This window comes from Klebsiella sp. CN_Kp066 (assembly GCF_040065135.1).
Lineage (GTDB): Bacteria > Pseudomonadota > Gammaproteobacteria > Enterobacterales > Enterobacteriaceae > Klebsiella > Klebsiella oxytoca.
In genome coordinates this window covers 1-56,589 of the sequence record NZ_JBEAIU010000031.1, presented here as the reverse complement: position 1 = coordinate 56,589, position 56,589 = coordinate 1, and the positions used below count along the sequence as shown (strand labels likewise).

At 53.2% G+C, this 56,589-nt stretch carries 56 protein-coding genes, 1 other RNA gene and 1 other annotated feature (1 of these 58 only partly in view); of the genes, 19 read left to right on the top strand and 38 right to left on the bottom strand.

Annotated elements, in window-relative coordinates:
• The 4 genes in view from sufD to sufA are tightly spaced (at most 16 nt apart) and all read right to left on the bottom strand, a layout consistent with a single transcriptional unit that may run on beyond the window.
• Positions 1-1,062: the 5' portion of a Fe-S cluster assembly protein SufD gene (gene sufD, locus ABLV75_RS10895; protein ID WP_004102915.1), read on the bottom strand. 213 nt of this gene lie to the left of the window's left edge; 1,062 of the gene's 1,275 nt are visible here — the first part of the coding sequence; its start codon is at positions 1,060-1,062; the stop codon falls past the left edge of the window.
• A complete protein-coding gene (sufC, locus tag ABLV75_RS10890; protein ID WP_004102917.1) occupies positions 1,037-1,783 on the bottom strand; it encodes a Fe-S cluster assembly ATPase SufC in 747 nt (248 codons plus the stop codon). The genes sufD and sufC overlap by 26 nt, the downstream gene beginning before the upstream one ends.
• Before the next feature lie 16 nt (positions 1,784-1,799).
• Positions 1,800-3,287 carry a Fe-S cluster assembly protein SufB gene (sufB, locus tag ABLV75_RS10885; RefSeq protein WP_004102919.1) on the bottom strand — a complete coding sequence of 496 codons (1,488 nt, stop codon included), beginning with the start codon at positions 3,285-3,287 and terminating at the stop codon, positions 1,800-1,802.
• A 2-nt stretch (positions 3,288-3,289) separates the two neighbouring features.
• A complete protein-coding gene (gene sufA, locus ABLV75_RS10880) occupies positions 3,290-3,667 on the bottom strand; it encodes a Fe-S cluster assembly scaffold SufA (RefSeq protein ID WP_004102921.1) in 378 nt (125 codons plus the stop codon).
• A 537-nt stretch (positions 3,668-4,204) separates the two neighbouring features.
• Here sufA and iraP point away from each other — a divergent pair.
• On the top strand, positions 4,205-4,546 hold the full coding sequence (iraP, locus tag ABLV75_RS10875) for an anti-adapter protein IraP (RefSeq protein ID WP_004102923.1): 342 nt from the start codon (positions 4,205-4,207) through the stop codon (positions 4,544-4,546).
• Between the two features lie 651 nt (positions 4,547-5,197).
• Positions 5,198-5,524 carry a hypothetical protein gene (locus ABLV75_RS10870; protein ID WP_004102933.1) on the top strand — a complete coding sequence of 109 codons (327 nt, stop codon included), beginning with the start codon at positions 5,198-5,200 and terminating at the stop codon, positions 5,522-5,524.
• A gap of 119 nt (positions 5,525-5,643) precedes the next feature.
• Here ABLV75_RS10870 and ABLV75_RS10865 read toward each other — a convergent pair whose 3' ends face one another.
• The 3 genes from ABLV75_RS10865 to ABLV75_RS10855 form a co-directional block, all read right to left on the bottom strand.
• Complete coding sequence (locus ABLV75_RS10865; RefSeq protein ID WP_004102935.1) at positions 5,644-5,892, bottom strand: GlsB/YeaQ/YmgE family stress response membrane protein; 249 nt, start codon at positions 5,890-5,892, stop codon at positions 5,644-5,646.
• 370 nt (positions 5,893-6,262) lie between these two features.
• Positions 6,263-6,673, bottom strand: a complete 411-nt coding sequence (menI, locus tag ABLV75_RS10860) for a 1,4-dihydroxy-2-naphthoyl-CoA hydrolase (protein WP_004102937.1) — start codon at positions 6,671-6,673, stop codon at positions 6,263-6,265.
• The gene (locus ABLV75_RS10855) at positions 6,670-9,726 is read right to left on the bottom strand and encodes an FAD-binding and (Fe-S)-binding domain-containing protein (protein ID WP_004102939.1); all 3,057 of its coding nucleotides are present in this window, start codon (positions 9,724-9,726) and stop codon (positions 6,670-6,672) included. The genes menI and ABLV75_RS10855 overlap by 4 nt, the downstream gene beginning before the upstream one ends.
• Positions 9,727-9,929: 203 nt before the next feature.
• Between ABLV75_RS10855 and ydiK the strand changes: the two genes are divergently transcribed.
• Complete coding sequence (gene ydiK, locus ABLV75_RS10850) at positions 9,930-11,051, top strand: AI-2E family transporter YdiK (RefSeq protein WP_004102941.1); 1,122 nt, start codon at positions 9,930-9,932, stop codon at positions 11,049-11,051.
• A 212-nt stretch (positions 11,052-11,263) separates the two neighbouring features.
• Positions 11,264-11,371, top strand: an RNA gene (gene rprA / locus ABLV75_RS10845) — antisense sRNA RprA.
• 74 nt (positions 11,372-11,445) lie between these two features.
• On the opposite strand, the gene ppsA is transcribed toward rprA, so the two are convergent.
• On the bottom strand, positions 11,446-13,824 hold the full coding sequence (gene ppsA / locus ABLV75_RS10840) for a phosphoenolpyruvate synthase (RefSeq protein WP_004102942.1): 2,379 nt from the start codon (positions 13,822-13,824) through the stop codon (positions 11,446-11,448).
• 342 nt (positions 13,825-14,166) lie between these two features.
• Here ppsA and ABLV75_RS10835 point away from each other — a divergent pair, with 342 nt between their 5' ends.
• The 3 genes from ABLV75_RS10835 to hemP all read left to right on the top strand — a co-directional run bounded on the left by ABLV75_RS10835 (position 14,167) and on the right by hemP (position 16,547).
• Positions 14,167-15,000 carry a pyruvate, water dikinase regulatory protein gene (locus tag ABLV75_RS10835; protein WP_004102943.1) on the top strand — a complete coding sequence of 278 codons (834 nt, stop codon included), beginning with the start codon at positions 14,167-14,169 and terminating at the stop codon, positions 14,998-15,000.
• A 154-nt stretch (positions 15,001-15,154) separates the two neighbouring features.
• Positions 15,155-16,201, top strand: a complete 1,047-nt coding sequence (aroH, locus tag ABLV75_RS10830; protein WP_004102944.1) for a 3-deoxy-7-phosphoheptulonate synthase AroH — start codon at positions 15,155-15,157, stop codon at positions 16,199-16,201.
• A gap of 166 nt (positions 16,202-16,367) precedes the next feature.
• Positions 16,368-16,547: a hemin uptake protein HemP gene (gene hemP / locus ABLV75_RS10825; protein WP_160886036.1), complete on the top strand. Its 180-nt coding sequence runs from the start codon at positions 16,368-16,370 to the stop codon at positions 16,545-16,547.
• Positions 16,548-16,581: 34 nt separating this feature from the next.
• On the opposite strand, the gene selO is transcribed toward hemP, so the two are convergent.
• The 4 genes from selO to ABLV75_RS10805 all read right to left on the bottom strand — a co-directional run bounded on the left by selO (position 16,582) and on the right by ABLV75_RS10805 (position 20,122).
• Positions 16,582-18,024, bottom strand: coding sequence for a protein adenylyltransferase SelO (gene selO, locus ABLV75_RS10820; RefSeq protein WP_004102947.1), 1,443 nt, complete (start codon positions 18,022-18,024; stop codon positions 16,582-16,584).
• A gap of 251 nt (positions 18,025-18,275) precedes the next feature.
• Positions 18,276-18,740 carry an NlpC/P60 family protein gene (locus tag ABLV75_RS10815; RefSeq protein WP_004102948.1) on the bottom strand — a complete coding sequence of 155 codons (465 nt, stop codon included), beginning with the start codon at positions 18,738-18,740 and terminating at the stop codon, positions 18,276-18,278.
• 81 nt (positions 18,741-18,821) lie between these two features.
• Complete coding sequence (gene btuD / locus ABLV75_RS10810) at positions 18,822-19,571, bottom strand: vitamin B12 ABC transporter ATP-binding protein BtuD (RefSeq protein ID WP_004102950.1); 750 nt, start codon at positions 19,569-19,571, stop codon at positions 18,822-18,824.
• A complete protein-coding gene (locus ABLV75_RS10805) occupies positions 19,571-20,122 on the bottom strand; it encodes a glutathione peroxidase (protein WP_004102953.1) in 552 nt (183 codons plus the stop codon). Before ABLV75_RS10805 ends, btuD begins: the two co-directional genes overlap by 1 nt.
• Positions 20,123-20,347: 225 nt before the next feature.
• Between ABLV75_RS10805 and ABLV75_RS10800 the strand changes: the two genes are divergently transcribed.
• Entirely contained in the window at positions 20,348-21,148 is an 801-nt protein-coding gene (locus ABLV75_RS10800) for a MetQ/NlpA family lipoprotein (RefSeq protein WP_004102954.1), read from the top strand.
• Positions 21,149-21,205: 57 nt separating this feature from the next.
• Here ABLV75_RS10800 and btuC read toward each other — a convergent pair whose 3' ends face one another.
• The 12 genes from btuC to ABLV75_RS10740 form a co-directional block, all read right to left on the bottom strand.
• Positions 21,206-22,192: a vitamin B12 ABC transporter permease BtuC gene (btuC, locus tag ABLV75_RS10795; protein ID WP_029496803.1), complete on the bottom strand. Its 987-nt coding sequence runs from the start codon at positions 22,190-22,192 to the stop codon at positions 21,206-21,208.
• A 96-nt stretch (positions 22,193-22,288) separates the two neighbouring features.
• Positions 22,289-22,588 carry an integration host factor subunit alpha gene (ihfA, locus tag ABLV75_RS10790; protein WP_004102960.1) on the bottom strand — a complete coding sequence of 100 codons (300 nt, stop codon included), beginning with the start codon at positions 22,586-22,588 and terminating at the stop codon, positions 22,289-22,291.
• 4 nt (positions 22,589-22,592) lie between these two features.
• On the bottom strand, positions 22,593-24,980 hold the full coding sequence (gene pheT, locus ABLV75_RS10785; RefSeq protein WP_004102961.1) for a phenylalanine--tRNA ligase subunit beta: 2,388 nt from the start codon (positions 24,978-24,980) through the stop codon (positions 22,593-22,595).
• Positions 24,981-24,995: 15 nt separating this feature from the next.
• Positions 24,996-25,979: a phenylalanine--tRNA ligase subunit alpha gene (gene pheS, locus ABLV75_RS10780; protein ID WP_004102962.1), complete on the bottom strand. Its 984-nt coding sequence runs from the start codon at positions 25,977-25,979 to the stop codon at positions 24,996-24,998.
• Positions 25,980-26,020: 41 nt separating this feature from the next.
• A complete protein-coding gene (locus tag ABLV75_RS10775; RefSeq protein WP_153675267.1) occupies positions 26,021-26,191 on the bottom strand; it encodes a hypothetical protein in 171 nt (56 codons plus the stop codon).
• Positions 26,133-26,258 (bottom strand) — a sequence feature (Phe leader region). It overlaps the preceding gene by 59 nt.
• A complete protein-coding gene (gene pheM / locus ABLV75_RS10770) occupies positions 26,209-26,253 on the bottom strand; it encodes a pheST operon leader peptide PheM (RefSeq protein ID WP_001386830.1) in 45 nt (14 codons plus the stop codon). (Overlaps the previous feature by 45 nt.)
• A gap of 117 nt (positions 26,259-26,375) precedes the next feature.
• The gene (rplT, locus tag ABLV75_RS10765; protein ID WP_004102963.1) at positions 26,376-26,732 is read right to left on the bottom strand and encodes a 50S ribosomal protein L20; all 357 of its coding nucleotides are present in this window, start codon (positions 26,730-26,732) and stop codon (positions 26,376-26,378) included.
• 50 nt (positions 26,733-26,782) lie between these two features.
• Complete coding sequence (rpmI, locus tag ABLV75_RS10760) at positions 26,783-26,980, bottom strand: 50S ribosomal protein L35 (protein WP_001124225.1); 198 nt, start codon at positions 26,978-26,980, stop codon at positions 26,783-26,785.
• Between the two features lie 96 nt (positions 26,981-27,076).
• Positions 27,077-27,619, bottom strand: a complete 543-nt coding sequence (gene infC / locus ABLV75_RS10755) for a translation initiation factor IF-3 (protein ID WP_052746887.1) — start codon at positions 27,617-27,619, stop codon at positions 27,077-27,079.
• A 3-nt stretch (positions 27,620-27,622) separates the two neighbouring features.
• Positions 27,623-29,551 (bottom strand): threonine--tRNA ligase, encoded by a 1,929-nt coding sequence (thrS, locus tag ABLV75_RS10750; RefSeq protein WP_004102966.1) that lies wholly within the window; start codon positions 29,549-29,551, stop codon positions 27,623-27,625.
• 440 nt (positions 29,552-29,991) lie between these two features.
• Positions 29,992-30,225, bottom strand: coding sequence for a hypothetical protein (locus ABLV75_RS10745; protein ID WP_004103077.1), 234 nt, complete (start codon positions 30,223-30,225; stop codon positions 29,992-29,994).
• A 270-nt stretch (positions 30,226-30,495) separates the two neighbouring features.
• Positions 30,496-31,254 carry a YdiY family protein gene (locus ABLV75_RS10740; RefSeq protein ID WP_004103079.1) on the bottom strand — a complete coding sequence of 253 codons (759 nt, stop codon included), beginning with the start codon at positions 31,252-31,254 and terminating at the stop codon, positions 30,496-30,498.
• 286 nt (positions 31,255-31,540) lie between these two features.
• Between ABLV75_RS10740 and pfkB the strand changes: the two genes are divergently transcribed.
• From pfkB to ABLV75_RS10725, 3 genes are all read left to right on the top strand, one after another.
• Complete coding sequence (pfkB, locus tag ABLV75_RS10735; protein ID WP_004103081.1) at positions 31,541-32,470, top strand: 6-phosphofructokinase II; 930 nt, start codon at positions 31,541-31,543, stop codon at positions 32,468-32,470.
• A gap of 93 nt (positions 32,471-32,563) precedes the next feature.
• Positions 32,564-32,848 (top strand): type V toxin-antitoxin system endoribonuclease antitoxin GhoS, encoded by a 285-nt coding sequence (gene ghoS / locus ABLV75_RS10730; RefSeq protein WP_004103083.1) that lies wholly within the window; start codon positions 32,564-32,566, stop codon positions 32,846-32,848.
• 106 nt (positions 32,849-32,954) lie between these two features.
• Positions 32,955-33,827, top strand: a complete 873-nt coding sequence (locus ABLV75_RS10725) for a fructosamine kinase family protein (protein WP_004103085.1) — start codon at positions 32,955-32,957, stop codon at positions 33,825-33,827.
• A gap of 19 nt (positions 33,828-33,846) precedes the next feature.
• Here ABLV75_RS10725 and tonB read toward each other — a convergent pair whose 3' ends face one another.
• On the bottom strand, positions 33,847-34,584 hold the full coding sequence (gene tonB, locus ABLV75_RS10720; protein ID WP_016808819.1) for a TonB system transport protein TonB: 738 nt from the start codon (positions 34,582-34,584) through the stop codon (positions 33,847-33,849).
• Positions 34,585-34,795: 211 nt separating this feature from the next.
• Between tonB and ABLV75_RS10715 the strand changes: the two genes are divergently transcribed.
• A complete protein-coding gene (locus tag ABLV75_RS10715; protein WP_004103089.1) occupies positions 34,796-35,092 on the top strand; it encodes a YciI family protein in 297 nt (98 codons plus the stop codon).
• A 206-nt stretch (positions 35,093-35,298) separates the two neighbouring features.
• Here ABLV75_RS10715 and ABLV75_RS10710 read toward each other — a convergent pair whose 3' ends face one another.
• Both ABLV75_RS10710 and ABLV75_RS10705 read right to left on the bottom strand, forming a co-directional pair.
• Positions 35,299-36,399 (bottom strand): NADH:flavin oxidoreductase/NADH oxidase, encoded by a 1,101-nt coding sequence (locus ABLV75_RS10710; RefSeq protein WP_004103091.1) that lies wholly within the window; start codon positions 36,397-36,399, stop codon positions 35,299-35,301.
• Positions 36,400-36,690: 291 nt separating this feature from the next.
• Positions 36,691-36,864, bottom strand: coding sequence for a YciY family protein (locus ABLV75_RS10705; RefSeq protein WP_004103093.1), 174 nt, complete (start codon positions 36,862-36,864; stop codon positions 36,691-36,693).
• A 143-nt stretch (positions 36,865-37,007) separates the two neighbouring features.
• Here ABLV75_RS10705 and cls point away from each other — a divergent pair, with 143 nt between their 5' ends.
• On the top strand, positions 37,008-38,468 hold the full coding sequence (cls, locus tag ABLV75_RS10700; protein WP_004103095.1) for a cardiolipin synthase: 1,461 nt from the start codon (positions 37,008-37,010) through the stop codon (positions 38,466-38,468).
• A gap of 34 nt (positions 38,469-38,502) precedes the next feature.
• Positions 38,503-38,832, top strand: a complete 330-nt coding sequence (locus tag ABLV75_RS10695) for an HI1450 family dsDNA-mimic protein (RefSeq protein WP_004103097.1) — start codon at positions 38,503-38,505, stop codon at positions 38,830-38,832.
• A 68-nt stretch (positions 38,833-38,900) separates the two neighbouring features.
• On the opposite strand, the gene ABLV75_RS10690 is transcribed toward ABLV75_RS10695, so the two are convergent.
• The 7 genes from ABLV75_RS10690 to ABLV75_RS10660 form a co-directional block, all read right to left on the bottom strand.
• A complete protein-coding gene (locus ABLV75_RS10690; protein ID WP_004103099.1) occupies positions 38,901-39,737 on the bottom strand; it encodes an ion transporter in 837 nt (278 codons plus the stop codon).
• A 45-nt stretch (positions 39,738-39,782) separates the two neighbouring features.
• A complete protein-coding gene (oppF, locus tag ABLV75_RS10685; protein WP_004103101.1) occupies positions 39,783-40,787 on the bottom strand; it encodes a murein tripeptide/oligopeptide ABC transporter ATP-binding protein OppF in 1,005 nt (334 codons plus the stop codon).
• Positions 40,784-41,797: an ABC transporter ATP-binding protein gene (locus ABLV75_RS10680; protein ID WP_004103103.1), complete on the bottom strand. Its 1,014-nt coding sequence runs from the start codon at positions 41,795-41,797 to the stop codon at positions 40,784-40,786. Before ABLV75_RS10680 ends, oppF begins: the two co-directional genes overlap by 4 nt.
• A gap of 11 nt (positions 41,798-41,808) precedes the next feature.
• On the bottom strand, positions 41,809-42,717 hold the full coding sequence (gene oppC / locus ABLV75_RS10675; protein ID WP_004103105.1) for an oligopeptide ABC transporter permease OppC: 909 nt from the start codon (positions 42,715-42,717) through the stop codon (positions 41,809-41,811).
• Positions 42,718-42,731: 14 nt separating this feature from the next.
• Positions 42,732-43,652, bottom strand: a complete 921-nt coding sequence (gene oppB, locus ABLV75_RS10670; RefSeq protein ID WP_004103106.1) for an oligopeptide ABC transporter permease OppB — start codon at positions 43,650-43,652, stop codon at positions 42,732-42,734.
• Between the two features lie 88 nt (positions 43,653-43,740).
• Positions 43,741-45,372 carry an oligopeptide ABC transporter substrate-binding protein OppA gene (oppA, locus tag ABLV75_RS10665; protein ID WP_004103108.1) on the bottom strand — a complete coding sequence of 544 codons (1,632 nt, stop codon included), beginning with the start codon at positions 45,370-45,372 and terminating at the stop codon, positions 43,741-43,743.
• A gap of 749 nt (positions 45,373-46,121) precedes the next feature.
• Positions 46,122-46,769: a YchE family NAAT transporter gene (locus ABLV75_RS10660; RefSeq protein ID WP_024274364.1), complete on the bottom strand. Its 648-nt coding sequence runs from the start codon at positions 46,767-46,769 to the stop codon at positions 46,122-46,124.
• A 477-nt stretch (positions 46,770-47,246) separates the two neighbouring features.
• On the opposite strand from ABLV75_RS10660, the gene adhE reads away from it, so the two are divergent.
• Positions 47,247-49,922 carry a bifunctional acetaldehyde-CoA/alcohol dehydrogenase gene (gene adhE, locus ABLV75_RS10655; protein WP_004103112.1) on the top strand — a complete coding sequence of 892 codons (2,676 nt, stop codon included), beginning with the start codon at positions 47,247-47,249 and terminating at the stop codon, positions 49,920-49,922.
• A gap of 178 nt (positions 49,923-50,100) precedes the next feature.
• Here the strand turns inward: adhE and tdk are convergent, their stop codons facing one another.
• Positions 50,101-50,718, bottom strand: coding sequence for a thymidine kinase (gene tdk, locus ABLV75_RS10650; protein WP_016808826.1), 618 nt, complete (start codon positions 50,716-50,718; stop codon positions 50,101-50,103).
• 144 nt (positions 50,719-50,862) lie between these two features.
• On the opposite strand from tdk, the gene ABLV75_RS10645 reads away from it, so the two are divergent.
• Together ABLV75_RS10645 and hns are read left to right on the top strand one after the other, a co-directional pair.
• Positions 50,863-51,183: a hypothetical protein gene (locus tag ABLV75_RS10645; RefSeq protein WP_017145681.1), complete on the top strand. Its 321-nt coding sequence runs from the start codon at positions 50,863-50,865 to the stop codon at positions 51,181-51,183.
• Between the two features lie 93 nt (positions 51,184-51,276).
• Positions 51,277-51,684 carry a histone-like nucleoid-structuring protein H-NS gene (gene hns / locus ABLV75_RS10640; RefSeq protein ID WP_004103116.1) on the top strand — a complete coding sequence of 136 codons (408 nt, stop codon included), beginning with the start codon at positions 51,277-51,279 and terminating at the stop codon, positions 51,682-51,684.
• A 133-nt stretch (positions 51,685-51,817) separates the two neighbouring features.
• Here the strand turns inward: hns and galU are convergent, their stop codons facing one another.
• The 3 genes from galU to rssA all read right to left on the bottom strand — a co-directional run bounded on the left by galU (position 51,818) and on the right by rssA (position 54,920).
• Entirely contained in the window at positions 51,818-52,720 is a 903-nt protein-coding gene (gene galU, locus ABLV75_RS10635; RefSeq protein WP_004103117.1) for a UTP--glucose-1-phosphate uridylyltransferase GalU, read from the bottom strand.
• Positions 52,721-52,917: 197 nt separating this feature from the next.
• The gene (gene rssB / locus ABLV75_RS10630; protein WP_004103118.1) at positions 52,918-53,931 is read right to left on the bottom strand and encodes a two-component system response regulator RssB; all 1,014 of its coding nucleotides are present in this window, start codon (positions 53,929-53,931) and stop codon (positions 52,918-52,920) included.
• Positions 53,932-54,020: 89 nt separating this feature from the next.
• Positions 54,021-54,920 carry a patatin-like phospholipase RssA gene (rssA, locus tag ABLV75_RS10625; protein WP_004103119.1) on the bottom strand — a complete coding sequence of 300 codons (900 nt, stop codon included), beginning with the start codon at positions 54,918-54,920 and terminating at the stop codon, positions 54,021-54,023.
• Positions 54,921-55,032: 112 nt separating this feature from the next.
• On the opposite strand from rssA, the gene ABLV75_RS10620 reads away from it, so the two are divergent.
• Complete coding sequence (locus ABLV75_RS10620; RefSeq protein ID WP_004103120.1) at positions 55,033-55,491, top strand: YchJ family protein; 459 nt, start codon at positions 55,033-55,035, stop codon at positions 55,489-55,491.
• Between the two features lie 42 nt (positions 55,492-55,533).
• Positions 55,534-56,376 (top strand): formyltetrahydrofolate deformylase, encoded by an 843-nt coding sequence (purU, locus tag ABLV75_RS10615; protein ID WP_004103121.1) that lies wholly within the window; start codon positions 55,534-55,536, stop codon positions 56,374-56,376.
• Positions 56,377-56,589: the final 213 nt, after the last annotated feature.

The following is a 56,589-nucleotide window of genomic DNA, read 5'->3' as shown; positions in this document are numbered from 1 at the left end:
AGCGTAGATTTCCAGCTGCGGCTTGGTATCCACTTCGGACAGGCGGCCAAGCAGCAAATTATTGTTGGTCATCTGGCCATCGGTTTTAATCGCATGCTGGGCGACGTTGATCAGTCCATTAAACACCGCGCGCCCTTTATCGTTGACGATGGTTTTGTGCAGCTGACGGCTGTTACAGTATCCGACCTTATGATCGAGCCAGGTGCGGCTGTCGCACACTTCGTTGTTAACCGGCATCGCCAGCGAGTTAATCCGCAGGTTGCTGTTTTCACCGTTCAACTGCGTGCTGGTGTGGTGGCGTAGTACCGAGGCGCCGAGCAGAAAACTGCTGCTGAAGGCGGAGGCGTCGCGTCCGAGGGCCAAATCGTTATGGGCAAAGTGGTAGCTTTGCGCATTTTCAAACGCCAGCTTGATATGCTGCAGGTGGGCGTTATCCGCCACGGACATCGTCAGCCTTGCGCCGGTAAAATGGGCGGCGTCGTTGAGGCTCAGATAGTGTTCGATAATAGTCGCCTGCGCGCCGCTCTCCAGCTCCAGATGGTGGCGATAGTGGGCGGTGTTCATTTCATCGCCCGCCAGCCCGCGCGTCATGTGCACGATCAGCAGCGGCTTTTCCGGTCGCTGGTGGCGCCCGACCCGGATATGGGTGACGCTGGTCGCCAGGCTTTCGGTCAAATGCAGAAAAACTTCGGGCTGAACGGCTTCAGGCAGCGGCTGACGGTCGTTATCTACCCGCACCTCAAAGCCGCTGGCGGTCAGGTCGTCGCTCAGGCGTTCGTTAAACTGGCCGTCGACAAAAACCAGACGCCATGCGTCCACCGCCAGCCCCAGCGCGTCGCGTTGGGCCGCCGTCAGCGTCTGCGGTTCCGCAGCGACAAAAGTATGGTTCAGTAACGCATCCAGCGGCGTATATTTCCAGTTTTCATGTTTACGCGTCGGCAGCCCCAGCCGCAGAAGCTGTTGCAAATGCTGATGCGCCTGCGGGCTGCGCTGCTCGCTTTGCGCTTCAAACAGATGGTGCCACTGCTGCAGCGCGTTACTGCTGTTCGGTAAGCCAGCCATAGCCCTGCTCCTCCAGTTGTTTGACCAGAGTAAAATCGCCGGATTTAACAATCCGCCCCTGGTACAGCACGTGGACGTAATCCGGCTTGATATAGTCGAGAATGCGCTGATAGTGGGTGACGATAATAAACGAGCGCTTGCCGTCGCGCAGCGAGTTAACGCCGTCGGAAACAATCTTCAGGGCGTCGATATCCAGCCCGGAGTCCGACTCGTCCAGGATGCACAGCTCCGGTTCCAGCACCGCCATCTGCAGGATATCGTTGCGCTTTTTCTCGCCGCCGGAGAAGCCGACGTTAACCGAGCGGGTCAGCAGATCCTCCGGCATCTTCAGCAGCTTAATTTTGTCCTCCATCAGGTCCTGGAAGTCAAAGCGGTCAAGCTGCTCCTGGCCGCGGTAGCTGCGCACGGCGTTCAGCGCGGTTTGCAGGAAAAACTGATTGCTGACGCCGGGAATTTCAACCGGATACTGAAAGGCCATGAAGATGCCCTCGCCGGCGCGATCTTCAGGGGAGAGTTCCAGCAGATCTTTGCCTTTAAACTCCACGCTGCCGCCGGTCACCTCATAGTCTTCACGTCCGGCAAGCGTGGCGGAGAGCGTACTTTTACCGGAACCGTTCGGGCCCATAATGGCATGCACTTCGCCGGGGCGAACGTCCAGATTCAGTCCGCGCAGGATCTCTTTGTCTTCAACGGCGACCTGCAAATTTTTTATACTTAACATCTTATTTCCTTTGTTATCAGCCGACGCTGTGTTCAAGGCTAATCGCCAGTAATTTTTGCGCTTCTACGGCAAACTCCAGCGGCAGCTCTGAGAAGACATCCTTACAGAAACCGTTAACGATCATCGAGATGGCATCATCTTCGCTGATTCCGCGCTGCAGACAGTAGAACAGCTGATCTTCGCCGATACGGGAGGTGGTCGCTTCGTGCTCAAGCTGCGCGCTGTTATTACGGCATTCTACATACGGGAAGGTATGCGCCCCGCTGTCCGGGCCAATCAGCATGGAGTCGCACTGGGTGAAGTTGCGCGCGTTGGTCGCGGTGGGCATGATTTTGACCAGGCCGCGATAGCTGTTCTGGCTGTGGCCGGCTGAAATCCCCTTCGAGATAATCGTCGAACGGGTGTTTTTGCCGATATGGATCATCTTGGTGCCGGTGTCCGCCTGCTGGTGGCCGCTGGTCAGCGCTACCGAGAAGAACTCGCCAATGGAGTTATCGCCGCGCAGAATACAGCTCGGATACTTCCAGGTGATCGCCGAGCCGGTTTCCGACTGGGTCCACGACATTTTGCTGTTCTCGCCTTCGCAAAGCGCGCGCTTGGTCACGAAATTAAGGATCCCGCCGGTATTATTGTCGCCGGGGAACCAGTTTTGCACCGTGGAGTACTTCACCTCGGCATCTTTATGAATGATCACCTCCACCACCGCCGCGTGCAGCTGGTAGCTATCGCGTACCGGCGCCGAACAGCCTTCGATATAGCTCACGTAGCTGCCTTCGTCGGCGACCAGTATGGTGCGTTCGAACTGGCCGGTTTTCTCGGCGTTGATGCGGAAATAGGTCGACAGCTCCATCGGGCAGCGCACGCCTTTGGGCACATAGATAAAGGTGCCGTCGGAGGCTACCGCCGCGTTAAGGGCGGCAAAGAAGTTGTCGTTGCCCGGTACTACGGTGCCGAGGTATTTCCTGACCAGTTCAGGGTGATCGTGAATCGCTTCGCCGAAGGAGCAGAAAATAATCCCCTGCTCCGCCAGCTTTTCGCGATAGGTGGTCGCCACGGAAACCGAGTCAAAAATGGCGTCGACGGCCACCTCCCGCCCTTCGCGAACCGGTACGCCGAGAAGGTTAAACGCCTCTTCGACTTCGCTGGTCAGAAATGCGCTGGACCCCGTTTGCTGTAGAGCTCCCGGCTCAGAAGCGCAGGCGTCATCGCAGTTGCCGCAGGAGGGCGCTGAGTAATAGCTGTAATCCTGATAATTCAGCTTGTCGTAGTGCGCTTTCAGCCAGTGCGGCTCTTCCATTGCCTGCCAGGCCTTGAAGGCGTTCAGACGAAACTCCAGCATCCATTCTGGTTCATTGCGGCGTGCAGAAATCGCCCGAACCACCTCTTCATTTATGCCTTTCGCCAGCTCATCGGTCTGTAGCTGGGTAAAAAAGCCCTCTTTATAGTTGAGTGGCCCGCCGCTCCAGGTTTTGACATCGTCAGTTGCTTCAGTATTACGAGACATAGTTACTCCGCCTGAACGCCAAAACTTTCGCCGCAGCCGCATTCGTGCTGCGCTTTGGGGTTATGAAATTTAAAGATCTGGTTTAAACCTTCGCGGACGTAGTCGAGCTCGGTGCCATCGATAAACGGCATGGCCTGCAGCGGCGCCCACAGTTTCGCGCCATCGCGCTCAAAAAGCAGATCGTCCTGCGCCGGTTCAGCGATGAGTTCGAGAACGTAGCCAAAGCCGGCGCAGCCGCTGGTTTTAACGCCCAGGCGTAGCCCCTGCTTGTCGGGTTGTTTGCTGACCAGTTCGCGAATATGGGCGGCGGCGGCTGGGGTCATCGCCAGGCCGCGCCAGCTGAAATCTTCGGGATTAAAAGTTCCTGCATGTGAATCCATCGCTCTACCTCATAGGTTGACGCCATCAGGGCATACCCACTATGTTAGTGATAATGATTATCACTTCAACCCATCCGGAGAAGGGGTATTGTCCCCGCTGGCTCATTTCTTGCGCTTTTTATAAGCATAGACCCTGTGCTCGGCGTTTTCAGCCTGCGAATTTCTGTTTTAATATATTGAAAAATAATAAGATATTGACGTTTGGCGCGCTTAATTGCAGGCAATGGCAAAGATGTATCGAAAATACCGATTTATAAAATAGGCGCGGGAAAAAGCACTTTTCATCTACTTGCTGGACATTCAATGAGTTACACGCTTCAGGCCGCAACAAGCCAGCGTGCCGGCAGCAAAATCATCTGACAGCACATTGAGATAAAGCCATAGCGACGGATCGCCTGCAACCGATAATGAAAATACCCCACTACCACTGATGATATATTTTCTGGCATATTTATCTTCAATGGATATTTCGCTGATCCTGCAACGAATATAACCAGCGTGATCTTCGGCGTTTAACTCATTGATTTAAGGATTATCATGAATAATGTCATTCTCAGCATCATCGCGAAAATTTCAGCGATGGATGCAGAAAACAAGCAGCTTGCTGCGCAGGTTGAGGCCCAGTCGCTGCTGATAAGCGCATTGATGCTTGCCATTGGCGAGGAAGGAGGGGTCGCGGAGCTGGTTGGGAATGTGACCAAAGCAATTAACTCGGTGCTTGAATCATCGGAAGATATTCTTAAATCCGACGCTGAGCTTCTGCTGACTAAATTTCAGGAGCAAATAGCGCTCACGCAATTGATTAATACCCACGAAGATAAAATTAATCAAGCCGCACTCGGCGGCGGAGAGGCGACCAAAGGCAAACGCGTGGACTAAGCGGAGCCCTGCTTCCAGCGAAGTCCTGCCGCCTGTTCGCCGCGTCGGCGTCCACCGTGGCATCGGTTGATGCCGCGCTGCGCATAATGAGGCGCGGCGGCCAATAAACAGTATTAATATTTTCTTCACGTGCGTATCCGGCGGGACGATGGCATTTGCCTCCCATTGCCCCTCTGGCTCCCGCGCCGCCTGACGCGCCACCCGACCAATATGCCAAATTGAGACGCTGTTTGCCCCCTCACTAACGCGAATCCATTCATGCAACGAAACCTATTCGTTTTCATTATAAGTGCTGTCATTTCACAGAAATAAAGATTTATTCAGTGCCGGCTGGCTCCTGTAGAATGCGCTGCTAAATTTCCTTCATCTTTTCACGCAATGTCGCAACGGCGACCGATCGGGAACCTGTGTTGTACTGAACTATGGATATAGAAACAGATGTCATGTCGATGTGTATGGTCGTCCTGTTAATTATTAGCGTTTTGCTCGATTAACCCCATTTCCCCCTTAAATTTCGTAAGCCTCACCGTCGCGTACAGGCTTTCACATTCGTGAAGAAATAAGGAGATTCATAGGATTCGCCCCCCGTGGGATTGTTTGCCAAAAGCGTTGCCTCTAAGCTTTTATCGACATACTTATGAGGTAACAAAAATGAAAAAAACTATCATTGCGCTCTTCGCCGTCGTTTCGATTACCGTCACCAGCGCGTTCGCCGCCGATGCAGAGAAAGCCGAAACGCCCTTACCGGCGGCTGAGGCGCATAATGCTGGCCATCCCCCCTTCGAGCTGACTCAGGGTTATGGCCCAATGCCTTTCCCTGTGCCGCCGAAAAAACCGGTTATTTTCTCCGCCACCGTAGCCACCGATAATCCGGTCGAAACGATCAATAAACTCACGCCGCTGATTCCAGCCAGCAAAGCTAAACATTATGAAGTGCGCGTTGAAGTCGTGCCGGTCCCCGATATGCCCGCGCTGTAAGCGCGTATCGTGGTAATAGAATGAAAGAGGGGAAATTAAACACTCGGACATTTTAGAAGTATTAAAAAGGCTGCCGACAATGGCGGCAGCCTCTGCACTTTATGACGTTGCTGGTGCGGTTAGCTTCTGATCTTACGGTAGATGAAGAGTACGACCAGCGCACCAATCACCGCGACGACAAAGCTGCCGAAATTAAAACCGTCGACCCGGCCAAAGCCGAAGAAAGTACTAATCCAACCCCCGACAACTGCACCGATGACACCGAGAATTACGGTAACGATAAACCCGCCGCCGTCTTTCCCCGGCATAATCCACTTGGCTAAAATACCGGCAATAAGCCCAAAAATGATCCATGAAATGATACCCATAGCTAACTCCGTCCTCTTGTTACCTTGTAAATTCTGGTATTAAAAATATTAGCATAAATATTAACGATGTTTGATAAATTTATATTTAACATGGATGAGCTTGTCATATCAAACATAATGGTCTACGCGCTAAAGATGTCGCACAAATAAGCGACCAAAGAATATAAAAGGTAGAAGGCTAATAATCCCTGGTGAGCAGCAAAGTTAAGCCAGGACTTTTCTTATAAAGCGTTAACTTTGGGCCTGGTTAAATCTCAATACAAATAATAGTGCAAACCGGCAGCTAGCGGATATAGCGTAGGTACGTTCAGCGGTGATGAAGGATGGCAGGTAATAAGTATTAAGGGGGAAATCTTCCCCCTTAATTGACTTAAATTACGGCTGTGGTCAACCGCGACGAACAGCAAAGACGCCCCTGCTCATCAGTAATGTCGATCTGCCACACCTGGTGACGGGAGCCGACGTGCAGCGCCCGGCACACGCCGCGAACCCTCCCGCTGCGCACCGAACGAATATGGTTGGCATTGACCTCCAGACCGACCACCTTCTGTTCACCTTCGCTGCACAGGTAGCCCGCCACCGAACCTAACGTTTCCGCTAATACCACCGATGCGCCGCCGTGCAGCAGGCCAAACGGCTGATGGGTGCGGCTGTCTACCGGCATGGTCGCGGCGATGGTCTCATCGGTCATGGCCTCGAAGCGAATATCCAGCAGGCCGACCATATTCCCGTCGCCCATCGCGTTCAGCTGCTCCAGCGTGCTGTGACGTTTCCAAATCATCCCATAATCTCCAGTAGCGCCTGCAGCGGATGGCGCACGCCGCTGCCTTCAATACGCTTCACCTGGCTACGGCAGGAGTAGCCGGTGACCAGACAGCGGTTGCGCGGCAGGCGCTGCATCGCCTGCTGCCACGAGAGCGCGTAGATGGCCAGCGAATTGGCGTGATTCTTCACTTCATGACCGTAGGTCCCGGCCATACCGCAGCAGCCCACGTTAACGTTTTCCAGCTTCGCGCCAAAGCGTGCGAAGATATCCGCCCACTGCCGGGTAGAAGCGGGAAGCGCCGTCACCTCAGTACAGTGACCAAACAGATACCACGACTCGCCGCCTTGATCCTGCGCTGCGGTTTCCGTCAACGCCTGCGGCAACCATTCATGCACCAGCATCACGCGAAAATCGCCGCGCTTGTCGCCCAGCACCTGGTTGTATTCATCGCGATAGCAGAGCACCAGCGCCGGATCGACACCCACCATCGGCATGCCGAGCTGGGCCACGCGGTTAAGGAAGTCGGCAGTTTTCTGCGCGGTGCGCGCGAATCGCGTCAGGAAGCCCTTAATATGCTGCGCCTTGCCGTTGGGAGAGAACGGCAGCAGCACCGGCTGGTATCCTACTTTCTCGATCAGGCGAACAAAGTCGGCAACCACCTGCGCATCGTAATAGCTGGTGAAGGGATCCTGAACCACCAGCACCCTCTTCGCCCTCTGCTCCGGGCTCAGCGCTTCCAGCTGTTCCAGGGTGGTATTCGCCGAACGGTGGCCGACCATCTGCTGCTTCAACGATGGGACGGAAAGCAGCGGAAGATCAACCATACCAATATGCTTTTCTGATAGCTTGCGCATCCACGGCTGATTGATAAAGAAGTTGAAGGTCTTTGGCGCATGCGCCATCAGCGGCGCGTAGGATTCAACCGTCGCCACCAGATGGTCGCGAACCGGGCGCAAATAGCGGCTATGGTAAAGCTGCAGGAAACGCGAACGGAACTCCGGAACGTCGATTTTAATCGGACACTGGGTCGAGCAGGCTTTACAGGCCAGACAGCCGGACATCGCCTCTTTAACCTCATGGGAGAAATCGTACTCGCCTTTACGTGCGTGCCAGCTATTGCGGGTACGCTCCACCAGAGTACGCAGGCTGGCGCGTTTTTCCGGCAGATCTTTTTCCAGCTGATTGGGGTCGATGCCGCGGTCCGCCAGCAGGCGCAGCCATTCACGCACCAGCGTTGCCCGCCCTTTCGGCGAGTGAATACGGTGGTTGCTGACCTTCATCGACGGGCACATCGGGCTTTTGGCATCAAAGTTGAAGCACAGGCCATTGCCGTTACACTCCATCGCGCCGCGCCACGAGCTGCGCACGGCGATGGGGATCTGCCGATCGAATGTCCCGCGCTTGACCGCATCCACCTTCATCATCGGCGCATCAACGCCTTCCGGAGGACAGATTTTACCCGGGTTCAGACGGTTATCCGGGTCAAACGCGGCTTTAATTTTGCGCAGTTCGCCGAACAGCTCTTCGCCGAAGAATGCCGGACTGTATTCAGCGCGAAAACCCTTGCCGTGTTCCCCCCATAGCAGACCGCCGTACTTAGCGGTTAACGCGACCACGTCATCGGAGATCCGCTTCATCAGCATCTCTTGCTGCGGGTCACACATATCCAGCGCCGGCCGCACGTGCAGCACGCCGGCATCGACATGACCAAACATACCGTAGCTCAGCCCGTGGCCGTCGAGCAGCTCACGGAATTCAGCAATATAATCGGCCAGGTGTTCCGGCGGCACGCAGGTATCTTCGGCGAAAGGTATCGGTTTGGCGGCCCCTTTGGCATTCCCCAGAAGCCCAACCGCTTTTTTCCGCATCGCATAGATGCGCTCGACGCCGTCCAGCTCGTGACAAACCTGCCAGCCGATTACGCCCGCCTCGTTGCGTGCTATCAGTTCATCCAGGCGCTGACACAGGGTCGTCACCTGGCCGTCAATCAGTTCGGCGTCATCACCGGCGAACTCGACGATATTCAGCCCCAGCATCTCCTTATCCGCAACGTCGGTAATGAGCTCGCTAACCGAATGCCAGACAATATCCTCCCGCGCCAGATTGAGCACCTTCGAGTCGACCGTTTCGACCGAAAGCGCCTTCGCTTCCACCATAAACGGCGCGTTGCGCAGCGCAGAGTTAAAGGAATCGTACTTAACGTTGACCAGCCGGCGCACTTTCGGCAAACGGGTGATATCCAGCCGCGCTTCGGTAATAAACGCCAGCGTGCCTTCGGAACCGGTCAGGATTCGGGTCAGATCAAATTCGCTCATGTCGTCGTTGAACACGTGGCGCAGATCGTAACCCGTGAGGAAACGGTTAAGTTTCGGGAATTTATCGATAACCAGCTGCCGCTGCGCTTTGCAGCGTTGATATACCGTGCGATAGATCCGCCCGATCGCCGACTGTTCTGCGCCCAGGGTTTCCGCCAGCGCCGCCGGGATTGGCTGAGTGTCAAGAATATCGCCGCCGATCAGCACCGAGCGCACCCCGAGTACGTGATCGGAGGTTTTACCGTAGACCAGCGACCCCTGCCCGGAGGCGTCGGTGTTGATCATCCCGCCAAGCGTGGCGCGGTTGCTGGTCGACAGTTCCGGGGCAAAAAAGTAGCCGTACGGTTTAAGAAACTGATTAAGCTGGTCCTTAATGACCCCCGCCTCCACCCGCACCCACCCTTCTTCGGGATTGATTTCAATAATGCGGTTCATATAGCGGGACATATCGACGATGATCCCGGCGTTCAGCGCCTGGCCGTTCGTGCCGGTGCCGCCTCCGCGCGGGGTAAAGATCAGCGTTTTAAAACGCTCTTCCGCTGCCAGTCTTGCCAGCAGAGCCACGTCTGCCGTGGAACGGGGGAATAAAATCGCATCCGGCAACAGCTGATATACACTGTTATCAGTTGCCATCGTTAGCCTGTCGGCGTAGCTGGTGGCGGTATCGCCGGTAAAACCCTGTTGCTCCAGTACCTGCAAAAAATTCAGCACCAGTTGAACGACACCTGGCGCTTGAGAAATCTGTGGGATCATGACGCTCGACCCTGCCTGACTATGTTGTGTTGTAAGTGATTAATCGTTTGCGTGACGCACCCAACTTTTTATCACATTTTTTTCATATGCGCCCGCCAGAATTAAGGGCAAAATCAGGCGCGCGAACTTATTGATATTATTATCAGTACATGGAATTACGCTGCGTCAGCCTTTTGACGCGACTGCAAAGGTAAAATTTCACTATGATTAACCCCAATCAGCCCCGGGATATACCGCAAGTTCTGCTGTCGGTGCTGTTTTTGTCCCTGATTATTATTTCCTGTCTGTGGGTCGTTCAGCCATTTATTCTGTCATTTGCGTGGGCCGGTACGGTGGTCATCGCGACCTGGCCGGTACTTTTGCGCCTGCAGAGCCTGCTTTTCGGCAAACGCTCTCTGGCCGTACTGGTAATGACGCTGCTGCTTTTTTTACTCTTCGTTATTCCTATTGCGCTACTGGTCAATAGTCTGGTGGACAACAGCGTGCCATTAATAAAAGTGGTGACCAGCGGCAACTTTACCCCGCCGGATCTGGCGTGGCTGAATACGGTTCCGCTGATCGGCGATAAGCTGTACACCGGCTGGCATAATTTGCTGGAGATGGGGGGCACGGCGATTATGACTAAAATTCGCCCTTATCTCGGCACCACCACCACCTGGTTTGTTGGTCAGGCGGCGCATATCGGCAAGCTGCTGGTCTACTGCGGTCTTATGCTACTGTTTAGCGCGCTGCTGTACTGGCGCGGTGAACAGGTCGCCTATGGTTTCCGCCACTTCGCTACCCGTCTGGCCGCCAAACGCGGCGACGCGGCGGTGATCCTCGCCGGTCAGGCAATTCGCGCCGTGGCGCTGGGAGTGGTCGTGACGGCCCTGGCCCAGGCGGTGCTCGGCGGTATTGGTCTCGCGGTCAGCGGCGTGCCCTACGCGGCGCTGCTCACCGTGGTGATGATTTTTACCTGTCTTGTCCAGCTGGGGCCTTTGCTGGTTCTGGTGCCGTCAATTATCTGGCTCTACTGGAGCGGCGATACCACCTGGGGTACCGTATTGCTGGTGTGGAGCTGCGTAGTGGGCACCATGGACAATTTTATCCGGCCGCTATTGATTCGTATGGGTGCCGACCTGCCGATGATTCTGATCCTTTCCGGCGTTATCGGCGGTCTGGTGGCGTTCGGCATGATTGGCCTGTTTATCGGGCCGGTTCTGCTGGCGGTCTCCTGGCGACTATACGACGCGTGGGTTAACGAAACGCCGCCACCGCCGAAAGATCCCGATCTGGTGCTTGAGGAGCTTAGCGAGCTCAATACCCGAGCCTCGCAGGATAAATAAGTCAACGGGCGGGGAAACCCGCCTTTTGCCATTGCGCCTCGACTGCTGTCGGGCACACCGCCCTCAAATATTAAGAAACACTAATATATTCCTCACAACAGTCCGCATTCCTCTGCCCACTAACCACATTTGCTTCGCAGATTCTTTACCTTAATTTAACTATTGAGAGGAATCCGATCGACGCAAAAAGCCTCAGTGCCTAGTATTAGCTCACGGTTATAAATCAATGCCTTGATTTATAAGCATGGAAATCCCCTGAGTGAAACAACGAATTGCTGTGTGTAGTCTTTGCCCATCTCCCACGATGGGCTTTTTTTTGCCCGTACGCTGACGGCTGAAACAAAAAATCCCCGCCATTGCTGACGGGGATTGCGCATTTTGTTTAGCGAAAAACTTACTTATTCAGCTCCGCCAGGCCAAGCCAGGTTTGCACCACGGTATCCGGATTGAGGGAAAGGCTATCGATTCCCTCTTCCATCAGCCAGGCGGCAAAATCTTCATGGTCTGACGGACCCTGCCCGCAGATACCGACGTATTTACCCTGTTTCTTCGCCGCGCGGATAGCCATCGACAGCAGCGCTTTCACCGCGTCGTTACGCTCATCGAACAGCTCGGAGACCACGCCGGAGTCGCGATCCAGACCCAGCGTCAGTTGCGTCATATCGTTGGAGCCAATGGAGAAACCGTCGAAGTATTCGAGGAACTGCTCAGCCAGCAGCGCATTCGATGGGATTTCACACATCATAATCAGCTTAAGGCCGTTCTCGCCGCGCTTGAGGCCCTGGCGCGCCAGCTCTTCAACCACCGCTTTTGCCTGCGCGACGGTACGAACAAACGGCACCATGATTTCGACGTTGGTCAGGCCCATATCGTTACGCACGCGTTTTACTGCTTCACACTCCAGCGCGAAGCAGTCACGGAAGCTTTCGGAGACATAGCGGCCGGCCCCGCGGAAGCCCAGCATCGGGTTTTCTTCTTCCGGCTCATAACGCTCGCCGCCGACCAGGTTGGCGTATTCGTTAGATTTGAAGTCGGAAAGGCGCACGATGACCCGTTTCGGGAAAAATGCCGCGCCAAGCGTCGAAATACCCTCGGTCAGGCGACCGACGTAAAACTCTCTCGGCGAGTCGTAACCTTTCATCAGCTCGCGGATTTCGTTCTGCAGACCCGGTTCCTGATCGTCAAACTCCAGCAGCGCGCGCGGGTGAACGCCGATCATCCGGTTGATAATAAACTCCAGACGCGCCAGGCCCACGCCTTCGTTCGGCAGGCAGGCAAAGTCGAAAGCCCGGTCCGGGTTACCGACGTTCATCATAATTTTCAGCGGCAGATCCGGCATATCGCCGACGGTGGAACTCTTGACGCTGAAGTCGAGAATTTCGGCATAGACGTAGCCGGTATCGCCCTCGGCGCAGGAGACGGTTACATTCTGGTTTTCCTGGATGCGATCGGTGGCGTTGCCGCAGCCCACTACCGCCGGGATCCCCAGCTCACGCGCGATAATCGCCGCATGACAGGTCCGCCCGCCGCGGTTGGTGACGATCGCCGCCGCTTTTTTCATGATTGGTTCCCAGTCCGGGTCGGTCATGTCGGTCACGAGAACGTCGCCGGGCTCGATACGGTTCATTTCGCTGATATCATGAATGACTTTCACCGGACCCGCGCCGATGCGGTGGCCGATCGCGCGCCCTTCCGAAATAATCTGCCCTTGCGCATGGAGGGTATAACGCTCCATCACCTGGCCGCGCGAACGGACGGTTTCCGGACGCGCCTGGACGATAAACAGCTTACCGGTATGGCCATCTTTCGCCCATTCGATATCCATCGGGCGGTTGTAGTGCTTCTCGATTTGCACTGCCTGCTGGGCCAGCTCCTGCACTTCCGCGTCGGTCAACGAGAAAACGTCGCGCTGCGCCTGCGGCACGTCTTCGATACGCACCTGCTTGCCGTGCTCCTGAGTTGGAGCATAAACCATGCGGATCTTTTTCGACCCCATGGTGCGGCGAACAATCGCCGGCCGTCCCGCTTCCAGCGTCGGTTTATGGACGTAGAACTCATCGGGGTTCACCGCCCCCTGCACCACCATCTCGCCAAGCCCCCAGGCGGAGGTGATAAACACCACCTGATCGAATCCGGATTCGGTATCGATGGAGAACATCACGCCGGATGATGCAAGATCGGAACGCACCATCCGCTGCACCCCGGCGGATAGAGCCACGCCGCGGTGATCGTAACCCTGATGCACGCGATAGGAAATGGCGCGATCGTTAAACAGCGAAGCAAACACGTGCTTCACCGCGACGAGCACGGCGTCAAAGCCCTGCACGTTAAGGAATGTCTCTTGCTGACCGGCGAAGGAGGCATCCGGCATATCTTCCGCCGTTGCGGAGGAGCGCACGGCAAAGGAGGCCTCAGCGTCATCGGCGGACAGCTGGGTATACGCGTCGCGAATCGCATTTTCCAGTTCGCTCTGGAACGGCGTATCAATGATCCACTGACGGATCTGCGCGCCCGCTTTCGCTAATGCGGAAACGTCGTCAATGTCGGTTTCATCCAGCAGTTCATAGATGCGCTGGTTCACGCCGCTTTGGTCCAAAAACTGATTAAAAGCATCAGCGGTGGTGGCAAACCCGTTCGGTACGGACACACCCATACCTGACAGATTTGTAATCATTTCACCAAGGGAGGCATTTTTGCCCCCAACCCTGTCTACATCATTCATGCCGAGTTGGTTATACCAAAGCACCAGCGGTGACGAGCCATTGTTGGACATCGAGACAATCCTTTTGTGATTTAATACCAGTGATAAATAATTCACGATCGACTACGGGATTTATCCTGACATAATTATGCCGTTGAAAAAAACGGTGAATCGTTCAAGCAAATTATTTTTTCGTTTTTAGGATTCTTTTCCGGATATAGCTAAGCCAATGATTCTTCTAAAATCTGATGAAATTTGATACAAAAGATACGCAGTTGCGAAAAATGAACCAACCTTTTCATTAAAAATAAAAATAGCGTTTCACTTTTTAAATTTGAGACAAAGCCTGGAGTGATATGCTTAAATTTAATATCTGCTTTCAGCTAATTAAACTCTTTATACCGGATGGTCAAAATGGAAAGTGCTGTAGATCGCCACGTATTTTATATTTCCGACGGTACCGCTATTACGGCGGAAGTTCTGGGTCATGCGGTCATGTCGCAATTCCCGGTAGCCACCAGCAGCGTAACCCTGCCGTTTGTCGAAAATATCAGCCGCGCGCGCGCCGTGAAGGAACAAATTGACGCCATTTTCCAGCAGACCGGTATTCGACCGCTGGTGTTCTATTCCATCGTGCTGCCGGAGATCCGCGATATCATCGTGCAAAGCGAAGGCTTTTGTCAGGATATTGTTCAGGCGCTGGTGGCCCCCCTGCAGCAGGAGCTACGCCTGGACCCGACGCCAATCGCTCACCGCACCCACGGCCTGACCCCGGGTAACCTGAACAAATACGACGCGCGTATCGCCGCTATCGACTACACCCTTGCTCATGATGACGGGATTTCGCTGCGCAACCTCGATCAGGCCCAGGTGATCCTCCTCGGCGTTTCGCGCTGCGGGAAAACGCCTACCAGCCTGTACCTGGCGATGCAGTACGGTATCCGCGCCGCCAACTACCCGTTTATCGCCGATGATATGGACAATCTGATTCTGCCGGCATCGCTTAAGCCGCTCCAGCACAAACTATTCGGCTTAACTATCAATCCGGAGCGGCTGGCGGCCATCCGCGAAGAGAGACGGGAAAACAGCCGCTATGCTTCTATGCGCCAGTGCCGGATGGAAGTCACCGAAGTTGAAGCGCTGTATCGCAAAAATAAAATCCCTTGCCTGAACAGTACCAATTACTCCGTTGAAGAGATCGCCACCAAAATCATGGATATTATGGGGCTAAGCCGCAGAATGTACTAACACACTAGTACGATATCAAAAAATTGTTTATGCTATCACCCGTGGCCTATACAGGATCATGCCCTGCTCTTGCAATAAGCAGGGATTGGTTTATCGTGATGCGCATCACTTCCCGGCATTTTCGCCGCGGAAGAAACAGATTTTTGAGACCCCAATGAATAAAACAGACGAATTGCGTACCGCGCGCATTGAAAGCCTGGTAACGCCCGCGGAACTGGCGCAACGGCACCCCGTGTCCCCCGATGTTGCCGCCCACGTTTCTGCTTCGCGCCGCCGAATCGAAAAAATTCTCAACGGTGAAGATCGCCGCCTGCTGGTAGTGATCGGTCCCTGTTCCATTCACGATACTGATGCGGCGATGGAGTATGCGCGCAGACTGCAGGGTATGCGCGAACGCTATCAGCCGCAGCTGGAAATCGTGATGCGCACCTATTTTGAGAAGCCCCGTACGGTGGTTGGCTGGAAGGGGCTGATCTCCGACCCCGACCTGAACGGCAGCTACCGGGTGAATCACGGCCTTGAACTGGCGCGTAGCCTGCTGCTGCAGGTGAACGAGCTCGGCGTCCCCACCGCTACCGAGTTTCTCGATATGGTGACCGGACAGTTTATTGCCGATTTGATTAGCTGGGGCGCTATCGGCGCGCGTACAACCGAAAGCCAAATCCATCGCGAAATGGCCTCTGCGCTCTCATGCCCGGTGGGCTTTAAAAACGGTACCGATGGTAATACCCGTATCGCCGTTGATGCCATCCGCGCTTCCCGCGCCAGCCATATGTTCCTGTCGCCGGATAAGCAGGGCCAGATGACCATCTATCAGACCAGCGGGAATCCGTACGGCCATATTATTATGCGCGGTGGTAAAAAACCGAATTACCACGCTGCCGACATCGCCGCCGCCGGAGAAGCGCTGGCAGAGTTCGACCTGCCGGAACAACTGGTGGTGGATTTTAGCCACGGTAATTGCCAGAAACAGCATCGCCGTCAGCTGGAAGTTTGCGCCGATATATGTCAGCAGATCCGCTCGGGCTCGAACGCAATAGCCGGGATCATGGCCGAAAGCTTCCTTAAGGAAGGTACGCAAAAGGTCGTTGCCGGCCAGCCGCTGACCTGGGGACAATCGATTACCGATCCCTGCTTGAGTTGGGAAGACAGCGAACGGCTGCTGGATGAATTAGCCGCCGCAACCGCCACCCGCCTCTAGTCCCCTTCCCCGTCGCGATCGCGGCGGGGAGATTTTTCTCGCCAATGTCCGGCCGGACACCTGCTAAATCTGGTAAAGCGTTAAATAAAGCTTGCCGTCAAAAACAACATTATTGATAATGATTATCATTGTTGCCTTGATTTTTATTTTTAGTGCTATGACGCGTATGGATAACACTGCCACAGCAGAAAAAACAAAAGACAATGCCCCGTATCCCGTTCCGACGGACAAAGAGATAAGCAGCCGGACATTATTAGGCAGCGAAGGACGGGTAGTGATTGAACATGGCGGTCAGCGCTATCTGCTGCGTCAGACTCATTCGGGCAAGCTGATCCTGACCAAATAATGCTCCCCGCCGGTAGAGGCAGGGAGAATGGTGATTAGCTCGAGCAGCTCACTTCAAGGCGCTTTCCCCAGTCCGGAGGACGCTGGCTATACTCATCCGTGCGATCGACAAAAGGCTGAGAAAGTGCGCTATGCAGACGTTCCAGTTCACGCATATCCCCCTGCTCTGCCTGCTCAATGGCTCGTTGAGCCAGCCAGTTGCGCAGCACGATAGCCGGATTCACGCTGCGCATTTGCGCCTGCCTTTGCGCATCGTCAATCTGTTCATCGCGCAGGCGCGCGCGATAAGCGGCAAACCAGCTATCGAACCTCTCACGATCAATAAATTCGTCGCGCAGCGGCGTGGCGGCGCTATCCTGCTCGCTAAGGCTTAGCATCCGGAAGGTCCGCGTATAGTCGTTGCCCTCGCGCTCCATCAGAGTAAACAGGCCGTCCAGCAGCTCGTTATCCCCTTTTTGCTCGGTAAATAATCCCAGCTTGTCGCGCATACGCCGGCCATATGCCGTCAGCAGCGCGTGCTGGTAGTCATCCAGCGCGCCGTTCAGCGCTTCCGCGCTGATAAACGGCGAGAGCGCTTGCGCCAGGCGCTGCAGATTCCATAGTCCTACCGCCGGCTGATGATCAAAGCTATAGCGCCCCTGATAGTCGGAATGATTGCAAATAAAGCCAGGCTGAAAATCATCAAGGAAGCCGTACGGGCCGTAATCCATCGTCAGTCCGAGGATCGACATATTATCGGTATTCATCACCCCGTGGGCGAAGCCGACCGTTTGCCAGCTGGCAATCATCTCCGCGGTTCTGGTGACAACATCCCTGAACCACACAATGTATTTATCCGCTTCATTTTGCAGATGAGGCCAGTGGTGGCGAATCACATAATCCGCCAGCAGCTGTACTTTTTGCGGCTCGCGGCGATAGTAAAAGTGCTCAAAATGGCCAAAACGCACGTGGCTTTCCGCCAGGCGCATCAGCATTGCCCCTTGCTCGACGGTTTCGCGGTACACCGGCGTATCGCTGGCGACCATTGCCAGAGCGCGGGTGGTGGGAATACCCAGCGCATGCATCGCTTCCGAGGCCAGCCCTTCGCGGATCGTTGAGCGCAGCACCGCCCGCCCGTCTCCCATGCGCGAATAGGGTGTCAGCCCGGCGCCCTTCAGGTGCCAGTCAACGCGGCGGCCATCGGCCAACTGCTGTTCGCCGAGCAGAATACCGCGCCCGTCGCCGAGCTGTCCGGCCCACGAGCCGAACTGGTGGCCGCTGTAGACCTGCGCCAACGGCGACATCCCCGGCAGCAGCGCTTCGCCGCCCCATACGCCAGCGCCCTTGTCCAGGTTAAACAACGACTCGGGAATGCCCAGCTCTTGCGCCAGCGGCGCGTTATGCCAGACAAGGCGCGTGTTCTCCAGCGGCGTGGGGGCTAATGCAGTGTAAAAATCCGGCAGTTCATCACGCCAGTGGGTAGTAAAAGACAGGGTCATGTTTCCTCCTGCCTTCAGTGTAGTGCCTTCAACAAATTATTAACACGGGGCGAGTGCGGGGTTATTGCAATAATAAGCCGCACGGGGATTTAGCACGCTTCTGCCATTGCCCGGTAGCGTACCGGGAAGAGACGCGGATCGGCTGGTCTAATTTGGGGGGGATAGCTGAATCGGCAAGCATGGAGCGCTATCTCTCAGCCGCTTTGCCATGATGAGCAGGGAGACAGGGGCTCCCTGCTCATTAGCTAACGTTAGATCCTGCGCGCCTGCCAGAAATTTTTATGCCAGTAGACATTATCCAGCGATGAACGCGTGACGCCCTGGCTGGTGGAAGCATGAATAAACTGGTTATCCGTGTCGTAAATACCGACGTGCAGACCGCTCTCGCCGGATCCGGTTTTGAAGAAGACCAGATCCCCGGGCAGCAGTTCGCTCTTATCGATTTTAGTGCCGATTTCCGCCTGTTCGCGGGTTTCACGCGGCAGCTGTAACGCAAATTTATCGCGAAACGTCATCAGCACGAACCCCGAGCAATCAACGCCGCGCGGCGACATTCCGCCGTAGCGATACGGCGCTCCCCGCCAGTTCCTTAACTGCTCATTCAGGTTGGCAACGACGGTAATCGAATCAGCCAGCCGCGGATTTGGCGGCGGTGCACGGTGACTGCTACAACCCGCGAGAAATAACGCAACGCACAAAACGAGCCAGAAACGCATCTCAGACGAATCCTCTGTTCCCTATCCGGTTATCGGAATAATTTACCTTGTTTATCAATTCGCTGGCAAGCTGACTGCGTGCTACTGTGACGCAACGAGCATAAGATGACCCGCCACCTCAACCCGCTGAAACTCCATGGCATAGGCAGCGGTTAAATTCTCCTCGCTTAACACTTCCGCGGTGCTGCCGCAGGCGATAGTTTGCCCCTGACAGATAAGCCAGGAGTTGTGGGCGTGCCGGAGAGTATGATTAAGATCGTGGCTGCTCATGACGATGGCAATGCCTGATGCGCAGAGTTCGCTAAGCAGTCGATCGAGCGCGGCCTGCTGCGCCACGTCCAGGCTGTTCATCGGTTCATCCAGCAATAACAGTTGACCGGACGCGTTAGCCTGACGATGAATCTGCAGTATCACCGCCGCCAGGCGCACGCGCTGCCACTCCCCACCGGAGATGTGATTCACCTGACGTCCAAGCTTATCGCCTAAGCCCAGCTTCTGCGCAATGGCCGTCAGGAGTCCGTTTTGCGCCTCGTTCTGCAGATGCAGCGACAGGTAATGCCAGACCGGCATGGCGAAAGGCGGCATCTGGTGCTGGCTTAAGTAGGCGCGATGACGCGCCAGCTCCTGCGCCGGCCAGTCATTCAGAAGACGTTCATTCAGTCTTACCTGCCCCGGGCCGGTAGAGAGCCCCGCCATACGTGCCAGCAATGTGCTTTTCCCCGCCCCGTTTGGCCCCACCAGATGAATAATCTCACCCGGTCTGATATCGGCTGAAAACGGCGCCAGCCGTCCTGGCTCTTCGACATCCTGTAGCTGCATCAAAAACGGCATTATTTCGCTAATGCTCCTTTAATAGCGGCCACCAGCTGCGGGTCATCCGGCGTCATATCCGGAGAGAAACGACCGATAACCTGGCCGTCGCGGCCAATCAGGAATTTTTCAAAGTTCCACAGAATGTCGTCGACATACAGCGGCGCGCGGCCTTTACTGGCCATGCGTTCATAGAAACCGCTGCCTGCTGGAGCAACGGCCTGAGGCGCCGCCGCAATCAGCTTTTGATACAACGGCGCGCGATGTTCGCCGTTGACGTCAATTTTGCTGAACATCGGGAAGGTCACGCCGTAAGTCGTACTGCAGAACGTTTTAATCTCCTCTTCGCTGCCCGGCTCCTGCCCCAAAAACTGGTTGCAGGGAAAGCCCAGCACGCTGAAACCTTCGCTTTCTAAATCCTTTTGCAGCGCTTCCAGTTGCTCATACTGCGGCGTCAGGCCGCATTTTGACGCAACGTTAACGATCAACAGCACTTTGCCTGCCCACGGAGCAAGCGTTGTTTTCTCACCATCGATAGTGGTGACATCAGTATTAAGAATATCGTGTTGCATAGCCTTCCCTCAGTGAATAAAACCGGTGACTGCTTCAGGTGATCTCTATCTACTGTAGCGGATTCAGACCAGGGCATTCTACCTGGAATCGCCCTGGAGTGTCTCTTGATGTAACAGGCTGCGCAACATGAATTCATCTCAACACCGGTACAGAGCAATTCAGTGTACAGTGGTGAATGGATGTAATAGCATTTCGTTAATTGTTAATTTGAGAGAGTTTTATTGATGAAAAAGATGTTTAGCACCGTGTTAATTGCGGCCTCCGTCGCGCTGTTATCGGCCTGCTCGCCGGATGAAGATAATAAAGTTAAAGTCGCGATCAATACCGGGCCGGATGAGGCTATCTGGAAAGTCGTAGAACAGGTGGCTAAAGAGAAATACAACCTCGACGTGGAGGTCATCTCTTTTAATGATTACGTCCTGCCGAACGAAGCGTTAAACAATAAAGACGTTGATGCTAACGCCTTCCAGACGCTGCCTTACCTTGAAGCGCAATCAAAAGAACGCGGCTATAAGTTTGCGATTGTCGGTAAAACCTTCGTCTTCCCGATCGCCGCTTACTCGAAGAAAATCAAAAATATTAGCGAACTGCCTGACGGCGCGACGATCTCCATTTCTAACGAAACCACCACCCTGGGCCGCAGTTTGCTGTTGCTACAGGCGCAGGGCTTGATCAAGCTGAAAGACGGGACAGGCTACCTGCCGACGACGCTGGATATTATTGATAATCCTAAACAGCTGAAGATTGTGGAAGTCGACACGCCGCAGCTGACCCGTACGCTTGACGACCCGAACGTCGCCCTGTCGATTATTAATACCAATTTCTCCGCGCAGGCTGGTCTGTCCGCCGCTCGCGATGGGTTATTTATGGAGGGGCCGGACTCTCCGTACGTCAACGCCATTGTTGCGCGCGAAGATAATAAAGACAGTAAAAAAGTTCAGGAACTGAAAGAGGCCTTCCAGACGCAAGCCGTTGCCGACAAGGCAGCGGAAGTCTATAAAGGCGATGCGATTAAGGGCTGGTAATGGATCGGCCGCATACAGAGGCGGCAACAAGCCAGCCCCTGTCTGTATGGCCGCCCGTTAATGCGGGCGGCCTGATTTAAGCAATAACCAGATAAACACCGGCGCCCCCAGGGTGGCGGTCACTACGCCAATAGGCAGCTCCGCCGCAGATAGCGCCAGCCGCGCGACGATATCCGCCCCCAGCAGCGCGCTGGCGCCCGCCAGCAGACAAGCCGGAAGCAGTACGCGGTGATCGCTCAAACCACATAAACGCAGAATATGCGGGATAACCAGACCGATAAAGCCAATCGCTCCGGCCAGCGCCACGCTGACGCCCACCAGCCAACCGGTCGCGACCACCAGCACCTTTCGCCATAACCACAGCGGAAGCCCCAGTTGACGCGCTGAAACCTCCCCCAGCGCGAGCAAATTAAGCGGCTGCGATTGCAGGCATCCCCAGGCCAGTACCGGCAGCAGCGCCAGCATCAACCACAGCTGCTGCCAGTCTACGCCGCCAAATCCGCCCATCATCCAGTACATCAGCTGGCGGAGATCGAAAGAGGTAGAGAAATAGACTGCCCAGGTCATCAGCGCGCTACAAATAATACCGAGCGCCACACCCGCCAGCAGCAGACGGCTGGTAGACAGGTGCCGCCGGGCAAAACGTAGCAAAATAAAGGTTATGACCAGCGCGCCCGCGATTGCACACAGCCCCAGCGCCCAACCAGGAAGCAGTCCTTTTCCCAGCAATACGGCAGCAATCAGGCCGACTCCAGCGCCGTTTGAGACCCCCAGCAGGCCGGGCTCCGCCAGCGGGTTTTCAAACAGCGCCTGCATAATCGCCCCGGAAAGCGCCAGCGCGGCTCCCACCAGCAGAACGGCCAGGGTGCGCGGCAGACGTATCTGCCAGATAAACAGCTCACCTTTGGCGCTAAACCATTCGCCGGGGCCAATCCACTGGTCGCCCGCGCACAGGCTAATGGTTGACGTAGCCAGCAGCAGCAAGGTTAATACGGCAAGCCAGCGCCGGCTGCGGCGCCGTTGAATTTGAGCAAAGGTCAGCATAGATTTCTGCATCGGGGAAAAGGATGTGATTGATTTTACGGTATTCGGCGAAGAAAAGAAAAAAGGCCGCATCGCGGCCTTTTTAGTTAGTTCAGATTATTTGTCTCTGGGTGACGCATTTTCGACGCGGCTTTTTAGCTTCTGGCCAGGTCTGAAAGTCACCACTCGCCGGGCTGTAATAGGGATATCCTCTCCCGTTTTCGGGTTACGGCCCGGGCGTTGGTTTTTATCACGCAAATCGAAGTTGCCGAACCCGGAGAGCTTTACCTGCTCCCCGTTTTCCAGAGCGCGACGGACCTCTTCGAAAAACAACTCTACCAGCTCTTTGGCATCCCGCTTGCTAAGCCCAAGCTTATCAAACAGATATTCTGACATTTCAGCTTTTGTAAGCGCCATAGGTTCAATCCCTCAATGATGCCTGGAATCGCTCTTTCAATGCCTCTACACATTTGGCGACGGTAGCGGCAATCTCCTCTTCTTCGAGTGTACGGCTGGTATCCTGGAGGATAAGGCTGATAGCGAGGCTCTTGAAACCTTCCGCTACGCCCTTGCCGCGGTACACGTCAAATAAGTTTACGCCAACTACCTGATTTACGCCAACTTTCTTACACTCGGCTAAAACATCGGCAGCGGGAACGTTTTCTGCCACAACGACGGCGATGTCGCGACGGTTCGCCGGGAAGCGAGAAACTTCACGCGCCTGAGGCACCACGCGGTCTGCAAGCTTGTTCCACTCCAGTTCAAATACCAGAGTGCGACCGTTCAGATCCAGTTTACGTTCCAGCTCGGGATGAACAACCCCAATAAAACCAATACGTTCACCTTTCAGATAAATCGCTGCCGACTGGCCCGGATGAAGCGCATTATTAGCTTCGATACGGAATTCGATGTCGGACAGCTTACCGGTCAGGTCGAGTACAGACTCAAGATCGCCTTTTACATCATAGAAATCGACGGTCTCTTTTGCCAGGTTCCAGTGTTCTTCATAGCGGTTGCCGCAGATAACGCCAGCCAGCATCAGATCCTGACGAATACCCAGCGGAGCCTGGGTATCAGGCACAAAGCGTAAACCGCTCTCAAAGATGCGTACGCGGTTCTGCTGACGATTCTGGTTGTAGACCACCGTTGCTAACAGACCGGTCCACAAGGAGAGGCGCATCGCCGACATTTCGCTGGAGATCGGGCTCGGCAGAATCAGCGCTTCCTCGCCGGCGTGGATCCACTGCTGTACTTTCGGATCGACAAAGCTATAGGTAATCACTTCCTGGTAGCCTTTGTCATTAAGCAACGTTTTCACGCGCTTAAGCGACAGATCCGCTTCGCGGTGGGTGCCCATAATCAGGCCCGCTTGTACCGGTTCATCAGGAATATTGTTATAGCCATAGACGCGGGCAACCTCTTCAACCAGGTCTTCTTCGATCTCCATGTCGAAACGCCAGCTCGGCGCCACGGCATGCCACTCATCCTGTCCTTCGGTAACTTCACAGCCCAGACGACGCAGAATGTCGCTAACCTGCGTATCTTCAATGTGATGGCCAATCAGACGATCCAGTTTGCTGCGGCGCAGACGGATGGTCGCAGGTTTCGGCAGAGTCGCTTCATTGGTAACGTCAATAATCGGGCCCGCTTCACCGCCGCAAATATCCATCAGCAGGCGGGTAGCACGCTCCATTGCCTGATACTGCAACGCGGAGTCCACGCCGCGCTCGTAGCGGTGCGAAGCGTCGGTATGCAGGCCATGGCGGCGGGCGCGGCCGGTAATGGATAGCGGACTAAAGAACGCGCATTCCAGCAGAACGTTTTGCGTTTCATCGTTTACGCCGGAGTGCTCGCCGCCAAAAATACCGCCCATGGCGAGGGCTTTCTGGTGGTCAGCGATAACCAGAGTATCGCTATCCAGCTTCGCCTCGGAGCCGTCGAGCAGAACCAGCGTTTCACCTTCATGCGCCATACGTACGATGATTCCGCCTTCAATGCGGTCTTTATCGAATGCGTGCATCGGTTGACCGAGCTCAAGCAGAACGTAATTGGTCACGTCAACCACGGCATCGATGGAGCGAATACCGCAGCGGCGCAGCTTCTCTTTCATCCATAGCGGCGTCGGCGCTTTGACATTGATGCCTTTTACCACACGCCCCAGATAGCGAGGACACGCTTCCGGCGCGTCAACCTGGATTGGCAGAACATCGTCGATGGTGGCGGCAACCGGAGCCATTTCCGGGACATTCAAAGGCGCCTTGTTGAGCACGGCAACATCGCGGGCCACGCCGATAATTCCCAGGCAGTCGGCACGGTTTGGCGTGACGCTGATTTCGATAGTGTTATCGTCAAGCTTCAGGTATTCACGAATATCGGTACCCAGCGGCGCGTCGGCAGGCAGTTCGATAATACCGCTGTGATCGTCGGAAATTCCCAGTTCGGAGAAGGAGCACAGCATGCCTTCCGACGGTTCGCCGCGCAGCTTTGCCGCTTTAATTTTAAAATCGCCCGGCAGAACGGCGCCGATGGTAGCAACAGCAACCTTCAGGCCCTGACGGCAGTTTGGCGCGCCGCAGACGATGTCCAGCAGACGTTCTCCGCCGACGTTAATTTTTGTGACGCGCAGTTTATCGGCATTCGGGTGCTGAGCGCACTCAACCACTTCGCCAACGACAACGCCGTTAAAGCTGCCCGCCACCGGCTCTACGCCGTCAACCTCAAGGCCGGCCATCGTTATCTGATCCGACAGCGCTTCGCTATCGATGGCCGGGTTAACCCACTCGCGTAACCACAGTTCACTGAATTTCATTGTTCTGTCCTGCCCTTATTTAAACTGTTTGAGGAAACGCAGATCGTTTTCGAAGAACGCGCGTAAGTCGGTCACGCCATAGCGCAGCATGGTCAGGCGCTCCATACCCATGCCGAAGGCAAAGCCGGAATAGATTTCCGGATCGATGCCCACGTTACGCAGCACGTTTGGATGCACCATACCGCAGCCGAGCACTTCCAGCCATTTACCGTTTTTACCCATTACGTCAACTTCTGCAGACGGCTCAGTGAACGGGAAATAGGACGGACGAAAACGAATCTGCAGGTCTTCTTCAAAGAAGTTACGCAGGAAATCGTGCAGCGTTCCCTTCAGGTTGGTGAAGCTGATGTTAGTGTCAACGATCAGACCTTCCATCTGATGGAACATCGGGGTATGCGTCTGATCGTAGTCGTTACGATACACGCGGCCGGGGGCAATAATGCGGATTGGCGGCTGCTGATTAGCCATGGTGCGGATCTGTACGCCTGATGTTTGCGTGCGCAGCAGGCGCGTGGCATCAAACCAGAAAGTGTCGTGGTCAGCGCGTGCCGGGTGGTGGCCTGGAATATTCAGCGCATCGAAGTTGTGATAATCATCTTCGATCTCCGGGCCAGTCGCGACGGTAAAACCGAGCTCACCGAAGAAACTTTCAATACGATCGATGGTACGGGTCACCGGATGCAGGCCACCGTTCTCGATACGACGCCCCGGCAGAGAGACATCAATGGTTTCCGAGGCCAGACGCGCGTTGAGCGCTGCGCTTTCGAGCGCTGACTTGCGCGCGTTAAGCGCCTGCTGGACCTGCTCTTTCGCTTCGTTGATAACCGCACCGGCTGCCGGACGCTCTTCAGCAGGCAGCTCACGCAGGGTCGTCATCTGAAGGGTCAGGAGACCTTTTTTACCCAGGTATTCCACGCGGACGTTGTCCAGCGCAGCAACATCTGATGCCTCGTTAATGGCTGCCTTCGCACTGGCAACCAGCTCTGCGAGATGTGACATGGTTTTCCTCATTATGTCGGTGCAGACACCGGTTATGGTTATTATTTTGCTCTCACTATTTCGAGCCGCAGACGGCGGGCAATCCGCCCGTTGTCAGAATGACCAGGGCCAGCCACTCGTCTGGGGCTTGAAATAGAACAAGCCAGTTCAGATACAAAAAAAGCCTCCACAGTGGGAGGCTTTTTGGCGCTGTTTTCCGTTTCTTCTTTCACGCGCTAGCCTCCTGAGTTCAGGTGCTAAAGTAAAAAAAGAAGCGGAAAATAGCAGCATTCATGCTTGCATTACCTTGTCTGGTAAAAACGTAAGAACGATATTGAAAAGCTTACGCGAATAAAAGTCAATGTATTGATAGTCTTGAAACGAAAAGAGGGAGACAAGCTCCCTCTTTCAACTGGCTTATGCCAGAGCTGCTTTCGCTTTTTCGACCAGCGCGGTGAACGCTAATTTGTCGAATACTGCGATGTCAGCCAGGATCTTACGGTCGATTTCAACAGAGGCTTTTTTCAGGCCGTTGATGAATTTGCTGTAAGAAATACCGTTCTGACGTGCTGCTGCGTTGATACGCGCAATCCACAGTTGACGGAACTGACGCTTTTTCTGACGACGGTCACGATAAGCGTACTGACCAGCTTTGATAACAGCCTGGAAGGCAACGCGGTATACGCGAGAACGCGCACCGTAGTAGCCTTTAGCTTGTTTCAAAATTTTCTTGTGACGTGCACGGGCAACTACACCACGTTTTACGCGAGCCATATGTGCTCTCCTGTATCTATTCTAATTAAAAAGTTAAAAGGGTTAACGACTTATGCGTACGGCAGGCACGCGATGACCAGGCCCAGATCGCCTTTGGAAACCATGGCTTTCGGACGCAGGTGACGTTTACGCTTGGTAGCTTTTTTGGTCAGAATGTGACGCAGGTTAGCGTGCTTGTGCTTAAAACCACCTTTACCGGTTTTTTTGAAGCGCTTAGCAGCACCGCGTACGGTCTTAATTTTTGGCATTTTAATAACTTCCACTTCGCATTGTTAATAAACGAAACATAGGCGAACAACGGCTGTGGAACCCGCAGGCTCCACAGACATTGCTACTTGAAGGCCTTACTGTTTCTTCTTAGGAGCGAGCACCATGATCATCTGGCGGCCTTCGATCTTCGTTGGGAAGGATTCGACTACTGCCAGTTCACTCAGATCGTCACGGACGCGGGTAAGCACTTCCATACCGATCTGTTGGTGGGCCATCTCACGGCCGCGAAAACGCAGCGTGATCTTGGCCTTATCGCCATCTTCCAGAAAGCGAATCAGGCTGCGGAGTTTTACCTGATAATCGCCATCGTCGGTGCCAGGACGGAACTTAATTTCCTTAACCTGGATAACTTTTTGCTTTTTCTTCTGTTCCTTAGAAGACTTGCTCTTTTCATAAAGGAACTTGCCGTAGTCCATGATACGACAAACTGGCGGTTCGGCGTTAGGGCTGATTTCAACTAAATCTACTCCAGCTTCTTCAGCTTTTTCGATTGCTTCTCTCAGACTCACAATACCCAAAGCTTCGCCTTCCAGACCAGTTAAGCGAACTTCCAGGGCGCGAATCTCGCCATTAATACGATTCGGACGTGCCGTTTGAACTCGTTTTCCGCCTTTAATACCTTATTCCTCCAGTTGTTTTAGACTGCGGCTGCGAATCTCTTGTTGCAGCTTCTCGATAACTTCATTTACGTCCAGGCTGCCCAAGTCTTTGCCACGACGGGTACGCACGGCGACTTTGCCGGCTTCTACCTCTTTGTCGCCACAGACCAACATGTAAGGGACACGACGTAAAGTGTGCTCGCGGATTTTAAAGCCTATCTTCTCATTTCTCAAGTCTGCTTTTACGCGAATGCCCGCATTTTGTAGTTTACGCGTCAATTCGTTAACGTATTCAGCCTGAGAATCAGTAATATTCATGACCACAACCTGCACCGGCGCAAGCCAGCTTGGGAAGAAGCCCGCAAACTCTTCGGTCAGGATGCCGATGAAGCGCTCCAGCGAACCAAGAATTGCGCGGTGAATCATTACCGGAACCTGTCGTTCGTTATTTTCACCCACATAAGAGGCGCTTAAACGCTGCGGCAGGGAGAAGTCCAGCTGTACAGTACCGCACTGCCATGCACGATCGAGGCAGTCATACAGGGTAAATTCAATTTTCGGACCGTAGAACGCGCCTTCACCCAGCTGATACTCAAACGGGATGTTGTTCTCTTCCAGCGCAACGGCCAGATCCGCTTCAGCACGATCCCAGGTCTCATCGCTACCGATGCGTTTTTCCGGGCGAGTCGACAGTTTGACGACGATTTTCTCGAAGCCAAAGGTGCTGTACATATCGTAGACCATACGAATACAGGCGTTCACTTCATCGCGAACCTGATCTTCAGTACAGAAGATATGGGCGTCGTCCTGAGTAAAGCCACGTACGCGCATCAGGCCATGCAGCGCGCCTGACGGTTCGTTACGATGGCAGCTACCGAATTCGGCCATACGTAACGGCAGATCGCGGTAGGATTTCAGACCCTGGTTGAAGATCTGTACGTGACCCGGGCAGTTCATCGGCTTGATGCAGTATTCACGGTTCTCGGAAGACGTGGTGAACATCGCATCTTTATAGTTGTCCCAGTGGCCGGTTTTTTCCCACAGCACACGGTCCATCATAAACGGACCTTTAACTTCCTGATACTGGTACTCTTTCAGCTTAGAACGCACAAAAGTTTCCAGTTCGCGGAAGATAGTCCAGCCATCGTTATGCCAGAATACCATACCCGGCGCCTCTTCCTGCATATGATACAGGTCGAGCTGCTTGCCGATTTTACGGTGATCGCGCTTAGCGGCTTCTTCCAGACGCTGCAGATAGGCATTTAAGGCTTTTTTATCTGCCCATGCGGTCCCGTAGATGCGCTGCAGCATTTTATTGTTGCTATCGCCGCGCCAGTAGGCGCCAGCGGTCTTCATCAGTTTGAAGTGATGACAGAAACGCATATTCGGCACATGCGGTCCACGGCACATATCGACATATTCTTCATGATGATACAAACCGGGTTTGTCATCATGAGCAATGTTTTCATCAAGAATGGAGACTTTATAGCTCTCGCCGCGCTTCACGAAGGTTTCACGCGCTTCGTGCCAGCTGACTTTCTTCTTAATGACGTCGTAGTTTTTCTCGGCGAGCTCGTGCATACGCTTTTCGAGCGCGTCGATATCTTCCTGGGTCAGGGTATGGTCCAGATCGACATCATAGTAAAAACCATTGTCGACAACCGGGCCGATCGCCATTTTGGTATTTGGCCACAGCTGTTTAATTGCGTGCCCTAAAAGGTGCGCACAGGAGTGACGAATAATCTCAAGACCATCTTCATCTTTCGCGGTGATGATAGAGAGCGTCGCGTCGTTTTCAATTAAGTCACAGGCGTCGACCAGCTCGCCGTTGACACGACCCGCAATGGTGGCTTTCGCCAGACCGGGGCCAATATCCAAAGCGACGTCCATCGGGCTCACAGCATGATCAAAATGGCGTTGGCTGCCATCAGGAAGCGTAATTACAGGCATTTCATGTCCTTATTTGCAGTGGTGCCCCACACGAAAGAGCACATACAAAACAATATAATCATAATTATCAACATGTTCCGGCTCAGTTCCCGCTTCACTCTGCGAAAATATGTGCACGCTCGTTCACCGACGCGTACCCACCTGCAGCCGCCTGTTGATAACACCGACGGTTAGTTTACACATCATTACTGCGTGATTAAAGTCACATGAGACTAAATGGTTATTGTTGATGGGAAAAAAAGGGGGGCGCGACTAACGCAGCGTAATTCTTTCGCAACAAGATGCACAACGCAGGACGGGATGACCCATAAAGGATATTTATGATTTCACATAAATAGTGAATGTTTAACCGAAAACGCGCAAAGCAAAACCGGTACAACATTACCCGGTTTGCTGCTTCACGAAATAATTAAAGGGGGATGTTAAATGGTGATGAAATATCAGGACCATTCCCCGGCAACAAGTTTATGAACATCAAAAGCATCGTTCATTGACTGCCCGGTTGATTGTGAACCCGGCGCAATGTTGGAACCCGCTTCGACATCGGTGGCTTTAGCAATGCCAACTTGCGTATGATCGTTATTACCCGGCTGCGGTGCGGGAGCGGCGGCAAATGCGCCAAAAGACAGCGTGCACAGCATCACGGCCGCGAGTGCGATTTTGCTATTTCTCATGATAGTCATTCTCTTATTTGTTTCAGGTAATAGAACGGAATCGTTATCTCCGCCTGTGTTCCACAGTATAGATCCAGATCACATTTTTGTCCGACCCAATATTTATCTTTTCGTGTCAAATTAACTGCATATTTGTCAGCAAAAAGACAATTATGAGGAAATTATGAAGGCCGGTTCTTTTTATAAAAAACAAAACAAGAGACCAAAAATAATAATGCCACTTTATGCCAAATTTAAAACAAACAGGCCGGAATATCCGGCCTGAAAATATTACATTTTATATCCGAGCGATAGCGTTGTACGACGATCGGTGTGTTCCGGCGCCGAGGATGGCGGTTCCGAGTTCCACGTCAGGTTATAGGCCACTTTGAGCGCAAAATGCGCATTGATCGCCACATTCAATGCACTTTCCGAGTTCAGCGTCGTATCTTCAGCGCCGAATACCGAAACGCCCTGGGTAAATCGGGCGTTATCGGTCATCTGCCAGGCATAAGTGCCGGAAGCGTAGCCCAGAGGCTGGGTATCGTTATCTCCATCGGTATACTCGTCGTAACGCACGCCGGGACCGAATTCGAAACGCAGGCTGTGTACCGGACCATTCATGATCTGCCGACCATAACCCGCGGTGAACACATCACGCTGCTGATAGCCATTGTAACGATCGGTCAGCCAGCTGGCCTGGCCAAAGATATAGTTCTGATCGGTCAGGTTATACCGGCTACGTCCACCCAACGCGTACTTTTCCGAAGAGCGCTGATCGTTTGACGATGTATTGCTGGCATTTCCCCACAGCGACCATGCAGTCGTATTGCCATACCAGGTCAACGTGGAGTCTGCGGTCATTGAGGAACTTTTCGTATTGCCGGACTGCGCCAGATAGCCGGCGTTAACAGTTCCTTCGAAAGGTTTTTTGGCAGAAGAAGGGTCATCCATGACAGTAAAAACGGAATCATCGGCCATTGCGCATGCAGACGCAAAGAGCCCCCCCGCCAGCATTGCCGCTGCGGGTACTGTCTTCAAAAGCTTCATTTAATTTTAAGTCCGTACAACCTATAAGGAGACCAGGAGGGTCCCGGAAACTTTCGCGAGGATCGCAGATTGCCGCTCCAGGAAAGGGAGTAAATTATAAAAAAGCACGATTAACTTAGCAATCAATTACTCTTTCGTTTTTTGTATAAGACCCTTCTTAAAACAATTTTTATTTCATAAAGATAAAAGCCAGGCCCGGCGAAAATCACTTGCGGCTTTCCCTCACCTCCTTTAAGTGCCATGCTTAAAATCAGAGCAGCTAAATTCGTATTATGGAGGAAACCGGATGACCAAAATCTATACGCTCACGTTAGCCCCCTCGCTCGACAGCGCCACGCAAACCCCGCAAATTTACCCGGAAGGCAAGCTACGCTGTAGCGCCCCCGTATTTGAACCCGGAGGCGGCGGTATTAACGTGGCGCGAGCCATCACGTTTCTTGGCGGCAGCGCCACCGCTATCTTTCCCGTCGGCGGCGCAACGGGTGAACATCTGACCGCGCTGCTGACGGATGAGCATGTTCCCGTCGATACGGTAGAAACCCATGACTGGACGCGACAGAATCTTCACGTTCACGTGAACGCCAGCGGCGAACAGTATCGTTTCGTGATGCCGGGCGCGGCGTTAACCAAAGAAGAGCTTCATCTTCTGGAGCAAAAAGTTCTCGCCATTGCTCCAGGCTCGTTGCTGGTGATTAGCGGAAGCCTGCCGCCGGGCATCAGCGTCGAAAACCTGACGCAGCTGGTCAAAAACGCTCAGCAGCATGGCCTGCGCTGTATTGTTGATAGTTCCGGCGACGCGCTTGCCGCCGCGCTTGATGTCGGCAATATCGAGCTGGTTAAGCCGAACCAGAAAGAGCTCAGCGCGCTGGTACAGCGGGACCTGAGCCAACCGGATGATGTGCGTCTTGCCGCGCAGGAGCTTATTCGGTCAGGCAAAGTCCAGCGCGTTGTCGTCTCTTTGGGCGCACAGGGGGCGCTGGGTGTTGATATAAATGGAAGTGTCCAGGTCGTACCGCCGCCGATGAAAAGCCAGAGCACCGTCGGCGCCGGCGATAGCATGGTCGGCGCCATGACGTTAAGGCTGGCGGAAAATGCCTCACTTGAAGATATGGTTCGCTTTGGGGTGGCGGCGGGTAGCGCGGCAACGATAAATCAGGGCACCCGCCTTTGCTCGCTGGAAAATACGCAAAAAATCTACGACTACCTGCGCGGTTGATTACGCCTCACTCCCTCTGTCTTTACAGGGGGAGTCGCCAAATCAACATGATGGTCTATGCTAAAAAAGCCATGGATAACAATGGGGTGAAAAATGAGTAGCGAAATTACTGCCTGGGTGGTCACGGTTCGTTTTCACGAAGAGACGTTAACGGAAATTAATGAGCTTAGTAATCACCTGACTCGCGCCGGATTTACCCTGGTTTTAAACGATGATGAAGGCAACCCCCACGAGTTGGGAACCAACGTTTTTGGTCTGCTTTCCATGCAGAATGCCGAAGAGGTCAAAGCCTTGAGCGCGGGTTTAGCCGAAACTGCGCTGGGAAGAACCGTCGACGTTACCGTTGCCACATTCAGCGAGTGGTTAAAAGCTCAATAAGTGCGATTGACGCGACAGAAAACGTTCAGTTGTGCGTCAGTTCGAATTTTGCGCCTGGGTTATGCGCTAACCTTATGAAAAGTTGGCAAACATGGGGAGAGACGGCATGTGGCAAGCGATCGGCAAATTATTAAGCGATTTGCATACCGAAGCAGCTGAAATCGAACTGCGCAACGAACTACCCGGCGGCGAGATCCACGCGGCCTGGCATTTACGCTTCGGCGGCCGGGATTACTTCGTAAAGTGCGACGAACGTGAGCTTTTACCCATCTTCACGGCCGAGGCAGACCAGCTTGAGCTACTGTCACGCAGCAAAACCGTGAACGTACCGCAGGTTTTTGCCGTAGGCAGCGACCGGGATTACAGCTTTCTGGTGATGGAATACCTCCCTCCTCGCCCGCTGGATGCGCACAGCGCTTTCCTGTTAGGCCAGCAAATCGCCCATTTACACCAATGGAGCGACCAACCGCAGTTTGGTCTGGATTTTGACAACGATCTTTCCACAACGCCTCAGCCGAACGCCTGGCAACGTCGCTGGTCTACGTTCTTCGCCGAACAACGCATAGGCTGGCAGCTGGAGCTGGCCGCCGAGAAAGGTCTGCATTTTGGCGATATCGATAGTCTTGTCGATACCGTCCAGCAGCGGTTGAGCAATCATCAACCGCAGCCGTCGCTGCTTCACGGCGATTTATGGTCCGGTAACTGCGCGCTCGGGCCTGACGGGCCATACATTTTCGACCCGGCCTGCTACTGGGGCGATCGCGAGTGCGATCTGGCGATGCTGCCGCTGCATCCGGAACAGCCGCCGCAAATCTACGATGGCTATCAATCCGTTTCGCCGCTGCCGTCCGGTTTTCTCGAGCGGCAGCCAATTTACCAGCTCTATACGCTGCTGAATCGGGCTATCCTGTTTGGCGGCCAGCACCTGGTGACGGCGCAAAAAGCGCTTGATGACGTCTTAATGGAAAAGGCCCCGTAAGGGGCCTTGTTTCTGCGGGTTAGTTAATTTGAACGCCTTTCATGCGGAACTGAATAGTCATGGTAATACCGGTCCCCGGTTTACCCGGCTCATAGCGCCATTTGCGTAAGGCGCTTTTCACTTCACGTTCAAACATATTGGCTGGCTGGGCCGAAAGGATCTGCACGTTATCCACGCGCCCATCCGCTGTCACGTCAAACTTAACCCGTACGCTTCCTTCAATCCGCAGCGCCTGGGCACGTGCCGGATAGGTCGGCTCTCCGCGGCTTAACGCCCGCGGTCCCGAAGGCGCCGTGACGGTTGGTTTAGCGGTAGCGGTTGAAGTGCTCGGCGCGGTACGCGCTGGCGCCGTATTTGCATTTTCAAAAGGCGAGGCCGGGCGCGTCTCCGCCGGTTTTACATCCCGCTTCGGTTGCTCAACTTTTTTTTCCGGCTTTGGTTTAGGCTTTGGCTTCGGTTTAGGCTTCGGTTTATGGATAACCACCGGCGCCTCTTTTGGCGGTTCCGGAAGCGCTTCCGGCTCAGGCTCGGGTTCCGGTTCAACAACGGGTTCTACGACCGGCTGCGCCGCCTGAGGCGGTTCCAGATCTGCCGGGGCTACCATAGTGATCTCAATGGGTTGCGATGGCGAAGGCCGTTCAATAACCTGATGTACCGAAGTATAGAGCAACGCCGCGACAACACCGCCGTGGATAACCACGGACAGTAGCGTAGGCCACGGAAAGCGGCGAGGTAAATCAAAGGTCATTGCGCTCATAGTCGTTTCTGTTGAAAAATGATGTCCCGATTTTAAATGCAAATAGCAATCATATTCAACTAGGGTTGTTGGCTTGTATCAAAATTTGCCCTGTTTTCTGACAAAAAGCCTCCGGAGCATGGCATTCTGAGGATCGTCAGCATCTTTGCATTGCAGTCAACGACGGTTTCACTTAACGTGATTCGCCAATTTATTGATAAGGAGCCATGCCGTGCTTTACGTTATCTACGCTGAAGATATCGCCGACTCTCTGGAAAAACGGACGTCGGTACGTCCCGCCCACCTGGCGCGTTTGCAATTATTACATGATGAAGGTCGTTTACTGACCGCAGGCCCAATGCCTGCCGTAGACAGTAATGAACCCGGCGCGGCGGGCTTTACCGGCTCAACGGTCATTGCGGAATTTGAATCACTGGAAGCGGCGCAATCATGGGCCAATGACGATCCCTATATTGCCGCAGGGGTTTATCAGAAAGTGTCGGTCAAACCGTATAAGAAAGTCTTTTAGAATCTAAAATTTTTAAGCAATAAGAGTGCGTTAAAAGTTTTATCTATGGCGATCGTTCATGAGAGGACGCTTCCGTGTCCGCGAGTACGCAATGGTCGCCATCCTTATTTCCCTTCACCTTCTCGATTCCAGCAGTCGCTGTAAGCAACGTCATGATGATAACCGTTGCCGGCGGCGCATCAGCACCGCCGACTTGCTGTTGTTGATTAGCTATTGGAGTGCAGCGTGCCTTTGAGACCATGTGGTTCCGAGCGAAGATATTGTGGCGGAACGCTCACATGGGCTCCCAGAGCGGCAGCTGCCTGCCAGGGCCAGTGCGGATTGTAGAGCGCCGCGCGGGCAATGGCGATGAGATCGGCGTCGCCATGGCTTAACGCATCTTCCGCCTGCTGGGGTTCCGTCACTAAGCCCACCCCAATCACCGGGATATTCACCCTCTCCCGGATTTCACGGGCGAACGGCAGCTGATAGCCCGGGCCAACCTGAATCGCCTGATGAGGCGACAATCCACCGCTGGAAACATGAATATAGTCGCAGCCGAGAGCCTCAAGCTTCTGGCTGAAGAGAATTGATTGTGCATTATCCCAGCCGCCATCAACCCAATCGGTCGCAGAAAGTCGCACTCCCACCGCGATGTCCTGACCGACAGCCTCGCGAATGGCCTGAAAGACTTCGAGCGGGAAACGCAAGCGGTTCTCCAGAGACCCGCCATACTCGTCGGTGCGCTGGTTACTGAGCGGAGAAAGGAACTGATGAAGCAGGTAACCATGAGCAGCATGCATTTCAATCAACTCGATACCCATCCGCTCAGCGCGTCTGGCGCTGTCTGCGAATGCCTGCTTGATGCGTTTCATCTGGTCCTGAGTAAGCTCAACCGGAGGACGATCGCCCTCGCCATAGGCCAGCGCTGATGGCGCAACCGCGTCCCACCCGCCAGCATCATGTGCCAGCTGTTGTCCCCCCAGCCAGGGGGCTGCGGAAGATGCTTTTCTTCCGGCATGGCCCAGTTGGATGCCGATGGGGATTGAAGAGTACTGGCGTATATCTTTCAGTACGGCGTGTAATGCGGCTTCCGTTTCGTCATCCCATAAGCCCATATCAGCCGGGGTGATTCGCCCTGCTGGCTCGACAGCGCTGGCTTCGATAATCAGTAAACCTGCGCCGGAAAAAGCCAGTTGTCCAAGATGGATACGATGCCATGCCGTCGCCTTGCCATTGTCGGCGGAATACTGACACATTGGAGCAATGACAATGCGATTCTCAAGTTCCAGCTTACCGATTCGCACCGGACTAAAAAGTTGACTCATAGATACCTCTCAATAATAGAAGCCTTACGGACATTATAAGTAGCATGTGTTGATGCATGGTACTTCCCGTTTTTTGCGTTTATACGCGTTGAGCCAGCCTTATGAGCCGGGAAAAGGTGTTGTGGCGATGAGCCTTCCTGCCAGCATTCGGCTAATGCAAACAATAACCCAGGATCCGGTGCGAAAAAGGGTTTCGCTGGCTAAAGAAAGAGGGTGTCAATATAAGAGTATGCTCACAACGAAACGCGGATAAAACAGAGGCACCGCGAACGGTGCCTTTTGTTTCGACTCTCAAAACTCAGAGAAGGTGAACAGCAGAGAGTGACGTTGCCGTTTAACCAGCTCCTTTCTGATGGAGAGGATGCGCATATTGCGACGCGATTGGCCTTCCAGCCAGCGTGCTTTACGGCGACTCACCTGTCTAAGCATGCGCCAGCGCCCTACTTCCGTTCTACTACGCTTCATTGCAACTACTCTACGAGTGAAAACAGCCTGCATTATAGACCGATGAATCGGGCTAACCAACGCTTTCGCTGCGTTTTTATTTGCCAGATGGATGCTGATGCGTAAACTCATGTCATCAAGTCATTCAAAAGGATTTTTCATCTATGACAACCTTTTACACGGTGGTGAACTGGCTGGTTATACTCGGTTACTGGCTACTTATCGCCGGTGTAACATTACGGATATTAATGAAAAGACGCGCGGTACCGTCAGCGATGGCGTGGCTGCTGATCATTTATATCCTTCCGCTGGTAGGGATTATCGCCTATCTCTCATTTGGCGAACTGCACCTGGGTAAACGTCGCGCCGAGCGCGCGCGGGCCATGTGGCCATCGACGGCTAAGTGGTTGAAGGATCTTAAGGCCTGCAAGCATATCTTTGCCGAAGATAATAGCCCGGTCGCAGAATCCTTGTTCAAGCTCTGCGAACGTCGTCAGGGAATTGGTGGCGTTAAAGGCAACCAGCTACAGCTGCTTACCGAATCCGATGACGTCATGCAGGCGCTGATTCGCGATATTCAGCTCGCTCGTCATAATATCGAGATGGTGTTCTATATCTGGCAGCCCGGTGGCATGGCCGATAAAGTCGCAGAGTCATTAATGGCGGCAGCGCGGCGCGGCGTGCACTGCCGGCTGATGCTGGACTCCGCGGGGAGCGTGGCTTTCTTTCGCAGCCCCTGGGCCGCCATGATGCGTAATGCCGGAATTGAAGTCGTCGAAGCGCTGAAGGTTAACCTGATGCGCGTCTTTCTGCGCCGCATGGACCTGCGTCAGCACCGCAAAATGGTCATGATCGATAACTATATTGCCTATACCGGCAGTATGAATCTGGTCGATCCGCGTTTCTTTAAGCAGGACTCCGGCGTAGGCCAGTGGATCGATCTGATGGCGCGAATGGAAGGTCCGGTCGCGACAGCCATGGGCATTGTCTACTCCTGCGACTGGGAGATTGAAACCGGAAAACGTATTTTGCCCCCGCCGCCGGACGCGAACATTATGCCGTTTGAAGAGGCCAGCGGGCATACGATTCACACCATTGCCTCGGGCCCGGGATTCCCGGAAGACCTGATTCATCAGGCTCTGCTGACTGCCGCCTATGCAGCCAAAGAGCATTTGATCATGACGACACCTTATTTTGTGCCCAGCGACGATCTACTGCACGCCATCTGCACTGCCGCCCAGCGCGGCGTTGACGTCAGCATTATTTTGCCGCGCAAGAACGACTCGCTGCTGGTCGGCTGGGCCAGCCGCGCTTTCTTTACCGAGCTGCTGGCTGCCGGGGTGAAAATCTATCAGTTTGAAGGCGGTCTGCTGCATACCAAGAGCGTGCTGGTTGATGGCGAACTTAGCCTCGTGGGTACCGTTAACCTCGATATGCGTAGCCTGTGGCTTAACTTCGAGATCACGCTGGTGATTGACGATGCCGGTTTCGGCAGCGATCTGGCCGCGGTGCAGGATGATTATATTTCCCGCTCGCGCCTGCTGGACGCCAGGCTGTGGTTAAAACGTCCGCTGTGGCAACGGATCGCCGAGCGACTGTTTTACTTCTTCAGTCCGTTGCTGTAAAACGTGCCAATCAGATGTTTAATGGGTAGCAATCATGGATATGGATTTAAACAACCGCCTGACCGAAGACGAAACGCTTGAACAGGCCTACGACATTTTCCTTGAACTGGCCGTCGATAACCTCGACCCGGCGGATGTCATTCTGTTCAACCTGCAGTTTGAAGAGCGCGGCGGCGCCGAGCTGTTTGACCCGGCACCGGACTGGGAAGAGCACGTGGATTTCGACCTCAATCCTGACTTCTTCGCTGAAGTGGTGATTGGCCTGGCCGATGAAGATGGCGGCGAAATTAACGATATTTTTGCACGCGTGCTGCTTTGCCGCGAGAAAGACCACAAGCTCTGCCATATCCTGTGGCGCGAATAAGCTCTTTCTTAAGCAAATAGCTAATAAAAGAAGAAGCCTGCCTGAGTGAATCAGCGCAGGCTTTTTATTTATTCCGGCAGTTCGCTGCCGCAAGCATTGCAGTAGCGAGCACCTTTTTCATGAGCGTGATGCTGACAGTGCGGACACTGGCGCTGCGTGCGGCGATTCTGAAAGGCGGCGGTCATATGGCTGGTAATTAAGCCGGTAGGGATCGCAATAATCGAGTAGCCAATTAAGATAAGTATGGATGCCAAAATGCGCCCCAGCGGCGTATGCGGCGTAATATCGCCATACCCTACCGTAGTTATCGTCACTATCGCCCAGTAAACCGACGCATTTAGCGTAGTAAAACCGTATCGCGGCCCCTCAACCAGATACATCAGGGAGCCAAAGATCACCATCACAATGGCAATAAAAGAATAGAACAGGATCAGCTGGTGGCGTGCGCTGACGATTGCGGACCAGAAAATATTCAGCGACGGCATAAAGCGCAGTAGCTTAAGGATGCGCAATGCCCGGATGGCGCGCATCGCCCGCCAGGCAAACACGTACTCAATACTGATCTCGGGCCATAGCCACATAACATAAAGCGGTAAAATGGTGGCCAGGTCAATAATTCCCCAGAAGCTGAAAATATACTTTAGCGGATTCGGCCAGCTGATAATGCGCAGAAAATACTCAAAAGTAAAAACCGCCGTGACGATAAGTTCGAGCCAGACGAAAATATGCCATTCGTCTAATGTCAGATGATATTGCGTACCGAGCCCGGACTCGATAAATATCACCAGCACGCTGAGCAGGGCAAATATGCCGCAAAGTCCCTCAAAATGACGACCGGAACGGCGATTTTGATCGAAGAGTAAATGATACAGCCGCAGACGAGCGGCATGAATATGAAAAGCCACGTAAACCTCGCTAATAAAAGGGCTGACTTACGTCAGCCCCAGAGATTATAACGGGTCTACCTTCAGGCAGGAAACCGCATGGCGGAAACTGCCCTCCAGCACCGGTCGCGTTTTTGCGCACTCCGGCCCGGCGATGGGGCATCTGGTACGGAATACGCATCCCGACGGCGGATTAATCGGCGATGGCAGCTCCCCTTCCAGCAGCTGGATCGTTTTATTCTTTTCCTTATCGGGGTCCGGCACCGGCACCGCCGACATCAACGCTTTGGTATAGGGGTGCAGCGGATTATGGTACACCTCATCGTAGGTGCCCAGCTCCACGGCATGACCAAGATACATCACCAGCACGCGGTCGGAAATATGCTTTACGACCGCCAAATCGTGGGCGATGAAAATCAGCGACAGCCCCATTTCCCGCTGCAGCTGCTGCAGCAGGTTAACCACCTGTGCCTGAATCGACACGTCCAGCGCGGAGACCGGCTCATCGCAGATAATGAGCTTCGGTTCAAGAATTAGCGCGCGCGCAATACCGATACGCTGACACTGGCCGCCGGAGAATTCATGCGGATAGCGGTTAATCAGGTTCGGCAGCAGGCCCACTTTCATCATCATCGCCTTCACGCGGTCGCGAACTTCCTGGCGCGGCATTTTTGGATGATAGGTGCGCAGCGGCTCGGCAATAATTTCCCCGATCGTCATGCGCGGATTGAGCGACGCCAGCGGATCCTGAAAGATCATCTGAATATCGCTACGCACGTCGCGCCACTCTTCGGCCTTCATGCCCAGTAAATCTTTGCCCAACCAGGCGACTTTACCGTCGGTGGCTTTCACCAGACCAATGATCGCGCGCGCAAACGTCGACTTTCCGCAGCCTGACTCCCCGACCACGCCCAGGGTTTCCCCTTCATACAGACGCAGCGTCACGCCATCTACCGCTTTCAGCGTTTTTGACGGCTGCCAGAACCACTGTTTTCCATCTTTAATATCAAAGTGCACCTTCAAATCGGCGATTTCGAGCAGGACTTTTCTTTGTTCCGTTACGGCGTTCATAGCAAATCCCCCACCGGTTGAAAGCAGGCGCGCAGGCGGCCAGGTGCAAACTCCTCCAGAGGCGGAGCGCTATTGCAAATCTCCATCGCATGCGGGCAACGCGGCTGGAATGGACAGCCCTTAGGCAGACGCAGCAGGTTCGGCGGGTTACCGGGAATCGTCAGCAGGGCATCGCCTTCCGCATCCAGCCTCGGTACTGCGTTGAGCAGTCCGATGGAATACGGATGCGAGGGTTGGTAAAAGACGTCGCGCGCCTCGCCATACTCCATGGTACGCCCGGCATACATCACCAGCACCTTGTCGCAGATGCCGGCGACAACGCCCAGGTCGTGGGTAATCATGATGATTGCGGTATTAAATTCGCGCTTAAGCTCATTGAGAAGCGTCATGATTTGCGCCTGTACGGTCACGTCCAGCGCCGTGGTCGGTTCATCGGCGATCAGCAGCTTGGGCCGGCACAGCAGCGCCATCGCAATCATCACGCGCTGGCGCATCCCGCCGGAAAACTCGTGTGGGTACATTTTCATCCGCTTGCGCGCTTCCGGCATTTTGACTGCATCCAGCATTTTCACCGACTCTTCAAACGCTTCGGCTTTACTCAGCGCTTTGTGCAGCATCAGAACTTCCATCAGTTGCTCGCCTACCCGCATATAGGGATTGAGCGAGGTCATCGGGTCCTGAAAAATCATGGAGATCTGCTCGGCGCGCAGCTTATTCAGTTCGCGCTCCGGGAGGTTAAGGATCTCCTTACCGTTAAAGGTCGCTGAACCCCCGATGCGACCGTTTGCCGCCAGCAGGCCCATCAGCGCAAAAGCGGTCTGCGACTTACCGGAACCGGACTCGCCCACGATGCCTAAGGTTTCCCCGGCCCGCAGATTGAAATTGAGATCGTTGACCGCGGTCACATCGCCATCGGGGGTACCAAAGGTGACGCGGAGATCTTTCACATCCAGAAGCAATCCGGATTGTTGGGCAGTCTGCGGCGTTTTCGCCGTTTCAATCGTACTCATGACGGCGCTCCTTAGCGGTCTTTCGGGTCGAGGGCATCACGCAGGCCATCGCCGATAAAGTTAAAACAAAACAGCGTAACTACCAGGAAACCGGCAGGAAACAGTAGCAGCCACGGCGACACTTCCATCGAGTTGGCGCCATCGCTGAGCAGCGCGCCCCAGCTGCTTAACGGCTCCTGGGTCCCCAGACCGAGGAAGCTTAAGAAGGATTCAAACAGAATCATGCTTGGGACCAGCAGTGAGGCATACACCACAACCACTCCAAGCACGTTAGGCACGATATGGCGGATAACGATATTGCGCGTTGAAACGCCGCCGACCTGCGCAGCCTCAATGAATTCTTTTCGCTTCAGGCTCAAGGTCTGACCGCGAACGATACGCGCCATATCCAGCCAGGAGACCATGCCTATAGCCACGAAAATCAGCAGGATATTCTGGCCAAAGAAGGTCACCAGCAGAATGACGAAGAACATAAACGGGAAGGAGTTGAGGATTTCCAGCAGGCGCATCATCACCGAATCCACTTTGCCGCCCAGATAGCCAGAAAGCGAACCGTAAAGCGTTCCCAGAATCACCGCCACCAGCGCAGCAGCAACGCCGACCATCAATGAGATACGCCCGCCGATAGCCACGCGCACCAGCAGATCGCGGCCGGAAGAGTCGGTACCAAAGTAGTGGCCGGACTCCATATCGGGCGCGCTGGACATCATGCCCCAGTCAGTATCGTAATAGGAGAACTGCGTTACCATCGGCGCGATGGTAACGAACAGCGCAATAATCACCAGCACAATCAGGCTGGCAACCGCGGCGCGGTTATGCATAAAGCGGCGGCGGGCATCCTGCCAGAGGCTACGCCCCTCGACTTCCAGTTTTTCACTGAAGTTTTCCAGCGCCTCGTTGTTTTTCTTACTTAACATCATGGCGAACCCCAGCGTCAGTAACGAATTTTCGGATCGATAACGGCATACAGCACGTCAACAATCGCGTTAAACAGAATGGTCAATGCGCCCACCAGAATGGTCAGGCTGAGCACCAGCGAGTAGTCGCGGTTCAGCGCGCCGTTGACGAACAGCTGACCGATTCCCGGCAGACCATAAATCGTTTCGATAACCATTGAGCCGGTGATAATACCGACGAAGGCGGGCCCCATATAGGAAAGTACCGGCAGCAGCGCAGGCTTTAAGGCATGGCGCAGAATAATACGGCGCATCGGCAAGCCTTTTGCCCTGGCGGTGCGGATGAAGTTAGAGTGCAAAACCTCGATCATCGAACCGCGGGTAATACGCGCGATACTGGCGATATAGGCTAACGACAGAGCGACCATCGGCAAAATCATATATTGCAGCGCCCCGCCGTTCCATCCCCCGCCCGGCAACCAGTGCAGCGTAATGGCGAATATCATGACCAGCAGTGGCGCCACCACGAAACTCGGTATCACGACTCCGGTCATTGCTATCCCCATCACGGCAAAATCCCATTTCGTATTTTGCTTCAATGCTGCAATAACCCCGGCCGTCACGCCGAGCACCACCGCCAGAAAAAACGCGGCAAAGCCTAATTTGGCTGATACCGGGAAGCTGGAGGCCACCAGATCGTTGACTGAATAATCTTTATATTTAAAAGAAGGACCGAAATCACCGTGCGCCAGCTGCTTCAGGTAGTTGAAGTACTGGGTCATGATGGGGTCGTTTAAATGGTATTTTGCTTCAATATTCGCCATGACTTCCGGCGGCAGCGTGCGTTCACCGGTAAAAGGGCTTCCCGGCGCAAGACGCATCATGAAGAAAGAGATAGTAATAAGAATAAATAGCGTCGGAATCGCTTCCAGACAGCGACGTAAGATAAATTTTAACATTGCCCGTACCTTCTGGCGTGTGCCTTCAATAGTGCGATGAAATAAGACACCGTGAGGCAGGCAATGATGCCTGCCTCACGTATTGCCATTAGTGCTTCACAATGTACATATTTCTTGTGTAAGTATTATCCAGCGGATCTTTACCGGTATACCCACCTACCCACGGCTTAACCAAACGGGCGTTAACATAATAGAAGACCGGTACAATGACGGAGTCTTTATCCAGCTGCTGCTCGGATTGTGCATAGAGATCCGCGCGCTTTGCTTCATCGCTGGTTTTCAGCGCTTCGGCAATAATCTTGTCGAAAGCCGGGCTCTTATAATGCGAAGTGTTGTTTGAGCTGTCGCTCAGCATGGTATTCAGGAAGGAAGTGGGTTCGTTGTAGTCCGCGCACCAGCCGGCGCGTGCGACATCGAAGGTACCCTGATGGCGATTATCGAGGAAGGTTTTCCATTCCTGATTTTCCAGCTTCACGTTGACACCCAGATTTTTCTTCCAGATCGAAGCCACGGCGATAGCCAGTTTTTTGTGCAGATCGGAAGTGTTATAGAGAAGATTGAAAGTCAGCGGCTTGTCAGCAGAATAGCCGGCTTCGGTCAGCAGTTTTTTCGCTTCTTCATTACGTTTTTCCTGTGACCACTTGAACCACTCAGGTTCGATGAGCTTCATGCCATCGGTATACGGCGGCGTATAGCTATAGGCTGGCAGGTCGCCCTGGTTTTTCACTTTATTGACAATAATGTCGCGGTCCAGCGCCATCTTCAGCGCGGTACGCACGCGAACATCGGTAAACGGCGCTTTCTGGTTATTGATTTCGTAGTAATAAGTACACAGATACGGATCGACGTGAACTTCTTGCGGGATCTCTTTTTTCAGTTTCTGGAACAGTTCGATCGGCATATTGTTATAGGTCATATCGATTTCGCCGCTGCGGTAGCGGTTGACGTCGGTGACTTCAGAAGCGATCGGCAAAAAGGTAACCTGATTAATAACGGTTTTGCCGTTATCCCAGTAGTTAGCATTACGTTCCAGTACAATACGTTCGTTCACTACCCAGTCTTTTAATTTATACGCGCCGTTGCTGACGATATTGGCCGGCTGGGTCCATTTGTCACCAAATTTCTCAATAGCGGCTTTAGGAACTGGAGAAACGGATGGGTGCACGAGAAGTTTGTAGAAATAAGGTACCGGTTCGCTAAGGGTCACTTCGAAGGTATGATCGTCCAGCGCTTTGACGCCCAGATCGGTTGCTGGCTTTTTCCCGGCGATGATGTCGTCAACGTTGGCCAGGTGACCGTACTGTAAATAACTTGCATAAGGCGAGGCTGTTTTCGGATCCGCCAGACGCTGCCAGCTATAAACAAAATCTTGCGCGGTAACCGGCGAACCGTCGGACCACTTAGCATCTTTACGCAGATGGAAGGTCCAGACTTTAAAATCTTTGTTGTCCCATTTTTCCGCCACACCCGCCACCGGATGGCCATCAAGGTCGCTTACCAACAGCCCTTCAAACAAATCGCGGCTAATATTGGACTCCGGCACGCCTTCAATTTTGTGCGGATCGAGAGACTGAACTTCGGAGCCGTTGTTACGTACCAGCGTTTGTTTATCCGCCAGCTGTACCCCTGCCGGTACATCTGCCGCCACCGCGGCGTTGATTGTCATTAATGCAGAGAGTACGCCTGCGGCTACCAGGCTTTTTTTCGTGATGATGGTCATGTGTTTGTTACTCCACTCATTATAATTACTGGCTATTTAACCAGCCTGTTTTCTCTTTTCTGGATTCTGAACAGTGCAGGAGTTTATGCAGCTGCCAGCGAGTACTGCTTGCTATCACCGACTTATTTATTACGACCGCTCAAACGGCAGCCTTGACGTCGATTCTTACCCCCCTGTCCGGGGGCGATTTTAAGTCGCAATGAGCTATTTAATAAGAATTCTCATTTGCGCATGAATTCACTAAAGATCACGCCGGAAAGTACCAAAACGCTTTATTGTCCGCCAATGCAATTTGCAAATATGTTACCGGATTCTCTTTTGTCGCCAGATCATTGCGGTAGCCGAGTCAGCATCAGGCAGGGCAATGTTTAAAAAATTGTTATTTATCATGACGTTAAAATAAAATACTCGCATTGAATGCCAAATCTCAGTGAATCGATGAAATTTTGTACGAAAATTTAACATTCGCTTATTATTTAGCACATTCATCTGCTTCACGAGATAAATTACTAATATCATTTCGATTATCAGACGGCAAGCGCCAGAGAATGATGTGAAGAAAATAACAGTAGCGACTGTGGGTAAAACGGCAGGAAAGACGTAAATTACAGGGGTAATTAACTGAAAATAAATAACATTATCAGGCATTAAAAAAACGTATACCAGCCAGATAAATCACCATTTTTGATATGTTTTACTGATATTTAGCAAACGCGGGACAATGAGCCCCGCGCACAAAGCGATGCAGGTTAATTCACCAGCCCTGGAAACAGCGCCTTTATACCGGTCACGATAAACTCAATCCCGAGAGCCATCAGCAACAGTCCCATAATACGGGTAATTACGTTGATACCGGTTTGACCAAGTAAACGAACCAGCCAGGGGGCCATACGGAAAATGCCCCAGCAGCACAGCGCAAAAAGCGCGATAGCGACGGAAAAGCCAACAAAGTGGGCGACACTGTGATAGCGCGTTCCCCAGACAATAGTCGAACTGATGGCCCCGGGACCGGCCATCAGGGGCAGCGCCAGCGGCACCACGCCAATACTCTCGCGAATGGCCGTTTCTGATTTTTCTTGCTTGTTCTGTTTATCCTCGCCCAGCTTGCCGCTAATCATCGACATGGCAATGGTGACGACCAGAATCCCGCCGGCAATGCGGAAAGAATCAATGGAAATGCCGAAGACCTGCAGAATTGCATCGCCCAAAAACAGCGACGTGAGCAGGATAATGGCGACGGACAGGTTGGCGGTCAGGTTGGTTTTGTTGCGTACGGCCGCCGTCTGGTAGCTGGTCATACTAATGAACACCGGGATAATGCCAACCGGGTTTACCAGCGCAAATAACCCAATAAAAAATTTAAAGTAGGCTGAAAAATCGAACAACGACTGAATCACAGGGCGCTCCGCAGCATCATAAAAATGGCTGTTGACAGTTACCAGCATAAAATATCCGCGAGAAGATACGCTGTTTGATAGCATAATTCATCTCTATTCATCTGGAAGTACATAATAAGGCTGGAATGTTATTTATTTGTTTATGCAATGCTATTTAGTCATTTAATTAGCATACCGTATCATTACACTTGAGCAAATTGGTCAAAAAATGACCTGCTGAAAGGTATCAGCTTTGCCGATTATTGATTTAGATCACATAATTTGTACTCAGAAGTGAGTAACCTTGTTTACACACAGAGAGGAGGCACAACAGCGGTACCTGAAAGAAAAAACAAAAGCTTTTTTAGTCAATCGGTGAAGTCAGAAGCACAAAATTCTTTACGTTAACATTTAAATGCAAGCAGTTAACACACTGTCTATACTGTCGAATCGAGCTACTGATTCACTAAAAAAGTTTAACATTATCAGGAGAGCATTATGGCTGTTACTAATGTCGCTGAACTTAACGCACTCGTAGAGCGCGTAAAAAAAGCCCAGCGTGAATATGCCAGTTTCACTCAAGAACAAGTAGACAAAATCTTCCGCGCCGCCGCTCTGGCCGCTGCAGATGCTCGAATCCCTCTCGCTAAGATGGCCGTTGCCGAATCCGGCATGGGCATCGTCGAAGATAAAGTGATCAAAAACCACTTTGCTTCCGAATACATCTATAACGCCTATAAAGATGAAAAGACCTGCGGCGTCCTGTCTGAAGATGACACCTTTGGTACTATTACAATCGCTGAACCGATTGGTATCATCTGCGGTATCGTCCCGACTACTAACCCGACTTCAACCGCTATCTTTAAATCTCTGATTAGCCTGAAGACTCGTAACGCCATCATCTTCTCGCCGCATCCGCGTGCTAAAGATGCAACCAATAAAGCAGCTGATATCGTACTGCAGGCGGCTATCGCTGCCGGCGCGCCGAAAGATCTGATTGGTTGGATTGACCAGCCTTCCGTAGAACTGTCCAATGCGCTGATGCATCACCCGGATATCAACCTGATCCTCGCTACCGGCGGTCCGGGCATGGTTAAAGCAGCGTACAGCTCTGGTAAACCGGCAATCGGCGTAGGCGCGGGTAACACTCCCGTTGTTATCGACGAAACGGCTGATATCAAACGCGCCGTCGCATCCGTACTGATGTCTAAAACCTTCGATAACGGCGTTATTTGTGCTTCCGAGCAGTCCGTAGTCGTTGTAGATTCCGTATACGACGCCGTTCGCGAACGTTTCTCCAGCCACGGCGGCTACCTGCTGCAGGGCCAGGAGCTGAAAGCGGTTCAGAATATCATTCTGAAAAATGGCGCGCTGAACGCCGCTATCGTTGGTCAACCTGCGTATAAAATCGCTGAGCTGGCAGGCTTCACCGTTCCTGTGTCCACCAAGATTCTGATTGGTGAAGTCACCGACGTTGATGAAAGCGAGCCGTTTGCCCACGAAAAACTGTCCCCGACGCTGGCGATGTATCGTGCGAAGAACTTCGAAGACGCGGTTGATAAAGCGGAAAAACTGGTTGCTATGGGCGGTATCGGCCACACTTCCTGCCTGTATACCGACCAGGATAACCAGCCAGAACGCGTTGCTTACTTCGGTCAGTTGATGAAAACCGCACGTATCCTGATCAACACCCCGGCTTCTCAGGGTGGTATCGGTGACCTGTATAACTTCAAACTCGCACCTTCCCTGACTCTGGGTTGTGGTTCATGGGGTGGTAACTCCATCTCGGAAAACGTTGGTCCTAAGCACCTGATCAACAAGAAAACCGTTGCTAAGCGAGCTGAAAACATGTTGTGGCACAAACTTCCGAAATCTATCTACTTCCGTCGTGGCTCACTGCCAATCGCGCTGGATGAAGTGATTACTGATGGTCACAAACGCGCGCTGATCGTCACCGACCGTTTCCTGTTTAACAACGGCTACGCAGACCAGATCACTTCCGTACTGAAAGCGGCCGGCGTTGAAACAGAAGTTTTCTTTGAAGTGGAAGCTGACCCGACTCTGACCATCGTCCGTAAAGGCGCTGAGCTGGCGAACTCTTTCAAACCGGACGTAATTATCGCCCTGGGCGGCGGTTCCCCGATGGACGCGGCGAAAATCATGTGGGTCATGTACGAACATCCGGAAACCCACTTCGAAGAGCTGGCGCTGCGCTTTATGGATATCCGTAAGCGTATCTACAAGTTCCCGAAAATGGGCGTTAAAGCCAAAATGGTGGCGATCACCACCACATCTGGCACCGGCTCTGAAGTCACGCCGTTCGCCGTTGTTACCGATGATGCAACCGGGCAGAAATACCCGCTGGCTGACTATGCCCTGACTCCGGATATGGCGATTGTTGATGCTAACCTGGTCATGGAAATGCCGAAATCCCTGTGTGCTTTCGGTGGTCTGGATGCGGTGACCCATGCGCTGGAAGCTTACGTTTCCGTACTGGCTTCCGAGTTCTCCGACGGCCAGGCGCTGCAGGCGCTGAAGCTGCTGAAAGAAAACCTGCCGGCGTCTTACCATGAAGGTTCTAAGAACCCGGTAGCGCGTGAGCGCGTACACAGTGCTGCAACAATCGCCGGTATTGCGTTTGCTAACGCCTTCCTGGGTGTATGTCACTCCATGGCGCACAAACTGGGTTCTCAGTTCCACATTCCTCACGGTCTGGCGAACGCCCTGTTGATCAGCAACGTTATCCGCTATAACGCCAACGACAACCCGACCAAACAGACGGCATTCAGCCAGTACGACCGTCCGCAGGCCCGTCGTCGCTATGCGGAAATCGCTGACCACCTGGGTCTGACTGCACCGGGTGACCGCACCGCAGCGAAAATCGAAAAACTGCTTGGCTGGCTGGAAGAAATTAAAGCTGAACTGGGTATTCCTAAGTCTATCCGCGAAGCTGGCGTGCAGGAAGCTGACTTCCTGGCCCACGTTGATAAGCTGTCTGAAGACGCATTCGATGACCAGTGCACCGGCGCCAACCCGCGCTATCCGCTGATTGCCGAGCTGAAACAGATTCTGCTGGATACCTACTACGGTCGCCATTACGTCGAAGGCGGCGTGGAAGAGAAGAAAGAAGCCGCGCCGGGTAAAGCTGAGAAAAAAGCGAAGAAATCCGCTTAATCTCACAGTAGTCAAGAACGTTAATACCAGCCCCATCTTATGATGGGGCTTTTTTTATCTCCCCCGTTCAGCGGCCCACATAAGGTCTCAGACGGCCGAAATGTATAATCAAGGGTTCAGGGTTGAGTAATAAAAAAAGGCGCTATATAAGCGCCTGAGAGGGTCTCACGGGAAGGTATTAGCAGGTGTGCTGCCTGTTCTGCACAAAGCTTAAAGAACCGACGCTCAACGCCTCCTTATAATGCTTGCGGCAGACGGACACATAGCGTTCATTACCGCCAATCACTACCTGTTCCCCCTCATTGTACGGCCGCCCCTCCTGGTCGAGGCGCAAAACCATGCTCGCTTTACGACCGCAGAAACAGATAGTTTTTAATTCAACCAGCTTATCTGACCACGCCAGCAAATATTGACTGCCGGTAAAAAGTTCACCGCGAAAATCAGTACGCAGTCCATAGCACAGCACGGGAATATCCAGCTGGTCTACGACTTCAGACAGCTCATGCACCTGTTCGCGCGTCAAAAACTGGCTCTCATCAACTAATACGCAGTGAATCGGCTGACGTCTATGTTCGTCGGCAATGTCGGTAAATAACGCTGTCTGCGTATTATACAACCGCGCCGGCGAGGAGAGGCCAATCCTTGAACTCACTTTCCCTGAACCAAAGCGATCGTCAATCTCTGCGGTATAAACCAGAGTACGCATCCCTCGCTCCTGGTAATTGTATGAAGACTGCAACAGAGCGGTAGACTTGCCTGCATTCATTGCTGAATAGTAGAAATAAAGTTGTGCCATCGGCCGCGTAACCCCAATCAATGTGTTTTTTCGCAGCAAAATTGTATCATATATTCACTCACTATCAGCCCTCACCGTGTGGGTATTGCCGGGAATGTTCGGTCAACGAATGCCTGATAGATTAAGCATCTTAATTGAAGGGGAATGCCTGCTATTCGTGCGCCAACAGCGGTCCGCTCTCACATCGCTATTGCGCTTTTGTGCTTACCAGGCATTTTTCTGATAGCTATAACCGCGCTGGACAAGTGTTTTATATTAAACATCATCGCCGCTGCTGCGCTAATACTGACAATGATATTTATCCATGCAAAGTATAATTTTTCTCATCGCGCAACAGAAAAAGCATACTATCTCAGGGTTTTAGCTTATGTTTTCCACCGCGCTATAAGCAGGAAAGATGTGAACCCGCACATAAAATTTAAGTTAAATGAATTAATTCCCGAGACAAATAACAAGTTATTTTGACTTCCTTACATTCTCCCCTATTGCACATCTGAATTTATCGCTCTATTATTAGACCAACAAACCACCCCACAATATAAGTTTGAGATTACTACAATGAGCGAAGCACTTAAAATTCTGAACAACATCCGTACTCTTCGTGCACAGGCAAGAGAATGCACCCTTGAAACGCTCGAAGAAATGCTGGAAAAATTAGAAGTTGTCGTTAACGAACGTCGTGAAGAAGAAAGCGCTGCGGCTGCGGAAATTGAAGAACGCACTCGTAAACTGCAGCAATATCGTGAAATGCTGATTGCTGACGGTATTGATCCTAATGAACTGCTGAGCACTATGGCTGCAGTTAAAGCGGGAACTAAAACCAAGCGCGCTGCACGTCCGGCTAAATACAGCTACGTTGACGAAAATGGCGAAACTAAAACCTGGACTGGTCAGGGTCGTACTCCGGCAGTGATCAAGAAAGCGATGGATGAGCAAGGTAAAACGCTGGACGATTTCCTGCTGTAATATGCCCGCGCATCCGTTTAAAAATCCCGCTTCGGCGGGATTTTTTTTATCCGCTAATCGGACCTGTGCCCTGCGGACATAAAAAAACCGGGAAACGAATCTCGCTCCCGGTCGTGCATTGTGTAGCGATCAATTACTTCGCGATGGCTTTTTCCAGCCAGGATTTAAATTCAGCGCCCAGCGACTTATGGCGCACGCCATATTCAACGAAGGCCTGCATATAGCCCAGCTTATTACCGCAGTCGTGGCTTTTGCCTTTCATATGATAGGCTTCAACGGTCTCTTTTTCGATCAGCATATCGATGGCATCGGTCAGCTGAATTTCGTCACCGGCTCCCGGAGGCGTTTTTGCCAGCAGCGGCCAGATATCGGCGCTCAGCACATAGCGACCTACAACTGCCAGGTTAGACGGCGCTACGTCCGCTTTCGGTTTCTCAACAACGCCGACCATCGGTACGCTCTCACCCGGCTGCAGGGACTGGCCCTTGCAATCGACAACGCCGTACGCGGTCACGTCAGCAACCGGCTCAACCATAATCTGGCTGGCTCCGGTCTCGTCAAAACGAGCGATCATTTCCGCCAGGTTATCGCGGGACAGATCGGATTCATATTCGTCAAGAATAACGTCCGGTAGAATAACCGCGACCGGCTCATTGCCGACAACCGGATGCGCACACAGCACAGCATGGCCCAGACCTTTAGCCAGCCCCTGACGCACCTGCATAATAGTCACGTGCGGCGGACAAATAGATTGCACTTCTTCCAGCAGCTGGCGTTTTACACGTTTTTCCAGCATGGCTTCCAGTTCAAAACTGGTATCGAAATGGTTTTCGATGGAGTTTTTAGAAGAGTGCGTCACCAGAACAATTTCTGTAATCCCGGCGGCGATACATTCGTTAACAACATATTGAATTAATGGCTTATCTACCAGCGGCAGCATTTCTTTCGGAATAGCCTTAGTAGCGGGCAACATCCTGGTGCCTAATCCCGCAACCGGGATGACAGCTTTTCTTACTTTTGAATTAAGCGCAGCCATTGAAATCTCCTGGACTGTTCGTTTTTTAAACTTCTCGTTAATAATATGGTATCGAGTATATCAGCCTGTTCAGTTGAACCTGTTCCGAAAAGGATTAGATATCTCCGAATTAGGAATTTTACGCATTAAACCCGGCGATAGTACCACCACAAAAGATCGCGTGGTAATCCCACTTGGGTAAAAATAAGCGCAATTGTTCACTCCGCAGACAACATAAGGCGTAAACGTCCCCCGGCCCCCCAAATTTGGCACTGCCATGATGCGCAGCGTTGACTAATTTGGTTGAGATAGGCATTACCCAGGGTACCTAACGGAACGCCATTGCTAATCTGAATTTGGTGTTCCCCCGTATTCAACGTGCCATTCAAACCCGCGGAAACCAAAATTAAATTTTTCAAGCCGCTATGGTAATACCCTACCAATAATGGAAATTGCCCCGGCAGGTTAGCCTGACGCAGTAATTGATTGACCTGTTTAAGCAGGCTCCCCATCTCCGGTAAACGCTGTCCCTGATGAGCGAGCTGCTCCTGCAGCAGGCCATTGAAAAGGGCGCGCAGTAATAAAGCAGCAAGAACCCCATTATCACCCGCTCGCGTGACGTCCAGACAATAAAACGCCAGATCGTTTTCTGATAGCGGCGCAATGTCGAGCACGAGACCGGGCTTATCGACGGAGACAAGCTGCCTATAGTGAATACGGCAGTTCGACATCTCCTGCTGGACCGGGGGCTGAAGCTCCTGTAGCAGCCTTGACGCCGCGGAGGGATCGCTGACCAGCGCGTCCCAATCCTCAAACAGGCGTTCCTCCTCTTCGACACGAGAATTAAACATGTTGGGGTAGAGGCAGGCGTACACGGTTTCTCGCAGGCGATCGAAATCTTTTACCGGTTTAAGAAGAATGTCCTGCACGCCAAGGCGCAGCGCTTTGGCGATATCCGCCATATTTTCCGTCGCTGAAATCATCAGAATCGGCAGCTGCTCGCCCTGATTGCGCACATGCTCCACCAGCTGCAGGCCGTTCATTCGCGGCATGGAAATATCGCATATCATCAAATCGGGTTTTGACTCGGCCATTTTTTGAAGTGCATCCACGCCATCTTCCGCCTGGACGATGGTCGCGCCCAGCGAAGCTAACCAGGTGTGCATAAGTGAGCGGAAAACGGGTTCGTCTTCAACTATCAGAATCTGTTTTCCCGCCAATGGCTGCGTCATGATCTCTCCCCTGACTGACGATAAGTTAATAGTGGCACGCGATTCACGCTACCGCCTGTCAGAATTTACTTAAGTATGCATCAAATGCGCTACACGGAGGTACGCACTAAAGGTAATAGTTCATCCATTCTCTTTTCCACTGCCAGATGTCCGGCAGCGATAGCTTCGCCGGCACGGTGGAAATCCAGCGTGGAGATTTGCGGGCAAAAGGGCTGAATCAGGATATCCGGCGGGTCGCCCGCCATACGGTTTCGCTTAAGACGATTTTCCAGAACCTGAATGGAAGTCGACATGATCTCCATTGCCGTCGGCGCTACCGTCGCCCGACGTGAGGTCATACGCGCCAGGCGGGAGCGCAGCCGTGAATGCCACGAAAAATCTTCTTCGGCCTCCGGACGCGGCACCTCCATGGATAATAAATCCTGCTGCATCAGATGCGCGTCGTGCTGCAAATCAACGGCAATAACGATATCCGCGCCCATTGCCCGAGCCAGGGATACCGGAACGGGATTAACCACCGCGCCATCCACTAGCCAGTAACCATTATGCATGACCGGCGACATCAGACCAGGCATACTGCACGAGGCACGAATCGCCAGATGCAGATCCCCTTCCGTAAACCACAGTTCACGTCCGGTACTTAAATTGGTGGTAACGGCCGCAAAACGACGCTCGCAGCGTTCAATCTCGGTGACCGGTAGCAGTTTACGATATTGGCTAAATACCCGTTCGCCCCGCAGCAAGCCCCCTCGCTGCCAGGAGAGATCCATTAATTTCAGGACGTCCCAGTTGCTAAAAGAGCATACCCATTTCTCCAGCGCCGGAAGGCGGTTGCAGGCGTAAGCTGCCCCCACCAGCGAGCCAATAGAGCACCCTGCGATGACATCAACATCAATGCCCGCACGCTGTAATGCATTAATCACACCGATATGCGACCACCCGCGGGCGGCTCCTGCCCCTAGCGCCAGACCGATCTTGAGCTTTCTCATTCTTACCGAAACATATCCTTCCACTCCGGGCATGGCATCATCGCCATACCTCAGTTAACATATTGCGCTTTGGCGGCGTAGCGCCGTCTTTCTTTATCCCATGGAGGCCGTTTTGTCGCCATTATGCCCCTGCGGCAGCGCTCTGGAGTATAGCGCATGTTGTCAGCGTTATCTGGCTGGCACGCAGCTTGCGCCAGATCCGTCACAGCTGATGCGTTCCCGCTATAGCGCATTTGTTATGCAGGACGCCGACTATCTGATTAAAACCTGGCACCCCTCCTGTCAGGCGCAACAGTTTCGCGCGGACCTGGAGAACGGGTTTAAGCAAACTCAATGGCTGGGTCTCACCGTCTTTGCTGCCGATGAAGGCAGAAGTCCCGATGAAGGCTACGTCAGCTTTATCGCGCGTTTCACTGACAATAACCGCTCCGGCGCCATTATTGAACGATCCAGATTCTTAAAAGAAAACGGACAGTGGTACTATATTGACGGAATGCGACCGCTGATCGGTCGTAACGACCCCTGCCCTTGCGGTTCAGGTAAAAAATTTAAAAAATGCTGCGGCCAGTAAGCCAGCAGCAGGAATAGCAAACACTACAGGATTTTCCCCGCGATGCATTCACTACAACGTAAAGTACTACGCACCATTTGCCCTGATCAGAAAGGCCTCATCGCGCGTATCACGAATATCTGCTATAAGCACGAGCTGAACATCGTGCAGAACAATGAGTTCGTTGACCACCGGACCGGCCGCTTCTTTATGCGTACCGAGCTCGAGGGTATTTTCAATGACTCCGTTCTCCTGGCTGACCTCGACAGCGCGCTGCCGGAAGGCTCGATTCGTGAGCTCAACCCAGCAGGCCGCCGCCGAGTCGTCATTCTGGTGACTAAAGAGGCGCACTGCCTCGGCGATCTGCTGATGAAAGCCAACTATGGCGGACTGGACGTAGAAATCGCCGCCGTCATCGGCAATCACGAAACCCTGCGCTCGCTGGTTGAACGCTTTGATATTCCCTTCCAGCTGGTGAGCCATGAGGGGCTAACCCGCGAAGAGCACGATAAGCAGATGGGTGATGCTATCGCCGCCCATGAACCGGATTACGTCGTGCTGGCGAAATACATGCGGGTGTTGACCCCCGAGTTTGTCTCCCGCTTCCCGAATAAGATTATCAATATTCACCACTCATTCCTGCCGGCGTTTATCGGCGCGCGTCCGTATCATCAGGCCTATGACCGCGGGGTGAAGATCATTGGCGCAACCGCCCACTACGTGAACGATAATCTGGATGAAGGCCCCATCATCATGCAGGACGTTATTCATGTCGATCACACCTACACCGCAGAAGATATGATGCGCGCTGGCCGCGACGTTGAGAAAAACGTTCTGAGCCGCGCATTGTACCAGGTGCTTGCACAGCGGGTGTTTGTTTACGGCAACCGAACGATTATTCTTTAATCGATAATGAAATTAACTGGTTAGCTTTACGGCTTTACGCGTAAAAATCAGGCAACCAGTTTATTTTTAGCAAACGAATACTTTACAGTGGCGCGTCATTTGATATGATGCGCCCCGCTTCCCGATAAGGAAGCAGGCCAGTATTAAGCATTACCCCGTGGTGGGGTTCCCGAGCGGCCAAAGGGAGCAGACTGTAAATCTGCCGTCATCGAC

What these genes read in the sequence shown, in the direction of transcription:
- sufC (WP_004102917.1), bottom strand. Translation starts at nt 1,783, where the DNA reads ATGTTAAGTATAAAAAATTTGCAGGTCGCCGTTGAAGACAAAGAGATC.
- sufB (WP_004102919.1), bottom strand. Translation starts at nt 3,287, where the DNA reads ATGTCTCGTAATACTGAAGCAACTGACGATGTCAAAACCTGGAGCGGC.
- sufA (WP_004102921.1), bottom strand. Translation starts at nt 3,667, where the DNA reads ATGGATTCACATGCAGGAACTTTTAATCCCGAAGATTTCAGCTGGCGC.
- iraP (WP_004102923.1), top strand. Translation starts at nt 4,205, where the DNA reads ATGAATAATGTCATTCTCAGCATCATCGCGAAAATTTCAGCGATGGAT.
- ABLV75_RS10870 (WP_004102933.1), top strand. Translation starts at nt 5,198, where the DNA reads ATGAAAAAAACTATCATTGCGCTCTTCGCCGTCGTTTCGATTACCGTC.
- ABLV75_RS10865 (WP_004102935.1), bottom strand. Translation starts at nt 5,892, where the DNA reads ATGGGTATCATTTCATGGATCATTTTTGGGCTTATTGCCGGTATTTTA.
- menI (WP_004102937.1), bottom strand. Translation starts at nt 6,673, where the DNA reads ATGATTTGGAAACGTCACAGCACGCTGGAGCAGCTGAACGCGATGGGC.
- ABLV75_RS10855 (WP_004102939.1), bottom strand. Translation starts at nt 9,726, where the DNA reads ATGATCCCACAGATTTCTCAAGCGCCAGGTGTCGTTCAACTGGTGCTG.
- ydiK (WP_004102941.1), top strand. Translation starts at nt 9,930, where the DNA reads ATGATTAACCCCAATCAGCCCCGGGATATACCGCAAGTTCTGCTGTCG.
- ppsA (WP_004102942.1), bottom strand. Translation starts at nt 13,824, where the DNA reads ATGTCCAACAATGGCTCGTCACCGCTGGTGCTTTGGTATAACCAACTC.
- ABLV75_RS10835 (WP_004102943.1), top strand. Translation starts at nt 14,167, where the DNA reads ATGGAAAGTGCTGTAGATCGCCACGTATTTTATATTTCCGACGGTACC.
- aroH (WP_004102944.1), top strand. Translation starts at nt 15,155, where the DNA reads ATGAATAAAACAGACGAATTGCGTACCGCGCGCATTGAAAGCCTGGTA.
- hemP (WP_160886036.1), top strand. Translation starts at nt 16,368, where the DNA reads ATGGATAACACTGCCACAGCAGAAAAAACAAAAGACAATGCCCCGTAT.
- selO (WP_004102947.1), bottom strand. Translation starts at nt 18,024, where the DNA reads ATGACCCTGTCTTTTACTACCCACTGGCGTGATGAACTGCCGGATTTT.
- ABLV75_RS10815 (WP_004102948.1), bottom strand. Translation starts at nt 18,740, where the DNA reads ATGCGTTTCTGGCTCGTTTTGTGCGTTGCGTTATTTCTCGCGGGTTGT.
- btuD (WP_004102950.1), bottom strand. Translation starts at nt 19,571, where the DNA reads ATGCCGTTTTTGATGCAGCTACAGGATGTCGAAGAGCCAGGACGGCTG.
- ABLV75_RS10805 (WP_004102953.1), bottom strand. Translation starts at nt 20,122, where the DNA reads ATGCAACACGATATTCTTAATACTGATGTCACCACTATCGATGGTGAG.
- ABLV75_RS10800 (WP_004102954.1), top strand. Translation starts at nt 20,348, where the DNA reads ATGAAAAAGATGTTTAGCACCGTGTTAATTGCGGCCTCCGTCGCGCTG.
- btuC (WP_029496803.1), bottom strand. Translation starts at nt 22,192, where the DNA reads ATGCTGACCTTTGCTCAAATTCAACGGCGCCGCAGCCGGCGCTGGCTT.
- ihfA (WP_004102960.1), bottom strand. Translation starts at nt 22,588, where the DNA reads ATGGCGCTTACAAAAGCTGAAATGTCAGAATATCTGTTTGATAAGCTT.
- pheT (WP_004102961.1), bottom strand. Translation starts at nt 24,980, where the DNA reads ATGAAATTCAGTGAACTGTGGTTACGCGAGTGGGTTAACCCGGCCATC.
- pheS (WP_004102962.1), bottom strand. Translation starts at nt 25,979, where the DNA reads ATGTCACATCTCGCAGAGCTGGTTGCCAGTGCGAAGGCAGCCATTAAC.
- rplT (WP_004102963.1), bottom strand. Translation starts at nt 26,732, where the DNA reads ATGGCTCGCGTAAAACGTGGTGTAGTTGCCCGTGCACGTCACAAGAAA.
- rpmI (WP_001124225.1), bottom strand. Translation starts at nt 26,980, where the DNA reads ATGCCAAAAATTAAGACCGTACGCGGTGCTGCTAAGCGCTTCAAAAAA.
- thrS (WP_004102966.1), bottom strand. Translation starts at nt 29,551, where the DNA reads ATGCCTGTAATTACGCTTCCTGATGGCAGCCAACGCCATTTTGATCAT.
- ABLV75_RS10745 (WP_004103077.1), bottom strand. Translation starts at nt 30,225, where the DNA reads ATGAGAAATAGCAAAATCGCACTCGCGGCCGTGATGCTGTGCACGCTG.
- ABLV75_RS10740 (WP_004103079.1), bottom strand. Translation starts at nt 31,254, where the DNA reads ATGAAGCTTTTGAAGACAGTACCCGCAGCGGCAATGCTGGCGGGGGGG.
- pfkB (WP_004103081.1), top strand. Translation starts at nt 31,541, where the DNA reads ATGACCAAAATCTATACGCTCACGTTAGCCCCCTCGCTCGACAGCGCC.
- ghoS (WP_004103083.1), top strand. Translation starts at nt 32,564, where the DNA reads ATGAGTAGCGAAATTACTGCCTGGGTGGTCACGGTTCGTTTTCACGAA.
- ABLV75_RS10725 (WP_004103085.1), top strand. Translation starts at nt 32,955, where the DNA reads ATGTGGCAAGCGATCGGCAAATTATTAAGCGATTTGCATACCGAAGCA.
- tonB (WP_016808819.1), bottom strand. Translation starts at nt 34,584, where the DNA reads ATGAGCGCAATGACCTTTGATTTACCTCGCCGCTTTCCGTGGCCTACG.
- ABLV75_RS10710 (WP_004103091.1), bottom strand. Translation starts at nt 36,399, where the DNA reads ATGAGTCAACTTTTTAGTCCGGTGCGAATCGGTAAGCTGGAACTTGAG.
- ABLV75_RS10705 (WP_004103093.1), bottom strand. Translation starts at nt 36,864, where the DNA reads ATGAAGCGTAGTAGAACGGAAGTAGGGCGCTGGCGCATGCTTAGACAG.
- cls (WP_004103095.1), top strand. Translation starts at nt 37,008, where the DNA reads ATGACAACCTTTTACACGGTGGTGAACTGGCTGGTTATACTCGGTTAC.
- ABLV75_RS10695 (WP_004103097.1), top strand. Translation starts at nt 38,503, where the DNA reads ATGGATATGGATTTAAACAACCGCCTGACCGAAGACGAAACGCTTGAA.
- oppF (WP_004103101.1), bottom strand. Translation starts at nt 40,787, where the DNA reads ATGAACGCCGTAACGGAACAAAGAAAAGTCCTGCTCGAAATCGCCGAT.
- ABLV75_RS10680 (WP_004103103.1), bottom strand. Translation starts at nt 41,797, where the DNA reads ATGAGTACGATTGAAACGGCGAAAACGCCGCAGACTGCCCAACAATCC.
- oppC (WP_004103105.1), bottom strand. Translation starts at nt 42,717, where the DNA reads ATGATGTTAAGTAAGAAAAACAACGAGGCGCTGGAAAACTTCAGTGAA.
- oppB (WP_004103106.1), bottom strand. Translation starts at nt 43,652, where the DNA reads ATGTTAAAATTTATCTTACGTCGCTGTCTGGAAGCGATTCCGACGCTA.
- oppA (WP_004103108.1), bottom strand. Translation starts at nt 45,372, where the DNA reads ATGACCATCATCACGAAAAAAAGCCTGGTAGCCGCAGGCGTACTCTCT.
- adhE (WP_004103112.1), top strand. Translation starts at nt 47,247, where the DNA reads ATGGCTGTTACTAATGTCGCTGAACTTAACGCACTCGTAGAGCGCGTA.
- tdk (WP_016808826.1), bottom strand. Translation starts at nt 50,718, where the DNA reads ATGGCACAACTTTATTTCTACTATTCAGCAATGAATGCAGGCAAGTCT.
- ABLV75_RS10645 (WP_017145681.1), top strand. Translation starts at nt 50,863, where the DNA reads ATGCCTGCTATTCGTGCGCCAACAGCGGTCCGCTCTCACATCGCTATT.
- hns (WP_004103116.1), top strand. Translation starts at nt 51,277, where the DNA reads ATGAGCGAAGCACTTAAAATTCTGAACAACATCCGTACTCTTCGTGCA.
- galU (WP_004103117.1), bottom strand. Translation starts at nt 52,720, where the DNA reads ATGGCTGCGCTTAATTCAAAAGTAAGAAAAGCTGTCATCCCGGTTGCG.
- rssB (WP_004103118.1), bottom strand. Translation starts at nt 53,931, where the DNA reads ATGACGCAGCCATTGGCGGGAAAACAGATTCTGATAGTTGAAGACGAA.
- rssA (WP_004103119.1), bottom strand. Translation starts at nt 54,920, where the DNA reads ATGAGAAAGCTCAAGATCGGTCTGGCGCTAGGGGCAGGAGCCGCCCGC.
- purU (WP_004103121.1), top strand. Translation starts at nt 55,534, where the DNA reads ATGCATTCACTACAACGTAAAGTACTACGCACCATTTGCCCTGATCAG.